This window comes from Marmoricola sp. URHB0036 (assembly GCF_000426045.1).
Lineage (GTDB): Bacteria > Actinomycetota > Actinomycetes > Propionibacteriales > Nocardioidaceae > Marmoricola.
In genome coordinates this window covers 1-56,035 of the sequence record NZ_AUEP01000008.1, presented here as the reverse complement: position 1 = coordinate 56,035, position 56,035 = coordinate 1, and the positions used below count along the sequence as shown (strand labels likewise).

Here is a 56,035-nt window from a genome sequence, read left to right as displayed (position 1 = left end):
GTCGCATCCGATGTACGACGTGGGGCCGGTCTCGCAGGTCACCCTCGACAATGTCGAAGTACTCGAGCCCAACCTCACGGAACCGCTCCTCCCTGGCGTTGTCTGCACGACGCCGATCGAGCGCTCGGTGACTGGCACCGTTGTACTCGCCCACCAGCCCGGCGACCGGATCGAACACGTCCGGAATGCCGAGCAACCGACCGTTCAGGTCAAAGAGAGGAACGTTGCACAACGGAGTCGGAAGCCCGGCATCGAGGACCAGAACGAGACGCATGAGCGTCTCCTGCGGCGAATGGCTGTCGTTCACTGCCAACGCGAGGGCATCCCGTACCTGTTGCACCCCAGTCCAGGCAGGACGCTGCTGCACGTAGCGCCTCATGAGGCCGACGGAGATCATTCGAGCGGCCGTGACCTTCTCCACCGCGACGACCGCCGCACGCACGCCGTGCGCCCATCGCATCTCGTCGAAGAGAGCCCGCTGGACGGTCGCGCACGAGATGGCCCCTGTGCGGGCGTATTCGGTGGGGGCGATCTGAGCCTGACTGATCGACACCCGGTCATCGGGCCGGAGCTTGCCAAGCCCGACGACGAGCGGCACCGGCAAGAGACGACCGGCGCCATCCGTTCCGTCGAAGTACCGCGCACCCCTCCAACGGAGCGCAGCCCATCCCGTGATCGCGCCTTGTCCTCGGATGCGCAGTGCCTGCTCCAGGATGCGTTGCTCGACCACATCCGAATCGGTGTCGCTCGGTACATAGAGGCCAGGTGAGGTCTGGCGATAGCGAGGGCCGGCGGCCTGGTGCCGCGTCGGACCACTTCGCCCGGTGGGGTCCACTGCCACAGGCGCCACCAGATCGGTGGGTCGGTGGCAGCAGGCGGCTCTGAGGTAGTCGGAGCGTGACGCCGGATAGTCCAGATCATCCAGCCGCATCTGAAGGCTCCCGGAGCGGCAATTCGTTCTGGACTATCCGGTTCTTGAGCCCCCTCACCCGAACTCCTCCTCGTCGCGGACCTGGTGGAGGAGGTGCTGGTGGAACTCGCGTTCGAGGTGGCGGGTCCAGATGGTGGGGTCGGCGGAGAGCACGCGCTCCTCGGGGAGTACGACGACCCACCAGCCGGCTCCTTCGAGGGCGAGGAGATCGGCGGCCGAGACCTGCGAGGCGAGTACGACGCCGAACTGGCGCTGGTCGACGGCCAGGGAGAGTCGGACCAGGCGAGAGCCGGCGACCACCAACCGACCCGGCACGGGGGTCGGCAGGTTGGCGGCGTTCCAGTGCAGGCGGAGCACCGACTCAGCCGAACAGGTGGAGCGACTGTCCACCTGGGCGGCCAGGGTGCGCAGCTGGGCGATGCCCCTCTGGCCGGCGAACCGGGGCAGCTCGGCGAGCAGCTCCACCTGGCTGAACGAGCCGGCCAGGGCGTCGAGGACACCCAGCGCCGCCCCTGGTGGGAGCAGCCGACCCAGGTCGAGCGCGGTGCGGAGCGGCGAGGTCACCCGGATGCCACCCACCGTGACGAGGTCGCGCCCGAGCAGGCGACGACGACCGCCCAGGGACCCGCGGGCGAGCACGTCCACCGGGACCGGATCGGGCTGGAGCGCGCCGTGCACCCACGCGGCCGTGCGATCGACGACGATGTCGCGCGGACCCAGGAGGAGCCCTACTGAGGAACCGCGGAGCGACGCGGAAGGAGAGGCCGTCGATGCGACGTACACCCCACGCAGCACCCGCCGCACCAGCCCGGCAGAGAGCATGCGCGACAGCGCGCGGGACGAGATACCGACGGCTCGGGCCATCGCCGGGGTGAAGGGCTCGTCAAGGGGCAACAGCGCGTGCAACGGATGCAGCGGGAGGGTGCGGTCCATCCCGACAGGGTCATCGCGAACCCACGAACCGTCGAACGGCAATCCACAGGGTCACCAGGGGACGACAGCGAGCTCCTGGTGGCACGAGCAGGCAGGGCTCGGCGAGGAGAGTCCCAACGCCTGACGCAACGGCGGCGCCATCAGCGGCACCAGCTCGTCGACCGACAGCGACGCGATCGGCTCGACCTTGAGCACGTAGCGGATCATCGCCAGCCCGATCAGCTGCGAACCCACCAGCTCCATCCGTACGGCGGACGTCTCCACGCCCATCGCCCGGGCCACCGGGTTCAGCACGACGCGGTTCACCAGCGCGTAGAACCGGCGGCCGGCCCTGGCGTTGCTGACGCTCCCCTGCACCAGCGCGAGTGCGCGGCGCCGCGTGCGCGGGTTCTCGCACACCAGCAGGAACCGCCTGAGCAGCCGCTCGGTGAAGTCAGGTGGGGAAGGAGCCGGGGAAGGCATGGCACTCAGCGTGCCAAAGAACTACTCCGGTTGCGTGTAGGCGCCGCGGTGGAACAGCAACGGAACATCGGTGACCGAGGCGTCCTCGCGGCCGTCGCCGTAGGCCAGCTCCTCGACGCGACCGACGACGATGTAGTGGTCGCCGGCCTCGTGCACCCGGTCGATGGTGCAGTCCACGTAGCCGAGGACGCCGTCGATCAGCGGGGCACCGGTCGAGGCCGGCCGCCAGCCGACTCCGTCGAACTTCTCGGTGCCCTTGGTCGCCATCCCGTTGGAGATGTGCCGCTGGTCGGCGGCCAGGAAGTTGACGCAGAAGAAGCCCGCCTGGCGCATCATCGGCCAGGCGCGCGAGGTCTTCGCCGGGCAGAACATCACCAGCGGCGGGTCGAGCGAGACGCTGGAGAAGGACTGGCAGGTCATCCCGACCGGCTCGTCGCCGGACATCGAGGTGACCACGGTGACACCGGTGGCGAAGAGGCCGAGCACGTCGCGGAACCGTCGGGCGCGCTCGGCAGCCTCGGGATCGTCGATCGGGATCGGGGTGTGCTCGCCGAGCCGGAGCTCGAAGTCGAAGCCGGTGCCGAGGAAGGAGTCGATCAGCTCACGGCTGGGCCAGGTCTCCCGCGCGTCGGGGCGCATCCCGTCGGGAACGTCCGAGGAAGGGTGGGAAGACATGGGTGCAGTCATACCAAAGACCGGTTCCGGTCGCGTTACTGGCCGCCGAAGACGTGGCCCCAGTAGGACACGGCGGTGCTTTCACGCGCGACCCAGCGGGTGTCGTCGACCTGGAGCCCCTCGGTGCCGAACTCGACGTCGAAGCCACCGGGCGAGCGCACGTAGAACGAGACCATCTGGTCGTTCATGTGCCGGCCCAGCGTGGCCGACAGCGGCGCCTTGTGCTTGCGCACCCGTTCGAGCGCGCGGCCGACGTCGTCGAGCTTGTCGACCTCGAACATGATGTGCACGCACTTGCTCTCGTTGGGCATCGGCAGGAAGGCCAGGCTGTGGTGGCGCGGGTTGACGCCGAGGAAGCGCAGCCACACCTTCGAGCCCGGTTCCTTGCCGACGAACTCCCCCGGCATGCTCATCGAGTCGCGGAGGCGGAAGCCGAGGACGTCGGTGTAGAACCGCAGCGCCTCGACGTCGTCGGTCACCGGGATGACGACGTGGCCCATGCCCTGGTCGCCGGTGACGAACCGGGCGGCGTACGGCGTGACGACGGGCCGTGACTCGTAGGTGATGCCGTGGAACAGCTCGAAGACGTTGTCGAACGGGTCACGGAACCGGACCAGCTCCTGCACGCGCCGCTCCGCGAGCTCCTCGTCGGTGCCTTCCTCGAACTCGACCCCGGCCTTCTGGAGGTGCTCGCGCGCCTCCTGCAGTGCCGGGTGGTCGGCCAGCTCCCAGCCCACGCAGGACAGCTCGTCCTTGTCGGCGGGGAACACCACGAGCCGGGCCGAGACCTCGTCGATGCGGTAGTAGAGGTTCTCGGGGTCAGGGCCTCGACCCTCGGCCAGGCCGAGCACCTTGCCGGCGAACTTCTGCCACTCCTCGAGGTCGGTGCTGGCCACGCGGGCGTAGCCCATGCTGCGGATGTCGATGGTCACGAGCGACTCCTCTCGGCGTGGCGGGCCAGGAACGAGGTGGCGACCTCGCGGAACTCGTCGGCCGCCTCGATCTGCGCCCAGTGCCCGCAGTTGGGGAAGACATGCAGGGAGGCCTTGGGGATCAGCTTGAGCGCGACCATCGCGCCGTCGAGCGGGTTCACGCGGTCTTCCCGGCCCCAGGTGAGCAGGGTGTGCTTGCGCAACTGGTGGGCCTCGCGCCAGAGCATGCCGTCCTCGGCCGTCTCGGGGTTCCAGAACGACATCCCCATCGAGGCCATCGCCTCCTGGGCACCAGGAGCAGTCGCATCGGCGAAGCGCTCCTCGACCAGCTCGTCGGTGACCAGCTTCTGGTTGACGACCATGGTGGAGATGAAGGCGCGCAGCGCCTCCCGGCTCGGGTTGGCGGCGAAGTCCATCAGCCGCTGGACGCCCTCGGTCGGGTCGGCGTGGAAGAGGTTGAGGGAGAGGCCACCCGGCCCCATCAGGACGAGCCGTCCGACACGGTCGGGATGGCTCAGCGCCAGCCGCATCGCCGTACCTCCACCGAGGCTGTTGCCGAGCAGGTGGACGCGGTCGATGCCGACCTCGTCGAGGAGGCGTACGACGTGGTCGGCGGCGTGGCGGTAGTAGTTGCCGACCACCTCGGGCTTGTCCGAGGCGCCGAAGCCGGGCTGGTCGACGAGCAGGGTGCGGAAGTGCTCGGCGAAACCAGGCAGCGCCGACCCGAAGTTGCTCCACGCCGAGGCACCGGGTCCGCCGCCGTGCAGCATCACCAGCGGGAGCCCGCCGCCAGTGGCCGTGGGCTCCCCTGCCTCGTAGTAGTTCAGGGTGATCTCGCCGGCCTTGGCGGACCGCCGGGTCGCCTCCTTGGAGAAGTCCACTCAGTACATCCCGGGGTCGATCTTGTGGCCGAACTCGTGGGCGCCGTACATCTGCAGGGCGCGCTCGGGGTCGTTGGCCGCGTGCACCCGACCGGCGTGCGCGTCACGCCACGCCCGCTGGAGGTAGGTGCCGTTGGTCAGCGCGCGACCACCACTGGCCTCGAACAGCGAGTCGATGGCGTCGATGGCGCGCTGGCTGCCGAGCACCTGGTCGCGGCGTACCTTCAGCCTGGTCTTCAGGGGGATCTTCTCCTCCTTGGCGACGTAGGACTGCTCCTCGCGGATGTTGTTGACCAGCAGGGCCCAGGCTGCGTCGATCTCGCTGGACGCGCGCGCGATGCGTACGGCGGCGAACGGGTCGAGCGAGGCCTTCTCACCGAGGTACGCCGCACGGGTGCGCTTCTGCTGCATCTCGACGTGCTCGTCGTAGGCACCCATCGCCATGCCGATGATCGGCGTGGTGATCGTGCCGGTGAAGATCGAGTGGAAGGGCAGCTTGTAGAGGTCGGAGGTGTTCTGCTCCTGGCCCGGCCCGAAGCAGCGGCCGGTGTCCCCCATCGAGAGGGTGAACGCCTCGGGGATGAACACGTCGTCGACCACGATGTCGTTGGAACCGGTGCCGCGCAGGCCGACCATGTCCCAGACGTCGATGATCTCGTAGTTCTCGCGCGGGACCATGAACGTGCGGAAGTCGACGACCTGGCCCTCGGCGTTGAACACCAGCCCGCCGAGCAGCACCCACGTGCAGTGGTCGCAGCCCGAGGAGAAGCTCCACTTGCCCGACAGCGTGAAGCCGCCCTCGGTCTGCACGGCCTTGCCGGTGGGGGCGTACGACGAGCTCAGCCTGGTCGCGGTGTCCGCACCCCAGACGGCCTGCTGCGCCTCGTCGGCGAACAGGGCGACCTGCCACGGGTGCACCCCCACGACGCTCGAGACCCAGCCGGTCGAGCCGCAGGCGCTCGCGATGTCGCGCACCGCGGTGTAGAAGTCGATCGGGTCCGACTCGAGGCCGTCGAACCGCTTCGGCTGCAGCAGCCGGAAGAAACCGGTCTCCTCGAGCTCCTTGATCGACGCCTCGGGTACCACGCGCAGACGCTCCGCCTCGTCGGCCCTCTCCCTCAGGGTCGGCAGCAGGTCACGGACACCGTCCAGAACCGCCTGGCTCATGGGTACTCCTCACGCAGTGGTTGTTCTCCCTGCGCTCAATACTAGAACACGTTCTAGTCATTCGTCCACGACGCGACCCTTCCCGCACACGGAACGTGATCCAGCTGGACCCCTAGGCTGCGGTGGCTCCGTCGTCGCCCGGGCGCTCCGTGAGGAACACCTCGGGGTCATCCGTTCCGCGAGCCACCTCGAGCCACTCGTGGAATCCCCGGGAGTCGCGGCGCTCCATCTCGTCGAGGTACTCCTGCCTCAGCATCACCAGCTTGGCGCGCGCCTCGACGTCGTGGATCTTGCCGAGCAGCTGGTGGCTGCTCCGCCAGGCGAAGCAGAGTCCTGCGACATCGAGCTGGCGCACCAACCCGCGGATGCGCTCGGGACTGAGCTCGTCGGCTTCGAGGGACCGGTGTCGGGGCAGCCGTTGCACGGCCCAGGGCGAGGTGCCGACCAGCGCGACGAGCACCAGGACCCCCAACCAGGGCGAGGTCACCGTGGTCAGCACGACCGCGACCCCGATCGCCGCCCAGCGCAGGGCCGGTCGGAGGATCTGCCGGAAGGCGACGCCGCGGTACGACCGGTGCGGCGTGCCGGGCGCCGTGGGCCCACCGCCGCAGATCAATGAGCTGAACATCAAGGCCACGACCAGCATGGCGACGACGGCCGCCCACGACCAGAAGAGGGCAATCACCAGGACTGGGCAGGCGAGGACGAGCCAGCCCGACGACCAGTACCGTCCGTATGCCTTCGACACCTGCGCTCCTGCATCCACACCGCTCAGATGTCGGATATACCCGCAAGTGGGGGTGGGCAATCTCCCTCAGGCGTCGGCATCCTGCTTGGCCCTGAGCTCCAGCGCGATGTCGATGAGCTGGTCCTCCTGGCCGCCGATCAGCTTGCGCTCCCCCGCGATCTGCAGGATCTGCGCACCCGAGACGCCGTAGCGCTCGGCCGCGTTGCCCGCGTGCTTGAGGAACGAGGAGTAGACGCCGGCGTACCCCATCATCATCGTCATCCGGTCGAGCTGGCACTCCTCCGGCATGGCAGGGCGTACGACGTCCTCGGACGCGTCGATGATCTTCATGAAGTCGACCCCGGTCCTCCAGCCGAGCTTGTCGCAGACACCGACGAACGCGTCGAGCGGGGTGTTGCCGGCACCGGCCCCGAAGCGGCGTACCGAACCGTCGATCTGGGTCGCACCGGCGCGCACTGCCATCACGGTGTTGGCGCAGCCGAGGTCGAGGTTCTCGTGACCGTGGAACCCCACGGTCGCCTCCGAGCCGATCTCCGCCACCAGGGCGGCGACGCGGTCGGCCACGCCCTCCATGATCAGCGCACCGGCGGAGTCGACGACGTACACGCACTGGCAGCCCGCGTCGACCATGATGCGAGCCTGCTTGGCCAGCACCTCCGGGGGCTGGGTGTGGCTCATCATCAGGAAGCCCACGGTCTCCAGACCCAGCTCCCGAGCGAGGGTGAAGTGCTGCTGCGAGACGTCGGCCTCGGTGCAGTGGGTGGCGATGCGGCAGATCGCGCCGCCGTTGTCCTGCGCCTGCCGGATGTCGTCCTTGGTGCCGACGCCGGGCAGCATCAGGAAGGCGATCCTGGCGTTCTTCGCCGTCTCGGCGGCGATCTTGATCAGCTCCTGCTCCGGCGTCCTGGAGAAGCCGTAGTTGAAGCTGGACCCGCCGAGCCCGTCGCCATGAGTCACCTCGAGCACGGGTACGCCGGCGTCGTCGAGGGCGGCGATGATCGAGCGGACCTCCTCGGCGCTGAACTGGTGGCGCTTGTGGTGCGACCCGTCGCGCAGGCAGGTGTCGGTCAGCCGGATGTCGAGGTCGTCTGACCAGGTCCGCTCGAGCTCGTTCAGCGTCGGGTTTCCGAAGACGGTCATGCGCTGGTCACCTTCCTGGCCATCCCTTCTCCGGCGCGGGTCGCCGCGGCGGTCATGATGTCGAGGTTGCCGGAGTACGGCGGCAGGAAGTCGCCCGCACCCTCCACCTCGATGAAGACGCTCACCTTGGTCTGGCCGCGGGTGTACGCCGTGGGTGGGTCGAACTGCGGGTCCTGCAGCAGGCGGTAGCCGGGCACGTACTCCTGCACGGCGGCCACCATCTGGTGCACCGACTCGGCGACCGCGTCCTGGCCCTCGTCGTAGACCTCCGGGCCGACCGCGCAGAAGATCGTGTCGCGCATGATCATCGGCGGCTCGGCCGGGTTGAGGATGATGATCGCCTTCCCGGTCTCGGCGCCACCGATCGTCTCCACGCCCTTGGCGGTGGTGCGGGTGAACTCGTCGATGTTCTGACGGGTGCCGGGGCCGGCCGACAGAGAGGCCACGGAGGCCACGATCTCGGCGTAGGACACCGGGGTGGCGCGCGAGACCGCCGCCACCATCGGGATGGTGGCCTGTCCGCCGCAGGTGATCATGTTGACGTTCTCGGCGCCCGCGTGCTCGTCGCCGTTGACCGCCGGGATCACGGCGGGTCCGACAGCAGCGGGGGTGAGGTCGACGGCGCGGATGCCCGCCTCGGCGTAGCGCGGTGCGTACTCGCGGTGGATGTAGGCGCTGGTCGCCTCGAAGATCAGGTCGGGCAGCTGGTCCTGCTTGAGCAGCCAGTCGACACCCTCGTGGCTCGCCTCCAGTCCCTGGTCGCGAGCCCGTCCGAGGCCGGGGCTGTCGGGGTCGACGCCGATCATCCAGCGCGGCTCGATCACGGCGGACCGGAGCAGCTTGTACATCAGGTCGGTGCCGATGTTGCCGGGGCCGACGATCGCGGCGGTCTTCTTGGTCATGTGGGCCTTCCTTGGTTGCGCTGTGTGGTCTCGACTGATCGCTCGCTTCGCTCGCTGCTCGACCAGCTAGGAGAAGGACAGGTGGACCGAGCCGAAGTCGGTGAACTCGGCCACGAAGTCGTCGCCCGGGCGTACGTCGATCGCGCGGTGCACCGAGCCGGGCAGGATCACGTGGCCGGCCTCGAGGGTGACGCCGAACGACGCAACCTTGTCGGCCAGCCAGGCGACGGCGGTGACCGGGTTGCCGAGCACGGCGTCGGAGCGGCCCTCGGCGACCTTCTCACCGTTGCGGATCAGCACCGCCTCGATCGCCTTGAGGTCGACGTCCTCGGGGCGGACCCGCTCCGGACCGAGGACGTAGCCGGCCGACGAGGCGTTGTCGGCGATCGTGTCGGCGATCTTGATGTTCCAGTCGAGGACACGGCTGTCGATGAGCTCGATCGCCGGGGCGACGTACTCCGTGGCGCGGATGACGTCGTCCTCGGTGCACCCCGCGCCCGGAAGGGTCTCGCCGAGGACGAAGGCCACCTCGACCTCGACGCGTGGGTAGCAGTAGCGCGACGCCGGTACCGGCTCGTCGGAGGAGACCTCCATGTCGGAGAGGAGATGGCCGTAGTCGGGCTCGTCGACGCCCATCATCTCCTGCATCGCGCGCGAGGAGAGGCCGACCTTGTGGCCGTTGACCCGGGCGCCGGCCTCGAGGCGCCGACGGATGTTCAGCAGCTGGATCTCGTAGGAGTCCACGACGTCGATCTCCGGCCACGTCTCGCGCAACGGGGGGATCGGCGTGCGCTCGACCTCGGCGTCCCGGAGGGCATCGGCGACCGTGCGGCGTACGTCGTCGGAGAGCATGGGCCCAACAATAGAACCTGTTACAGTTTTGCGCCATGAACCCCCGTGACGGAGTCACCGATGAAGCAGTCCTGTGACGTGGTCGTCGTCGGCGCCGGTGGCGCCGGGATGACCGCCGCCCTTGCTGCCGCTCGGCAGGGGCTCGACACCGTGCTGGTCGAGAAGAGCAACTACTTCGGTGGGTCGACCGCGCGGTCCGGCGGAGGAGTCTGGATCCCGGGCAACTACGCGCTCATCGCGGCGGGCGAGGCCGACGACCCCGAGGAGTCGAAGCGCTACCTCGAGGCGATCGTCGGCGACATCGTGCCCAAGGTGCGCCGCGACACCTTCATCGACCGCGGCCCCGAGGTCATGGACTTCGTGCGCGAGAACACCCCGGTGCGGTTCGCCTGGGTGCCGGAGTACTCCGACTACCTGCCCGAGTCCCCCGGCGGCCGCCCTCGCGGGCGCAGCGTCGAGCCGGTCCCGATGGACTGCGGCTTCCTCGGCGACGAGCTGGCCCACCTGCATCCGCCGTACAGCAAGGCGCCGGCGAACCTGATCGTCACGCAGGCCGACTTCCGCAAGATCAGCCTCGGCATGCGCACGATCCGTGGACCCATCACGATGGTGAAGATCATCGTGCGCCGGATCCTCAGCAGCCTGCGCGGCCGCAAGATGTACGCCATGGGCAACGCCCTCGCGATCGGGCTGCGCAAGGGGCTGCTGGACGCCGGCGTCCCGGTCGAGTACGGCACCGAGCTGCGCGACCTGGTGGTCGAGGACGGCCGCGTCGTCGGCGTGACCGTGCTGCGCCAGGGCGTCGAGCGGACGATCCGCGCCACGCGTGGGGTGATCCTCGGCAGCGGCGGGTTCGAGAAGAACCTCGAGCTGCGGGAGCGGTTCCAGCCGAAGCCGACCAGCATCGACTGGACCACCGGCGCCGAGTCCAACACCGGCGGTGGTCACCTCGCCGGGATGGAGATCGGCGCCGACGTCGCGTTGATGGACGACGCGTGGTGGGGACCGACGATCCCGCTCCCCCGCGGCCCCTGGTTCGCCCTGGCCGAGCGCAACCTCCCGGGATCGATCATCGTGAACTCGGCCGGCAACCGGTTCATGAACGAGGCGCTGCCGTACGTCGAGGCCGTGCACGAGATCTACCGGGGCGAGCAGACCGGTGTCCCGCACATCCCGGCGTGGATGATCGTCGACCAGCGCTACCGCAACCGCTACCTGTTCGCCGGGCTCTCGCCACGCCAGCCCTTCCCGGGCCGCTGGTACAAGCACGGCACCATCAAGAAGGCCGACACGCTCGAGGCCCTGGCCGACGAGATCGGGGTGCCGCCGGACGCTCTCACGGCCACCGTCGAGCGGTTCAACGGCTTCGCGACCTCCGGCATCGACCAGGACTTCCACCGGGGCGAGAGCGCCTACGACAAGTACTACTCCGACCCCACCGTGAAGCCGAACCCGTCGCTGCACCGCATCGACCAGGGTCCGTTCTACGCCGTCAAGATCGTCCCGGGTGACCTCGGCACCAAGGGTGGTCTCGTCACCGACGAACGCGCCAGGGTGCTCCGTCCCGACGGCAGCGTCATCGAGGGCCTGTACGCCGCCGGCAACGTCTCCGCCGCCGTGATGGGCAACACCTACGCCGGCCCCGGAGCCACAATCGGTCCGGCCATCGTCTTCGGCTACCTCGCTGCCGAGGACATCGCCACCAGCTCGAGCGTCGCGCCTCGGGTCTCGACGAGCTCGACCGAGGTCACGCCGGAGGCCTCCTGATGCCCATCGACCCCGACGTCGCGATCGGCGCCCAGCTGCCCGATCGCACCTTCTCGTGGGAGAGCTCCGACGTGCTGCTCTACCACCTCGGCATCGGGGCCGGATCCGGGCCGGGAGACAACCTCGACCCGGCCGCGTTGCGCTACACGCTCGACAACGACGACCTCCAGGTGCTGCCCAGCTTCGGCATCGTGGCGCCGACGTTCCACGAGACCGACCCGCCGCCGCTCGACCTCCCGGGTTGCGACATCAGCCTGTCGCAGGTGGTCCACGGCAGCCAGGAGATCGAGGTCGCGGCTCCGCTGCCCACCTTCGGCTCGGCGGTGCTTCGCACCCGGATCACCGACGTCTGGGACAAGGGCAAGGCGGCGGTCATCTGGCAGGAGGGCCAAGCGCTGTCGGCCGAGGGCGACGCCCTCTGGACGGTCCGCTCCTCCATCTTCGTCCGCGGCGAGGGCGGCTGGGGTGGTGAGCGGGGCACCTCTGCCAAGGTGGCGGTGCCCGACCGGGGGCCCGACTGCGATGCGTCGTACGACGTGACGCCGCAGCAGGCCCTGCTCTACCGCCTGTGCGGTGACCGCAACCCGTTGCACTCCGACCCCGAGTTCGCCAAGGCGGCCGGGTTCCCTGCTCCGATCCTGCACGGCCTGTGCTCCTACGGGATCGTGCTGCGCACCGTGACCGACGAGCTCTTCGGCGGCGACGTCGCCAAGGTCCGCGGCTTCAACGCTCGCTTCGCCGGCGTGGTGTTCCCCGGAGAGACCATCCGCGTGCGCGGCTGGCACGCCGACGAGGGCGTGGTCGTGGAGGCCACCGTCGCCGGCCAGGGTGAGCGCGACGGCGCCCCGGTGCTGTCGGACTGCGTGCTGACCCCGGCCTGACGCTCAGTCGCCGCGAGGAAGCCCCTCGTCGTGCAGCACCCGTCTGGCCACCCACACGTCGCCCTGGTCGCCCTCGGGGCAGTCACCGTTCACGTAGACCATGACCAACCGGCCCGCGGCGTCGTACGACGCCCGCCAGGTGGCCAGGGTGCCGCTGCCGCAGCCGGAGGAGTTGCGGGTGGTGATCTCGAGCAGCTCGTCCCGGATCCGGTACGTCGACCGGACGGCCGGGTCGCCGGAGAAGAGCCGTCCGTCAGCGTCCGCCTCGAACGAGCCGTCGCGGGTGAAGCGCATCAGGTAGCTGCCGGCGAGGTACATGTCCGGCCCGTAGGCACGCTCGACCAGCCAGACCCCGGCCAGGTCCCCGGGATGGACGGGACTGCCCACGCCACACACCGCCGCGTCGTGCTCCACCAGAGCCCGGCCGGAGTCGGGCAGGGCGCGGGTCACCTCCGACCGGCCGCCCGTTCCGCTGATCCGCAGCCGGACCGACGACACGGACGTCAGCGGCGCCACGTCGCAACTGGGCGTGGCGGAGAAGCGGATCATGCCCCAGGCATGCGGCTCGAGCCGACTCGTCCTGTCCGCCTTGAAGGGGGTGACGTAGCCGGCGAAGGAGAGCAGGTCGGCCTGGAGCGGGTCGTTCGTCGGGTTGTGCACCGGCAGCTCGAAGTCCCAGCCGGTGCTGGCCCGCAGCGGGTACTGCTGGATCGCTCCCACGCCCACCGAGGGCTCGCTCGCGCCCTCCTTGGCTGCCCCTGTCGAGACGAGGTCCGTGTGACCAACCACGAGCACTCCGACGACGAGCCCGACGACCAGCCCCACAGCCGCGACGACGGCGACGGGAAGCCACACGCGTCGGTCGCTCATCGCGTTGGGCACGCCTGCGAGCGTACGCCGGGCGGTCAGTCCCTCCTGGCCAGCGAGGCGACGAATTCGAGCTTGTCGAGCACGGCTGTCGGGATGACGAACGGGTAGAGGTCCTCGTGGCCCATGCTGCGGTTGATCATGTTCAGCGCCACGCTCAGCGGCATCCAGATGCCCACCACCACGTCGCGGAAGCTGGTGAACGAGGTGATCGTGCCGACCGTGGTCAGGCCGTACTCCGACGCGGTCTCGATGCTGTCGCAGATGTGCAGGTAGTGCGCCCAGGTCTCCGCGAAGTCCTCGAACGGGTGCATCGTCGCGTAGCTGGAGATGTACGACGACTCCCAGCCCGCCGGCGGTCCCTCGGCGTAGTGCCGGTCGATCTCGCCCTGGTAGTCGACCGACTCGTCGCCGAACAGCTCCCGGTAGCGGGTCCGCAGCTCACCGCGGACCAGCTGCCACTCGTAGTAGTGGCCGATCTCGTGGCGGAAGTGGCCGAGCATCGTGCGGTAGGGCTCCCCCAGCTTCTCCCGCACCTCCTCGCGGTGCGCCGCCCTGCTCTCGGCGAGGTCGATGGTGATCAGGCCGTTGGCGTGGCCGATCACGACGTTCTCCTCGACGCTGCTCAGCAGGTCGAAGGCGAGCCCGTTGTCGGGATCGGTGTCCTTGCCGACGATCGGGAAGCCGAGCCCGTCGAGCTCCACGACGAGGTGCCGCTTGGCCCGCTCCGCGGCCGGGTAGTTGGCCAGCCCGATGGCGTCGTCGTCGTGGGGGCGGTTGCGGGTGAGCCCGCAGCTGAAGCACTCACCGCCGTCGCTCTCGGTCAGCCAGGTGCAGCCGGACAGCGTCAGGTTGCGGCACAGGAACCACTCGAGTCCGTCGGCGTCGACGTACCGCCCCTTCTCGTCCACCGGCACGATCGCCCGCTCGGAGCGCGAGAACCCGAGGCGGCTGCCACAGGACACGCACCGCGAGTTCTCGAAGTGCAGGGGCTTGTCGCACACGCGACACCGGAAGGCCTTCACACGCGCAGCCTTGCACGCCGGGCAACTGACAGGATCACCGCATGACTCTCCTCGGCAGCTGGACCCAGGGCGAACACTCCTTCGGCGGGGTCAGCCATCCGACCTACCGCAAGGGCACCGGCCCCGGCGTCATCGTGATCCACGAGATCCCGGGCATCACACCCACGGTGATCGCCTTCGCCCAGGAGGTGGTGGACGCCGGCTTCACGGTGGTGATGCCGAGCCTGTTCGGCACGCCGGAAGCGCCGATGAACGCCCTGAACGCAGCCAAGTCGCTCGCCCGTGTCTGCGTCAGCCGCGAGTTCACCACGCTCGCCACCGGGGTCACCACACCGGTAGCCGGTTGGCTGCGCAGCCTGGCTCGCGAGCTGCACGACGAGCTCGGCGGGCCCGGCGTCGGCGCCCTCGGCATGTGCTTCACCGGCGGCTTCGCGCTGGCCATGATGGTGGACACCTCGGTGGTCGCGCCGGTCCTCGCCCAGCCGTCGGCGCCGTTCGCGGTCAGCCCCCGCCGGTCGCGCGACCTGAACCTCAGCCCCGGCGACCTGGCCGTGGTGAAGGAGCGGGCGGCCGCGGGGTGCCAGGTGCTCGGGCTGCGCTTCTCCAAGGACCCGACGGTGGGCCGACGGTTCGGCACGCTCGAGCGCGAGCTGGGCGAGGCGTTCATCAAGGTCGAGTTCGGTGGCCTGGGGCACTCCACCGTCACCGAGCAGCGCCAGCAGGAGGGCGTCGACCGGGTGCTCGCCTTCTTCGGCGAGAAGCTGCGCTGACGACGTTCACGAGCACTACGTAGACCTGCCAGGTGGAAGGTCTACTGAGTGCTCAGGAACTCGAGTGCCTGCCGGTAGCCGTCGATCCCCTGGCCGACGATCTCCTTCGCGGCGTACGCCGTGACCACGGAGTGGTGCCGGAACTCCTCCGGCCGGCTCTTGGGGTCGCTGATGTGCAGCTCGACGAGCGGCGCCGTCAGCTGGGCGCAGGCGTCGAAGAGGGCGTAGGAGTAGTGCGTCCACGCGGCGGCGTTCAGCACGACGGGGGTGGCGTCGTCGGCAGCCTGGTTGAGCCAGTCGAGCATCAGGCCCTCGTGGTTGGTCTGGCGTACCTCGACCTCGAGACCGAGACCGGCCCCCCACTCCTCGCACAGCCGGGAGAGGTCGGCCATCGTGGTGGTGCCGTAGATCTCCGGCTGGCGCCGTCCGAGCCGACCCAGGTTGGGACCGTTGAGCACGAGAACCTTCATCGCGACACTCCCCTCAGCACGTCGTACGCCGCCCGCAGGTGGTCCTCGGACGGGTCGGCCAAGACTGCCGGCCTCGCCAGCCCGTCGAGGACGACGAACCGCAGCATCGACCCGCGCGACTTCTTGTCGACCCGCATGGTGGCCAGCACGTCCTCGAAGGGCAGCTCGTCGCTCAGCTGGTCGTGCAGGGCGACCGGCAAGCCCACCGACGCCAGGACCTCGGCGTGCCGGGCGGCGGTGGCGTCGTCGAGACGGCCGGCCAGCCGGGCCAGCTCGGCGACGTAGACCATGCCGAGCGCGACCGCCTCGCCGTGGCGGACGCGGTAGCCGGTGCCCTTCTCGACCGCGTGGGCCATCGTGTGGCCGTAGTTGAGCACCTCGCGACCGGGATGACCGTCGGCGCCCCCGGTCTCCTTGAGGTCGCCGACGACGACGTCGACCTTCACCTGGATCGCCCGCTCGATGACCTCACGCAGCTCTGGCGAGGCGGGGTCGAGGACCGCTGTCGGGTCGGACTCGACGATGCGGAGGATCTCGGGGTCGGCGACGAAGCCACACTTGACCACCTCGCCGAGTCCCGCGACCAGCTCGGCCTCGGGCAGCGTGACCAGGAGGTCGAGGTCGCACAGCACCCCGGCAGGCTCGTGGAAGGAGCCGACCAGGTTCTTGCCGGCGCTGGTGTTGATGCCGGTCTTGCCGCCGACGGCCGCGTCGACCATGCCGAGCAGCGTCGTGGGCACGTGGACCACGCGCACGCCGCGCAGCCAGGTGGCGGCGATGAAGCCACCGACGTCGGTCGTGGCGCCGCCACCGACGGTGACGACCGCGTCGGAGCGGGTGAACCCGGCCTGTCCGAGCTGCTCCCAGGCCTCGGCCGCCACCTGGGCGGTCTTGGCGGCCTCGCCGTCGGGGAGCCTGATCGCAAGCAGCTCGACGTCGCCGAGGCCGGCCACCACCTGGTCGGCGAGATCGGTGAGCGACTCGGGATGGCACACGGCGACGCGACGCACGTCGGGGCCGAGAGCGACGGACACCTCGTCGAGAACGCCGTGCCCGACGACGACGTCGTACGGCGACGCGCCGCCGACGTGCATTCGCGTGCGGTCCTCACCCATGGGAGGCATCCTCGACCGCAGCGCGCACGCGCTCAACCACCTCGCCGACCGCGAGTCCGTCAGTGTCGACCACGTGGGTGGCGACCGACTCGTAGACCGGCGTGCGCTCGTCGATCAGCTGCTTGATCCGTCCCCGCACGTTGCCGAGCAGGAGCGGTCGGGAGACGCCCAGCCCCACTCGTTGCGCAGCATCACTCAGCCCGACGCGCAGGAACACCACGCGATGGCCGGCAAGCAGCTCGCGCGTGCTCTCGTCGAGCACGGCCCCGCCGCCAACGGCGAGCACGCCGTCGTGCTCCGCCAGGGCTGAGGCGACGGCGGCGCGTTCCAGCGCCCGGAACTCGGCCTCACCGGAGTCGACGAAGATGTCGGAGATCGAGCGCCCCTCGGCGGCTTCGACGTCCTGGTCGCTGTCGCGGAAGCCGACGCCCCACGTCTCGGCCAGGATGCGGCCGACCGTCGTCTTGCCCGCCCCCATCGTGCCGACGAGGACGACCCTGGGGCCCGCACTCATCGGAAACGAAGGGTGTCGAGGTAGGACTGCACGTTGCGCCTGGTCTCGGACAGCGCGTCGCCGCCGAACTTCTCCAGCACCGCGTCGGCCAGCACCAGCGCCACCATCGCCTCGGCGACGATCCCGGCTGCCGGCACGGCACAGACGTCGGAGCGCTGGTGGTGGGCCACCGTCGCCTCGCCGGTCGCGACGTCGACCGTGCGCAGGGCGCGCGGGACGGTGGCGATCGGCTTCATCGCGGCCCGGACGCGCAGCACCTCGCCGGTGGACATGCCTCCCTCGGTGCCCCCCGACCGTCCCGACGTACGGCGAATGGCCCCGTCCTCGTTGACGATCTCGTCATGGGCCAGCGAACCGGGAGTGGCGGCGAGCTCGAACCCGTCGCCGACCTCGACGCCCTTGATGGCCTGGATGCCCATCAGCGCACCGGCCAGTCGGGAGTCCAGCCGCCGGTCCCAGTGCACGTGCGAGCCGAGCCCCGGGGGCAGGCCGTGGACCACGACCTCGACCACCCCACCGAGGGTGTCGCCGTCCTTGTGGGCCTGGTCGATGCGCTCGACCATCAGCTTGGAGGCGTCGGGGTCCAGGCAGCGCACCGGGTCGTCGTCCAGGCGCGCCACGTCGTCGGGGCCGGGCACCGAGCCGGCTGGGGCACGGACGCCGCCGAGCTCGACGACGTGGGAGACCATCCGCGCGTCGGTCGCCTGCTCGAGGAACAGCGAGGCGACGCGGCCCAGCGCGACCCGGGCCGCCGTCTCCCGGGCCGAGGCGCGCTCCAGCACCGGCCGAGCCTCGGTGAAGTCGTACTTCTGCATGCCCACGAGGTCGGCGTGACCGGGCCGGGGACGCGTCAGCGCCGCGTTGCGGGCCAGCGCGTCCAGCTCGACGGGATCGACCGGGTCGGAGGACATCACCTGCTCCCACTTGGGCCACTCGGTGTTGCCGATGACGATCGCCACCGGACCGCCCTGGCTCTCGCCGTGGCGGACGCCGCCGGTGATCGACACCTCGTCCTGCTCGAACTTCATCCGAGCACCACGGCCGTAGCCGAGGCGACGCCGGGCGAGCGCGTCGGCGAGGTCCGCGGAAGTCACACGCACGTGGGCAGGCAGGCCTTCGAGGATCGCGGTGAGCGAGGGGCCGTGGGACTCCCCCGCCGTGAGCCAGCGCAGCATGGGGCCAGTGTTTCACGCGAGACTGCGCCGCCCGGACCGCCCGTCAGTAACCGAGACCCTGCGCGAGCCACGGTCCGATCACGACCGACAGCGCCGAGCCGATGAGCATGAACGGCCCGTAGGGCACCCGTCGGCGCAGGTCGCGGGTGATGATGCCGAGCACCAGCCCACCGAGGCCACCGACGAGCAGGATCAGGGCCAGCCCCATGAGCAGCTCGTACCAGCCGAGGTAGCCCAGCGCCGGACCCAGCACCCGGGCCAGCCGCACGTCGCCGAAACCCCAGGCGTTGAACAGCCACCAGAACACCCAGAACCAGGCGCCGATGATCAGCCAGCCCCAGCCGGCCCGGTAGAGCGAGTCGAGATCGCCGTCGACCAGGGCAGCGGCCGGGATGAGCACGGCCAGCAGCAGGTACGTCGGATGGATCACCCGCGTCGGCAGCAGCGTCGTACGCCAGTCGACGATCATCAGGGCCACCCCGACGGGCACGAGCGGCACGAGATAGAGCAGCGCTCCCGTCCAGCCGAGGGAGGCGCCGAAGGCAGCGCCGAACAGGCCGGCCCAGGCAGCCGTCCACCAGCCCAGGTGGGGTGCGGCCGCGATCTCGGTGTAGAGGACCTTGTCGCCGGAGACGTCGGGCAACGACCTCTCGAACAGTCGTCGCTGCGTCGGTGACGGGTCCACCAGAGGATCGCTCTCGTCGACCGGTGTCGTGACCGGATCGGGCGCCGGCTCGGGGATGTGGGCGATCAGCGTCGGGACGAACCAGCCGAGGGCCGCACAGGCGACCAGGCACAGCACGCCGGCCTGCACCTGTTCGGGATCGAGCCAGTCCATGCGCGAAGGTTAGGCGATCAGTTGCCGAGCTCAGCGCTGATCTGCACAGCCCTGCGCGTCAGCTCGTCCGCGCCGGCCCGCCGGAGCAGATCGACCGACACCGCCCTCCCGGTCATCCGCAGCACCTGGCCCACCGCCTGGTGGGCGAGCAGGTCGAGCCCGGCGACGAGGAGGCGGCCGTCGTCCAGCACCCGTCGCGCGAGCGGTGTCGGCCAGGGGTCGTAGACCACCTCGAAGACGGCCGGCACCTCGGAGCAGCGGGCGATCAGCGCGGGCGTCTGGGCCTGGCCCGGGATCGTCGTCACCAGGAGGTCGGCGTCGAGGGTGGTCGCATCGGCGATCGTGCCGACCGACAGCTGCGGCGCCCGCGGGTGCGAGCTCACCACCGCGATCGTCTCCTCGGCCCGGGCAGGGTCGCGGACGAGCACCGTTGCCGACGTGCACCCGGACTCGGCGAGGGCCAGCAGCACCGAGGTGGCCGTCGCTCCGCCGCCGAGGACGATGGCCGAACGGGCCGGGGCCGGCAGCCGTTCGTCCATCGCCGCGATCGCGCCCGGGATGTCGGTGTTGAAGCCGTGTCGGGACCCCTCGTCGAGGACGAGCGTGTTGGCGACACCGGAGAGCCGCACCCAGTCGTCGCTGCTGTCCAGGAGGGGTACGACGGTCCGCTTGAGCGGCATCGTCAGGGACAGGCCGCGCCAGGACTCGTCGAGGCCGTTGACGAACTCCTCGAGACCTGCGGAGTCGACCTCGACGTGGTCGTAGGTCCAGTCGAGGCCGAGCTCGGCGTACGCCGCCCGGTGGAGGGCCGGTGACAGCGAGTGGGTGATCGGCGAGCCCACCACCGCGCAACGCCGGGCAGAGCCCATCCTCAGCACACGTCGCTCTTGGCGCAGAAGGCCTTGAGCTTCGCCACCCAGACCTGGTGCTCGGCGTAGGTCTTCGAGAAGTGCGTGGTGTGGTGCTCGTAGTCGGGCACGAAGTAGAGCCAGTCACCCTTCGCCGGAGCCAGCGCCGCCTTGATCGTCTCCTCCCCCGGCGACCCGATCGGGCCCGGTGGCAGGCCGGTGTGGGCGTAGGTGTTGTACGCCGAGGTGTTGGCCCGTTCGGCGGCCGTGGTCCACACGTCTCCCGAGCGCTGGCTGACGTAGGCCACCGTCGAGTCGAGCTGGAGCGGCATGCCCTTGGCCAGCCGGTTGTAGAGGACGCGCGCGACCTTGGGGTAGTCCGGGGCGTGGTTCGCCTCGTACTCGAGGATGCTGGCGACCGTCAGCACCTGCTCGGGGGTCAGTCCCACGGCCTCGGCCTTGGTCGCCAGGTCCAGCGACTCGTCGACCTCGACGCCCTTGGCGACCATCTGCCGGAGGAGGCCGACCGCAGTCTGCTTGGGCGGCACCGTGTAGGTCGCCGGGAACAGGTAGCCCTCGGGGTTGCCGTTGGCTACTGCGGGCAGGCCGATGGCCTTGGGGTTCGCCAGGGCGGCGGTGACAGCCTTCTTGGAGATGTCGGTCTTGTCGACGATCGCCTTCACGATCTGGCGCACCCGGGCGCCCTCGGGGACGACGACCAGGCTCTGGATGAGGTTGGTCGGGTTGACGAGGACGTCGAGCGCCTCGGAGGCCTTCATCTGCTTCTTCAGCTGGTAGTAGCCGACCTGGATGCTCCGGGACTTGTCGTTGGAGCGCGCGGCGTCGTTGAAGGCATCGACGCTCTTGACCACGCCCTTGGCCTTGAGGTCGCGCCCGATGTCGGCGGAGGTGTCGCCCTCCTTGACCTGGTAGAGCACCGTCCCCGTGCCTGGTCCGGCGTAGTCAGGGGCCGGGCCGAGGCGAGAGCTGAGCTCGTCGTAAACGAAGTGGCCGCCGAACCAGGCGCCGGCGCCGAGCACGACCAGGACGAGCAGCACGGGCAGGCAGCCGCGGCCACGGCGGCGGCGCGGGGCCGGCTCGTCGTCGTGGTAGTCGAGGTGCTCGTCCTCGTCGACCTCTGCCTCGTACTCGTCGTGCACGCTGGTCCGCCTACTCGCTCGTGTCCCCGACCGTGACCGGCTCACCGGCGTAGGCGCCTGTCTGCCGTTCCCGTTCGAGGGCTCCCTGCAAGATCACGACGGCGGCGGCCTGGTCGACCACTGCCCGACGCTTCTTGCCCTTGCGTCCCTGGCTCCGCAGCTGGCTCTCCGCCGTGACGGTGCTCAGGCGCTCGTCACACAACCTGACCGGGACCGGCCCGACTCGGGCCGCCAGCTCACGCGCGAACTCCCGCACCTTACCCGCGGCCGGCCCCTCACCTCCGGACAATGACCGCGGGAGTCCGACGTAGATGCGCACCGCGCCGAGCTCCTCGGTCAGTGCGGCCAACCGGTCGAGGTCACCCGGGCCGCGGCTCACCGTCTCGACGGGGGTGGCCAGGATGCCCGAGGGGTCGCTGCTCGCGACCCCGATCCGGGCGTCGCCAGGGTCCACCCCGAGGCGTACGCCGGTGAGCTGGTCGGCCACCGGCTAGCCCTGCAGGGCGCGACGAATCGCGGCCAGGGCGTCGGCGGCCCTGGCCGGGTCGCTCCCGCCACCCTGGGCGATGTCGTCCTTGCCGCCGCCCTTGCCACCGAGCACCTCGGAGGCCGCGCGCACCAGCGTGTTGGCGGAGTCGCCGCGCGCCCGGGCGGCGTCGTTGACCGCGACCACGACAGAGGGCTTGCCGCTCGCGGACCCGATGATCGCCGCCACGCCGGGCCGGTCCGCCGGCATCCGGCCACGCACGTCGAGCGCCAGGGTGCGCGCGTCGCCGCCGTTCGCCGCCTCGGCGTGGTGGCCGACGAAGGAGACCTCGCCGAGGTCCTCGGCCTGGTCCACCAGCCGGCCGGCGGAGGCGAGCAGCTGCTGGAGCCGCACCTGCTCGATCTCCTTCTCCGCGGTGCGGAGACGGTCGACGATGTCGTTGACGCGCTCGGGGAGCTGCTCGGGGCGCACCTTGAGCGCCTCGCTGAGCTGCGCGACGAGCACGTGCTCACGGGCCAGGAAGCGATAGGCGTCACCACCCACCAGCGCCTCGACCCGTCGTACGCCGGAACCGATCGAGCTCTCGCCCAGCAGCTTGACCACTCCGAGCTGGCCGGAGCGGTGGGCGTGGGTGCCGCCACAGAGCTCACGGGCCCAGTCGCCGACGGAGACCACCCGCACCTGGTCGCCGTACTTCTCCCCGAAGAGCGCCATCGCCCCCGAGCGGACGGCTTCCTCCTGGGTCATGATCTCGGCGTGCACGCCGAGGTCGGCCATCACGAGGTCGTTCACCCGCGCCTCGACGTCGATCATCGCCGACTCGGGAACCGCCCCCGAGGCCGAGAAGTCGAAGCGGAACCGCCCCGGCGAGTTCTCCGAGCCCGCCTGGGTGGCGGTCTCGCCCAGCGCCTCGCGGAACGCCTTGTGCACCATGTGGGTCGCCGTGTGCGACCGGCTGATCGACGCCCGTCGCTCGATGTCGACGAGCGACTGGGCGTGGCCGCCGAGCGAGACCTCGCCGTTGACCACCTTCGCCTTGTGCACGATCAGGCCGCTGATCGGCGACTGGACGTCGTAGACCTCGATGCGGGCTCCGTTGTCGAGCTCGATGACGCCCTGGTCGGCGAGCTGGCCTCCGCCCTCGGCGTAGAACGGGGTGCGGTCCAGCACCAGCTCGACCTCGGCGCCCTCGCCGGCGGACTCCACGGCCGTGCCGTCGCTGACGATGCCGCGGACGGAGCCCTCGCTGACGACGTCGGTATAGCCGGTGAACTCGACCTTGTGGCCGATCGAGTCGGCGATGTCGCGGTAGGCACTGCCGGCGCCCTGCTGGCCCTTCTTGGCCCGCGCGTCGGCCCGCGCCCGCTCCCGCTGCTCCCCCATCAGCCGGCGGAAGCCCTCCTCGTCGACCGAGAGTCCCTTCTCGGCCGCCATCTCGAGGGTGAGGTCGATCGGGAAGCCGTAGGTGTCGTGCAGCGCGAACGCCTTGTCACCCGAGAGCACGGTGCCGCCGCCGGAGCGCACCTCGGTGGCCGCGGTGTCGAAGATCGTGGTGCCGGTGCGCAGCGTCTGCCGGAAGGCGTGCTCCTCGGCGAACGCCACCGTCGAGATGCGGTCCCAGTCGCGATGCAGCTCGGTGTAGGTCTCGGCCATCTTGTCGCGGCTGACCGGGAACAGCTCCGGGAGCGCGGGGTCCTCGTAGCCGAGCAACCGCATCGAGCGCACGGCACGACGCAGCAGGCGGCGCAGCACGTAGCCACGGCCCTCGTTGCCCGGCGTGACGCCGTCGCCGATGAGCATCATCGAGGAACGGATGTGGTCGGCCACCACGCGGAAGCGCACATCCGCCTCGTGGTCCGCGCCGTACCGCTTGCCGGTGAGCTCCTCTGCCTTGGCGATCACCGGGAACATCACGTCGATCTCGTACATGTTCTCGACGCCCTGCAGCAGGAACGCGACCCGCTCGAGGCCCATGCCCGTGTCGATGTTGCGCTTGGGCAGGGAGCCGACGATGTCGAAGTCGGACTTGGAGCGTACGGCGCTGAGCTCGTCCTGCATGAAGACGAGGTTCCAGATCTCGAGGTAGCGGTCCTCGAGCGCCGGGTCCATGGCGGTGCCCATGGACTCCCAGTCCGCCTCGGGCCCGTACTGCGGACCGCGGTCGTAGAGGATCTCCGAGCACGGGCCGCCGGGACCGGGCACGCCCATCGACCAGTAGTTCTCCTTGGGGCCGAGCCGGACGATCCGGTGCTGCGGGAGCCCGGTCACCTTCATCCAGAGCGCCAGCGCCTCGTCGTCGCCGTGCAGCACCGAGGGCCACAGCCGGCTCTCCTCCAGCCCCCAGCCTCCGTCGGCCTGCGACTTCGTGACCAGGTCCCAGGCGTACTCGATCGCGCCTTCCTTGAAGTAGTCGCCGAAGCTGAAGTTGCCGCACATCTCGAAGAAGGTGCCGTGCCGCGTGGTCTTGCCCACGTCCTCGATGTCGGGGGTGCGCACGCACTTCTGCACGCTGGTGGCGCGGCTGTACGGCGGCGTCTCCTGGCCCAGGAAGTAGGGCTTGAACGGCACCATGCCCGCGTTGACGAACAGCAGCGTCGGGTCGGGCACCAGCAGCGACGCGGAGGGCACTGCCTGGTGACCGGCCGCCTCGAAGTGCGCGATGAAGCGGCGGCGGATCTCGGCGGTGTCCATCAGTCCGACTCCTGAGTCTCGGTGGTTGAGGAGCGAGCCTCGACCTCGGTGGTCGAGGAGCGAGCGCCAGCGAGCGTCTCGAAACCACTGGATCCTGCCGAAGCTCGTTCCTCGAGTGCAGGTGGCCCATCTAGCGCCAGCCCGAGGCGGTCACGCAACTCGGTTTCCTTCTCGGTCATGCCGACGCGCACCTCGTCGGCGAAGAGGTGCGCGCCCACGGAGAGCCCGGCGAGCCGGTCGCGGAGTCCCTCGGGGGTGAACGTCTCAGCGGCGCGGCGTGCCTTGACGACCAGGTAGACGCCTGCACCCGCTCCGGCGACGAACCAGAACGAGCGGTTCATGCGGCGGATCGCTCCTCGGCCTGCATCCGGCGCCAGGCTTCCTTCATCTCACGACGGCGTTGCTTCCTGGCCCGGCGCACCTCGCGGCGTACCTCGAACCAGATCCGGTTGCGCGACTCGGCCGAGAGCGCGCGGCGCACGCCGTGACCGAAGGAGACGACCTTCACGAGCGGCTCGCCGACCGTGGCGGTGAGCACCAGCCGGTCGGGCACGTTGGCCTCCGGGCGCGGCTCACCGGCATCGGTGATGACGTACGCCGAGTCCACCGCCTGCGCTCGGTCGCGATCGACCGCCCGGTCGAGCTGCTCGGACAGCTCGTCGAGACGCCGGCTCAGCGCGGCGGTCTCGGCAAGGGCAGCAGCGAGCTGGCGACGTGACTCGGCCCGACTGCGCAGCACGAGGGCGAGCAGTCCGAGGAGGACGAGCAGCACGACCGCGATGCAGCCGATGAGGACGGGCGTTCCCATGGGGCCCGACCCTACCTGCCCCGAATCAACCGGCGGATCCGCTCCCAGCGCTCCTTCAGGCCGCTCTCCGCGCCGAGACTGGTGGGCTGGTAGTACTCGGCGGCCAGCACCACATCGGGCGCGTACTGCTGCTCGGCGATGCCGTAGGGGGCGTCGTGGGAGTATTGGTAGCCCTCGCCGTGGCCGATCTTCTTCGACCCGCCGTAGTGGGCGTCGCGCAGGTGCGCCGGCACCAGACCGATCTTGCCGCTGCGGACGTCAGCGCTCGCGGCGTCGATCGCCTTGATCACGGAGTTGGACTTCGGCGCCAGCGACAGGGCGATCACTGCCTGGGCGAGGTTGAGGCGCGCCTCGGGCATGCCGATGAGCTGCACCGCCTGGGCCGCAGCCACGGCCGTGGTCAACGCTGTCGGGTCGGCCAGGCCGATGTCCTCGCTGGCCAGGATCACCAGCCGGCGGGCGATGAACCGCGGGTCCTCCCCCGCCTCGACCATCCGCGCCAGGTAGTGGACCGCCGCGTCGGCGTCCGAGCCCCGGATCGACTTGATGAAGGCACTGGTCACGTCGTAGTGCTGGTCGCCCTGCCGGTCGTAGCGCACCGCCGCGCGGTCCACGGCCTTCTCGGTCGTCTCGACATCGACCTTGGTCAGGCCCTGGGACAGCGCGGCACCTGCCGCAGCCTCCAGGTAGGTCAGCGACCGTCGTGCGTCTCCCCCGGCCAGGCGCACCAGGTGGTCGAGTGCATCCGGCTCGAGGGTGACCTGTCCGTCGAGCCCGCGTGGGTCGGTGACGGCACGCTCCACGACGCCGCGTACGTCGTCATCGGTCAGCGGCTCGAGGGTGAGCAGCAGCGAGCGCGACAGCAACGGCGAGATCACCGAGAAGAACGGGTTCTCCGTGGTGGCGGCCACGAGCGTGACCCACCGGTTCTCCACACCCGGGAGCAGGGCGTCCTGCTGGGCCTTGGTGAACCGGTGCACCTCGTCGACGAACAGGACCGTCTCCTGCCCACGCGAAGCCAGCCGGTTGCGCGCCGAGCTGATGGCCTCCCGGACCTCCTTGACCCCGGCCGCGACGGCCGAGACCTCGACGAAGACGCGGTTGGTCCGTCCGGACACGATCGAGGCGATCGTGGTCTTGCCGGTGCCCGGCGGTCCCCACAGCAGCAGCGACATCGGCTGGTCGCCCTCGACCAGCCGCCTCAGCGGCGACCCCGGCGTCAGCAGGTGCTGCTGCCCGACGAGCTCGTCGAGGTCGCGCGGCCGCATCCGCACCGCCAGCGGTGCCGAGTCATGGGTGTTGCCCGCGAGCGAGCCCCCGGAGGGACCCTCTCGGGTCGGCTCGGGACCCTCGTAGGCGAAGAGGCCGTCCATCGACGCGAGCCTACCTACCGAAGGTGGTCGAGCAGCGAGCGAAGCGCTTGGGTCGAGCAGCGAGCGCCAGCGAGCGATCAGTCGAGACCAGCGATCAGTCGAGACCAAAGATCAGTCGAGACCGCCCACGCCGTACGGCCTAGGAGACCCCGGCCTGCGCGATCAGGGCGTCCCGCGCCTCGCGGCGGCGGCGCTGCTCGGCCGGGTCGGGCACCGGTACGGCGGAGACGAGGCGCTGGGTGTACTCGTGCTGCGGACGGTGGACGATGCTGTCGGTGTCGCCCAGCTCCACGATCTTGCCCATGTACATCACCGCGATCCGGGACGCGAGGATCTCCACCACCCCGAGGTCGTGGCTGATGAACAGGCAGGCGAACCCCTGCTCGCGCTGCAGCTCCTGGAACAGGTCGAGGACCTTGGCCTGCACCGACACGTCGAGCGCGGACGTCGGCTCGTCGGCGACGAGCAGGTCAGGCTGGAGGGCCAGGGCGCGGGCGATGCCGACGCGCTGACGCTGACCACCGGACAGCTCGTGCGGGTAGCGGTTGCGGAAGCCGCGCTGCAGGTGGACGCTGTCGAGCAGCTTCTCGATCTCGGTGCTGAGCTCCTTGCCGCGCATCTTGCGGTGCAGGTACAGCGGCTCACCGATCGACTCACCGATCGGCAGGCGCGGGTTCAGCGAGGACCCCGGGTCCTGGAAGACGATGCCCACGCGGTCGCGCAGTGGACGCAGGTCCTTGGGCTTGGCCGTCTGCATCTGTACGCCGGCGACCTCGAGGGTGCCACCGGCCACGGGCAGCAGTCCCATGGCGGCACGGCCGATCGTGGTCTTGCCGGAGCCGGACTCGCCCACGAGCCCGACCACCTCGCCGCGACCGATCCTCAGGGACACGTCGTCCACGGCGCGGAACACCGGCTGGTTGCCGCGCTTGGGGTACTCGAGGACGAGGTTCTCGGCCACCAGGATCGGCGCCCGGGTCTCGGCCTCCAGGGCGGCCCGGTCTCGCGCCGTACGCTCCTCGCCCTCGGCCACGCTGGCCGTGCCGAAGTGCGGGACCGACTCGAGCAGCTGCTGGGTGTAGGGGTGCTGGGCGTGGTTGAAGATCTGGTCGGCCGTGCCGGACTCGACGATGCGGCCGTGCTGCATCACCACGATCCGGTCGGCCATGTCCGCCACCACGCCCATGTCGTGGGTGATCAGGACGACACCGGCGTTGACCCGCTCCCGCAGGTCGCGCATCAGCTTGAGGATCTCGCCCTGCACCGTCACGTCGAGCGCCGTGGTCGGCTCGTCCGCCACGAGCAGCTGGGGCTCGCAGGCCAGCGCCTGCGCGATCATCGCTCGCTGCCGCTGGCCGCCGGAGAGCTGGTGGGGGAACGCGTCGAACCGGCGCTCCGGCTCGGGGATCTCCACCATCGTCAGCAGCTCGATGGCGCGCGCCCGGGCGTCCTTGGGTGACATGTCGAAGTGCGACCGGATCGTCTCGACGATCTGGAAGCCGATCGTGTAGACGGGGTTCATCGCCGTCATCGGCTCCTGGAAGATGACCGCGATCTCACGGCCGCGCACCCGTCGCAGGGCTGCGCCCTTCAGGCCCACGAGCTCCTTGCCCTTCAGCTTGGCGCTGCCGGTGGAGCGGCCGTTGACGGGGAGCAGCCCGAGCAGCGACATCGAGGACTGGGTCTTGCCGGAGCCGGACTCACCCACGATCGCGAGCACCTCGCCCGCGTCCACGTGGTAGCTCACGTCGATGGCTGCCGGGAACCACTCACCGTCGACGAAGAACGAGACGTTGAGGTTCTCGACCTCGAGGATGGGGCCGTCGTCCTCGGGGACGACCGGCTGCCGGGGATCCTGGGAACCGTCAGGAGTCAGTGTGCTCACGAGTGGCCTTTCGGTCCGGTCGAGGCACGCACGGCACCTCGCAGGGCATCTGTCAGGGCATCTGTCAGGGTGTCGCCATGGGGACGACCGTGCTGCTCAGGTCGCGCAGCGCCCGGGCGCTGGCCGTCGCGACGGTGGCGGTGGCCCTGGTCGGCCTGGTGTCCGCCGTCGTCGACGGTCTCGACGTGGTGCTGGACTACGGCGCCCCGCTGCTGGCCATGGGCCTGCTCGGCTGGGCGGCGTTCTGGATGCCGTACGTCGAGGTCTCCGACGGCGAGGTCGTCGTGCGCAACACGTTGCGCACCGTGCACGTCCCGTGGCCCGCCATCGAGTCCGTGGAGGGTCGCTACGGGTTGAGACTGGTCACGGCGTACGGCTCGGTGACGGCGTGGGCCGCCAGCGCCCCCGGTGGCCGGCAGCGCGCTCGCGTGGAGCAGAGCGAGGCGGCAGCGCTCGTGGAGGCCCGTCTCGCGGAGCTGCGTGCCGCGGGCTACCTCGACGAGCGACGCCTCGAGGGGCCCCGCCTGCGGACGGCCTGGCACGGCCCGATCATCGCCGCCCTGGTGCTGCTCGCCGTGGCCACGGTGGTGCTTCCGCTGCTGACCTGAGCCGGTGTGCGCGACCAGTATCACGAGGTCGCCTGCTCCGGCTCGGTGGTCGCGCCCGCGCGGGCGGCGCGGTTCATCTTGCGCTCCGAGGGGACCCGCTTCTGCCGCGGGTCGAAGGCGTCGCGCAGACCGTCGCCGATGAAGTTGACCGACAGCGCGATCAGGATGATGAACAGTCCGGGCCACCAGAACAGCCACGGGCGGGTGGAGAACGCGGACTGGTACTCCGAGATCATCGTGCCGAGCGACACGTCCGGCGACTTGATGCCGAAGCCGAGGTAGGACAACGCCGTCTCGAGCAGCACCGCCTGTGAGGCGAGCAGCGTGGTGTTGACGATGATCACGCCCATGGCGTTGGGGATCATGTGCTTGCGGATGATGCGGGTGCTGCTCGCACCGGCCACCTTCGCCGCGTCCACGAACTCACGTTCGCGCAGGGTCAGGAACTCGCCACGCACCAGTCGCGCGAGCGTCGTCCAGCTGATGGCGCCCAGTGCCACCGCCAGCCAGAAGGCTCCGGCCTGACCGGCGAACTTGCCGAGCACCGCGCCGATGACGATGACCGGGAAGGTGATGAACAGGTCGGTGAAGCGCATCAGGAACTGGTCGATGCCGCCACGGAAGTAGCCCGCGACCGCGCCGATCACCATGCCGATGACGGCGGCCAGCAGGCTGATCACGACCATCACGTCGAGGGAGGTCTGGGTGCCCTTCATGACGCGCGCGAAGATGTCGCGGCCGATCTCGTCCTGGCCGAACGGGTGGTCCCCGATGGCGAACCCGTTCCCCCCGAGCCACACGGGCATGCTCAGCGTGGGCGTACCACTGTTCTGCACGTCGTTCGGCGTGAAGTAGTCCCACTTCCACCACCCGGGAATCCCGAAGGCCCCGATGGAGGTGTAGGCGAGGATCGCGACGAGGGCGAGGACGACCAGTCCGATGATCGCGCCGCGGTGCCGGAAGAAGCGCCGCCGGACGATCTGGCCCTGAGAAAGGCCTTCGACCTCCCTGAGCTCGATCGCGTTCTCGATGGTCTCGGCGGTGTCGATCCCGCCGGTGGGCTCGAGTGGTGTGCTCATGCGGCCTCTCCCCCCGGGACAGCGGGCATTGGGGCTGGGGTGTGGGTCATGCTGCGACCCGGATCCGTGGGTCGAGCACGGCGTAGATCAGGTCGGAGACGAAGTTGGCGATCACCGCGAGGACGCCGACGATGACGATGTAGGCCATCACCGGATCCTGCTGGTTGTTCGCCAACGAGTCCACGAAGAGCCGGCCCATGCCGAACCAGCCGAAGACGGTCTCGGTGATGATCGCGCCACCCAGCAGCGTGATGATGTCGATCGGGACGATCGACGCGAGCGGCAGCAGTGCGTTGCGGAAGGCGTGCCGCATGATCACGGTGCGCTCGGTGAGGCCCTTGGAACGAGCCGTGCGGATGTAGTCCTGGTTCATCACCTCGAGGGTCGAGGCGCGGGTGTAGCGCGTGTAGGACGCGAACGAGATCAGGATCAGGGTCGCGGTCGGCAGCACCAGGTGGGTCATGGTGTCGAGGGTGTGGATCCAGAAGTCGCCCTCGAGGTTGGGTGTCTGCCGTCCGAGCGTCGCGATCGGGCGGCCCTTGATCAGCTGGTTGTTCAGGTAGTTGTCCCAGCTCTGCATCAACCGGTCCATGAAGAGCGTCGCCGACACCGGGATGGCGGTCAGCGCGGCGGTGCGGGCCGAGCGAGTCCGGTCCGGACCGCCCCAGGCGAGGCCGATGCCGGCGCTGACCACGAGGGCGACGACGAACATCGCCAGCACGAGTGGCCAGCCGAGGATCCCGGCGTCGTTGGCCCAGGCCCAGAAGTACAGGAGGGGCAGCCACAGGATCGCTCCCAGCGCCGCCACCGACAGGGCGGAGTAGAGCGCCTTGCGGTTGCGCAGCCCGGTGCTGAGGATCGTGATCACGAACGCCCAGCCGACGGAGATCAGGATGATCAGCACGATCCCGAGGTCGGGCTCCTTGAAGAAGCCGCTGATGTTGAGGTAGGCGATCAGGATCGCGACGACACCCGCGGCGATCGCGAAGTTGCGCAACCGGGTCCCCATCTTGCCGGCGATGGCCGAGGACACGGTGATCCCCACGACGAGCGCGGCTATCACGATCGTCGGCACGGCTATCTGTGGATCTGGAGAACCGAGGAAGTCGTTGAAGTCGATGGCCAGGAACTCCTTGGCCAAGACGGCCACCCAGAAGACGGGAAGGGAGTACAGCAGGAAGCTGAGGAAGGTGATCGAGTAGTCGAAGCCGGTGTACTGGCGCAGGGCGCTGATCAGGCCGACCATCACGCCGAGCACGATCGCGATCAGCGTGGCGGCTCCCACGAGCTGGATCGTGGTCGTGACGGCGCCGCTCAGCAGGGACGTCGTCGACTGGTGGGTCTTCCAGTTCTCGCCGAGGTCGCAGCTGCCGTAGAGGCAGCCACTGGCTCCCTTGAGCCAGGACAGGTAGCGCTCGATCACCGGTTGGTCGAGGTTGAGCTGGGCGATCCGGCGTTGGATCTGCTCGGCCTTGTTCGGTGCGGTGCTGAGCCGCAGGTCAGCGAGTGGGTCGATGGAGAGGTCCACCAGGAAGTACATGATGATGGTGGAGATCAGGACCACGACCAACGACATGAGCAGTCGTTTGACGAAGAACACGAGCATGGAGCAACAGACCTGTCTGGTCGGGGGTGCCGGGCAAACGTGGTGGGTGCCGCCGCCTCGGCGAACGGCACCCACCACGAGGGTGCATCACGGGAGTGGTTACCCGCTAGTCGGCACTAGCTGGCCGACGGCACCTTCCACTTCCAGAACCCGTAGAACATGGTCGGCGCCAGGATGGCGGGGTCCACGTTCGAGATGCGGGTCGAGTTGGCGATGTTGGCGGACGGGAACTGGAAGATCGGGAGACCGATCGCGTCCTTGAACATCTCCTGCTCGATCTGCGTCTGGATCTTGACCTGCTCGCCCTGGTCGGAGGTCAGCACCAGCTTGTCGAACAGGCCGTCGACGGTCTTGTTGCTGTAGCCGACCAGGTTGTTGATCGTGCCGGTCGCGTAGGTCTCGCGGTCGGCGCTCACTGCGGGCGAGGTGGACTGCCAGCCGAAGAACACGGCGTCGTAGCTGCCGTCACCCAGCTTCTCGCTCCAGTCGGGCGAACCCTGGTCGATCAGGTTGAACCCGGCCGCCTTGAGTGCCGGCTTGTAGAGCTGGAACTCGTTGACGCGACGGACGTTGTCCTTGGCGTACATCATGCGGACGTTGACCGGGGTCTTCACGCCGGCCTGCTTGAGCAGGGCCAGCGACTTGGCCGGGTCGACCTTGGCGTAGTCGGCAGAGCCGTTGGCCGCGACGATCTCGTCGTACCCCGGGGTGCCCTCGGTCTTCACGAACGAGTTGCGGACCGCGGCGTCGGCGTTGACCGGCTTGATCAGCTTGTCGACGACCTCCTGGCGGGGCACACCGTGCAGGAAGGCCTGGCGGACGAGCAGCGCCTTGGCTGCGTCACCGCCGTACGCCGCCGGGTCGAACGGGCCCTTGTTGTTCTGGACGAGGTCCATGTGCTCGAAGGTGCCCTCGACGCCCTTCTTGATCGAGACGTCCTTGACCTGTTCGGCCGCCTTGACGACGTCGGTCGTGACCTGCGGGGAGAACATGTCGATCTCACCGTTCTTCAGGGCCTGGACCTGCGCCATCGGGTCCTCGTTCCAGCGGACCGTGATGGTGTCGAACGTGCCCTTGTGGTCACCCTTGTACTTCGGGTTCTTCGCCAGGGTGAGGTACTGGTTCTCCTTGAAGTCCTTCAGGGTGTAGGCGCCGTTGGTGACGGCCACGTCCTTGTCCGAAGGCATCTTGGTGAAGTCGAAGCCGGTGTTCCAGAACGACGAGATCTTGACCAGGGCGGCCTTGTCGTCGGTCTGGATGGCCTTGGTGACCGCGGCAGCGGCTTCCTTGGGGTCGGAGATGCCCAGCGCCTTCATGCCGACCACGTGGGCGGGCATGAAGTCGGTCATGTCGTACTGCCAGTCGGCGAACGGCTTGGTGTAGATCAGCGTCATCGAGTGGTTGTCGTCGGCGATCTCGGGGACCTGCTTGACCAGGCTGAAGCCGATCGAGGAGGAGTCGAAGTAGACCTTGCCCTTGGTGTTCTTGGGCAGGCCCGTCGCGTCGTCGGTCTTGACCTGGTCGGCGTTGATGGTGTTCAGGTTGCCGCCGAGGGCCGCCCAGTGGAGCAGCATGTCGTCGGCGGTCACGGGTACGCCGTCGGACCACTCGTCGTCGCTGTTGAGCGTGTACTTGACGGTCAGCGGGCTGTCGCTGGTCTTCTCGTACTTGCCGAACGAGGTGTCGGGCTGCAGCGTGCCGCCCGCGTCGACGTACGAGAACGCTGCGTTCACCACGGTCTTGATGTTGTTGTTCGCGGTGGCGTTTCCGTTGGACGTGTTGCCGTTGAACGAGTACAGCGGCTGGTTCCATCCCAGAGTGATCGACGTCTTCTGGTTGCTGCTGCTGTTGTCGTTGGAGTCTGGGGCTGCGCACGCGGTGCCGGCCAGGCTCAGGGTGGCGACCACCGCCCCCAGAGCGAAGATGCGCTTGCTTCTCACGTATTTCCTCCTCGGTGCGGCCCGCTCCTGTTCGCGGGACCGGCGAAAAGCCGGTCTGATACCCGGCTGAACTAGGTGACCCTAGGCATAACGGGTGGGCCGGGATAAGCCCCGAGACCGGGAAGAAGCGTGATTGTTACCAGAGCGCGACTATTCCACCGCAAATCCGCCGTCGGAACCGCCCTCGGACGCGTCGGGCTTCCGCTCGGGGCGGGCGTCGACGCCCGCCTCCTTGCGCTGCTCCAGCGTGATGGGGGCCGGCGCCGAGGTCAGCGGGTCGAAGCCGCCGCCGCTCTTCGGGAAGGCGATCACCTCGCGGATCGAGTCGGTGCGGCTCAGCAGGGCGCAGATGCGGTCCCAGCCGAAGGCGATACCGCCGTGCGGCGGCGCGCCGAAGGCGAAGGCGTCGAGCAGGAAGCCGAACTTCTCCTGGGCGGCCGCCTCGTCGAGCCCCATCAGCGCGAAGACGCGCTCCTGGACGTCACGCCGGTGGATACGGATCGACCCGCCACCGATCTCGTTGCCGTTGCAGACGATGTCGTAGGCCCAGGCCAGGGCCGTGCCGGGGTCCTTGTCGAAGTTCTCGAGGTCCTTGGGACTGGTGAAGGCGTGGTGCACGGCCGTCCACTGACCGCTGCCGACCGCCACGTCACCGGCGGCCGTGGCCTCGGCGGCGGGTTCGAACAGCGGCGCGTCGACCACCCACAGGAAGCTCCAGGCATCCTCGTCGATGAGGCCCCCGCGCCGGCCGATCTCGAGGCGGGCGGCCCCGAGCAGTGCCCGGCTGCTCTTGGGGGGGCCGGCGGCGAAGAAGATGCAGTCGCCGGGCTCGGCGCCGACGTGGGCGGCGATGCCGGCCTTCTCCTCCTCGCTGATGTTCTTGGCGACCGGACCGGTGAGCTCGCCGTCCTCCTTGACGAGGAGGTAGGCCAGTCCGCGTGCCCCGCGCTGCTTGGCCCACTCCTGCCAGGCGTCGAGCTGCTTGCGCGGCTGGCTGGCTCCCCCGGGCATCACCACGGCTCCGACGTACGGCGCCTGGAAGACCCGGAAGGGCGTGTCCTTGAAGAAGTCGGTGCACTCGACCAGCTCCAGACCCATCCGCAGGTCGGGCTTGTCGGTGCCGAACCGGGCCATCGCCTCGGCGTACGTCAGGCGCGGCAGCGGGGTCGGTACGTCGTACCCGATCAGGGCCCAGAGCGCGCTGAGGATCTCCTCGGACAGGGCGATGATGTCGTCCTGCTCGACGAAGCTCATCTCGACGTCGAGCTGGGTGAACTCGGGCTGCCGGTCGGCCCGGAAGTCCTCGTCCCGGTAGCAGCGCGCGATCTGGTAGTAGCGCTCCATGCCGGCGACCATCAGCAGCTGCTTGAACAGCTGTGGGCTCTGCGGGAGGGCGTACCAGCTGCCGGGCTGCAGCCGGGCCGGCACCAGGAAGTCGCGGGCACCCTCGGGCGTCGACCGGGTCAGCGTCGGCGTCTCGATCTCGACGAAGTGGTGCTGGTCGAGCACGTCACGAGCGGCCCGGTTGACACGGCTGCGCAGCCGGAGGGCGGCGTTGGGTCCACTGCGCCGCAGGTCGAGGTAGCGGTGCCTGAGGCGGGCCTCCTCCCCCACTTCGACGTGGTCGTCGATCGGGAACGGGAGCGCTGCGGCCTCGCTGAGCACCTCCACGCGGGAGGCGATCACCTCGACCTCGCCCGTGGGCAGGCTGGGGTTCTGGTTGCCCTCGGGTCGACCCGAGACGGCGCCGGTCACCTTCAGGCAGTACTCGTTGCGCAGGTTGTGCGCGACCGCCTCGTCACGGATGACGACCTGGACGACGCCACTGGCCTCGCGGAGGTCGATGAAGGCCACGCCCCCGTGGTCGCGGCGGCGCGCCACCCAGCCGGCGAGGGTGACCTCGCTGCCGACGTCGGTGGACCGCAGGCTGCCTGCGTCATGGGTGCGGATCACTGCTGCTGCTCCTCGGGAAGATCGGTGATGATGCGGGGCCGCAGATCCTCGACGGGAGGCGTCCACGTGCTGACGTCGACCGGATCCTGCTCGCCGCTGCGGATGTCCTTGATCTCGGCGGACCCGTCTGCGCCCGGAAAGAGAACGTACGGGATTCCGCGGCGCTCGGCGTAACGGATTTGCTTGCCGAACTTGGCGGCCGTGGGGGCCACCTCGGACGGTACGCCGTTGCGCCGCAGCTGTTCGGCGAGTCCGTCGCTGGTGGCCCGGCTCTCCTCGTCGACGACCGCCACCAGGACGGCGCTCGGCACCGACCGGTCGGCGCTGACGACTCCCTGGGCGAGCAGGGGGACGAGCACCCGGCTGACGCCGAGCGAGATGCCGACTCCGGGGTAGGTGGTGCGCCCGTCGCTGGCGAGGGCGTCGTACCGTCCCCCGGAGCAGATCGAGCCCAGGGACTCATGGCCCGACAGTCGGGTCTCGAAGACGGTGCCGGTGTAGTAGTCGAGACCGCGCGCGATCTTCAGGTCGGCGACGATGTCGACGCGGTCGGTGACCAGGGCGGCGCAGCCCTCGAGGACGGCGGCCAGCTCGGTCAGTCCTTCGTCCAGCAGCTCGTGGCGTACGCCGAGCCCGCGGACCTCCTCGACGAAGCCGGTGTCGGGGCTGGTGATCCGGGCGAGGGCCAGGCAGCTGTCGGCCTGGTCGGTGCTGAGACCGGCGTCCTCGACGAGCTGGGCGTGGACCCGCTCCTCCGGCAGCTTGTCGAGCTTGTCGACGGCGCGCATCACGGCGGCCGTGTCGCCCACCCCGAGCCCGGTGTAGAAGCCCTGGATCAGCTTGCGGTTGTTGACCTGCAGGGTGAAGCCCGGAAGGAAGTCGAGGCGACGCAAGGCGTCGAGCATCACCCGCGCGACCTCGACGTCGTGGTGGAAGTCCAGGCTGTCGCGCCCGATGACGTCGATGTCGGCCTGGGTGAACTCGCGGTAACGGCCTTCCTGTGGCCGCTCGCCGCGCCACACCTTCTGGATCTGGTAGCGCCGGAACGGGAAGTCGAGCTTGCCGGCGTTCTCCAGCACGTAGCGCGCGAACGGCACGGTCAGGTCGAAGTGCAGGCCGATTCCGGCGTCGCCCTCCTCGGCCTGGAGCCGGCGCAGCACGTAGACCTCCTTGGAGGTCTCGCCTTTGGTGAGCAGCTGGTCGAGCGTCTCGACCGCGCGGGTCTCGACGTTGGCGAACCCGTGCAGCTCGAAGGTCTCGGCCAGGCGGGCCAGCACCTGCTGCTCGACGTGGCGCTGGGCGGGCAGCAGCTCGGGGAACCCGCTCAGCGGGGTGGGACGGGCCATCTCAAAGACCTCGAGTGACCGGGCTGGTGCCCTGGTGATCGTCGATCAGGTCGAGCAGGTAGGGGTTCGACGCGCGTTCGCGGCCGATGCTGGTCTGCTCGCCGTGACCGGGGAGCACCACGATGTCGTCGCGCAGGGTCAGCACCTTCTCGCGCAGGCTGCGCAGCATCGTCGGGTGGTCACCGCCGGGGAGGTCGGTGCGCCCGATCGAGCCTGCGAAGAGCAGGTCACCGGAGAACATCACCTCGGCGATCTCCGGGTCGTCGTACGGCGTGCGGAAGGTGACCGATCCCTCGGTGTGCCCGGGGGTGTGGTCGACGACGAACTCGAGGCCGGCCAGCTCGAGCGTCTGGGCGTCGGTGAGCTCCTCGACGCGGTCGGGCTCGGCGAACTCGTACTTCCCGCCGAGCAGCATCGCCGTCGTCTCCGCCGACATGCCGGCCATCGGGTTCGCGAGCAGGTGCCGGTCGTCGGGGTGGATCCACGCCGTGGCGTCGTAGGTGCCGGCGACCGGAGCGACGCACCACATGTGGTCGACGTGGCCGTGGGTGACCAGCACGGCCACCGGCTTCAGCTTCTGCTCACGCACGACACGGGCCACTCCCTCGGCGGCGTCCTTGCCCGGGTCGATCACCACACACTCGGTGCCCGGACCGGTGGCGGCGACGTAGCAGTTGGTGCCCCACGGACCGGCCGGGAAGCCTGCGATCAGCACCGTCTCGTCTCCTGCGTCGGGGGTCCAGCCGTGATGGGGCCGTGATGGGAACGGGACCCAGCCTACTGTCCCCGAAGGACGCACCGGGCATGGCTACGATGAGGGCGCCTAACCTCAACACCGGACGACTCCGGGACGACGAAGAAGCAGGTGCTGCAACGTGACCGCGCAGGGCAACTCCCCCGACGGGAACGGCCAGGGCCAGACCGCCAGCGACAGCGGACAGGTCGGGGGGCTGACGAGCGAGTGGGGCCGGGTCGACCCGGACGGCACCGTCTACGTGCGCACGGCCGACGGCGAACGCGCGGTCGGTCAGTACCCCGAGGGCACTCCCGAGGAGGCGCTGGCGTTCTTCACCCGGCGCTTCGACGCCCTGGCCTTCGAGGTGCAGCTGCTCGAGCAGCGGGTGCGGGCCGAGGCGCTCACCCCCGACGAGGCGACGGAGTCGATCAAGAAGGTCGCCGCCCAGCTCGTCGAGCCCAATGCGGTCGGCGACGTCGTCGGGCTCAGTGCCCGCCTCGACGCGCTCGGACCGCTGATCGGACTGCAGCGTGGACAGCGGCGGGCCGACCGGGCCCGCAAGCTGGAGGAGGCGCACACCCGCAAGCAGGAGATCGTCGCCGAGGCCGAGAAGATCTCGCAGGGCAAGGACTGGCGCAACGGGGTCAACCGGCTGCGTGACCTCCTCGAGGAGTGGAAGGCACTCCCCCGTCTCGAACGCAAGCGCGACGACGAGCTGTGGCACCGGTTCTCGAGCGCGCGCACGTCGTACACGCGCCGTCGCAAGACCCACTTCGCCGAGCTCGGTGAGAAGCGCGAGGGCGCGCGGGTGGTCAAGCAGCGGCTGCTCAAGGAGGCCGAGGAGCTGAGCACCTCCACCGACTGGGGTCCGACGTCGAGCCGGTTCCGCGCCCTGATGTCGGACTGGAAAGCCGCCGGTGCGGCGCCGCGCGAGGTCGAAGAAGACCTCTGGCAGCGTTTCCGCGCCGCCCAGGACACCTTCTTCGGAGCCCGCGACGCCGCCAACGCCGAGCAGGACCGCGAGTTCGAGGCCAACGCCGAGAAGAAGAAGGAGCTGCTCGTCGAGGCCGAGAAGCTGCTGCCGGTCTCCGACCTCGAGGCCGCCAAGCGCGCCTTCCGCGACATCGCCGACCGGTGGGACGCCGCCGGCAAGGTCCCCCGCGACCAGATGAAGACCCTGGAGGGCCGCATCCGGAAGGTCGAGCAGGCCATCCGCTCGGTCGAGGACGACAAGTGGCGTCGCAGCGACCCCGAGAAGTCCGCCCGCGCAGACGACATGCTCGGCCAGCTCGAGCGCGCCATCTCCGACATCGAGACCAACCTCGACAAGGCTCGCGCCTCGGGCGACGACCGCAAGATCAGGGAGCTCGAGGAGAACCTCGCCTCGCGCCAGCAGTTCCTCGAGATGGCGAGAAAGGCAGCCTCAGACTTCTCGTGAGGGCCGCGGTTTGGCCGGGCGCCCGGCCGAACTGTCACTGGAAGGGTGAAATTTCACCCCTCCACTCGAAGGTTGGCCAGTCGCCCGGCCAAACCGCCAAGCTGCCTAGTGGGTGACCCGGTAGGCGTCGAAGACTCCGTCCACCTGACGGACGGTCTTGAGGATGGCGCCGAGGTGCTTGGGGTCGCCCATCTCGAAGGCGAAGCGGCTCTTGGCCACGCGGTCGCGGTTGGTGGTCAGGCTGGCGGAGAGGATGTTCACGTGCTGGTCCGAGAGGGCCATGGTGATGTCGGAGAGCAGCCGGGCCCGGTCGAGGGCCTCGACCATGATCTGCACCAGGAAGGTCGACTGCGAGGTCGGAGCCCACTCGACGTCGGCGAGTCGTTCGGGTTGGCTGAGCAGCTGGGTGGCGTTGGTGCAGTCGCGGCGGTGCACCGAGATGCCGTCGCCGCGGGTGACGAAGCCGAGGATCTCGTCGCCGGGGACGGGGGTGCAACATCGCGCCAGCTTCACGAGTACGTCGGTCGCACCCTTCACCACCACACCCGAGTCGTGACCGGCGGAGCTCCGGCGGCGCGGACGGGTGATGGTGACGGCCTCGGCGAGGTCCTCCGCTGCTCCCGCGTCGCCACCGGACACCTCGATGACCTTGCGTACGACGGTCTGGGCTCCCAGGTTGCCCTCGCCGACCGCGGCGTACAGGGCTGACACATCGGCGACCCGCAGCTCGTTGGCGACCTGGGTGAGCGACTCGTGGGTCATCACCCGCTTGAGCGGCAGGCCCTCCTTGCGAAGGAGGCGGCCGATCTGCTCCTTGCCCTGCTCGATGGCCTCCTCACGCCGCTCCTTGGTGAACCAGTGGCGGATCTTGCTGCGGGCTCGTGGTGACTTGACGAACTGCAGCCAGTCGCGGGACGGCCCGGCGTTCGGGGACTTGGAGGTGAACACCTCGACCACGTCGCCGTGCTCGAGGCCGGACTCCAACGGCACCAACCGGCCGTTGACCCGGGCGCCGATGGTGTGGTGGCCGACCTCGGTGTGGATGGCGTAGGCGAAGTCGACCGGCGTCGAGCCGTTGGGCAGGCCGATCACGTCGCCACGCGGCGTGAACACGAACACCTCGGCGCTGTTGATCTCGAAGCGCAGCGAGTCCAGGAACTCCCCCGGGTCGTCGACCTCGTGCTGCCAGTCGAGCAGCTGCCGCAGCCACTGCATGTCGGACTCGCTCGCGTCGGGTGCCTTGCCCTCGGTGCCGGCGCGCACGTCCTCCTTGTACTTCCAGTGGGCGGCGACGCCGTACTCCGCGCGACGGTGCATGCCGATGGTCCGGATCTGCATCTCGACCGGCTTGCCGGACGGGCCGATCACGGTGGTGTGCAGCGACTGGTACATGTTGAACTTCGGCATCGCGACGTAGTCCTTGAACCGGCCGGGAAGCGGGTTCCACCGGTTGTGCAGTACGCCGAGCACGCCGTAGCACTCGGGGTCGCTGTCGACGAGGATGCGAATGCCGACGAGGTCGTAGATGTCGGAGAACTCGCGGCCGCCGTGGATCATCTTCTGGTAGATCGAGTAGTAGTGCTTCGGTCGCCCGGTCACCCGCGCGTTGATCTTGGAGCTGCGCAGGTCCTTCTCCACCTGGGTGATGACCTCGGCCAGGAACTGGTCGCGCGACGGCGCCCGCTCGGCGACGAGCCGGACGATCTCGTCGTAGATCTTCGGGTGCATCGTCGCGAAGGCGAGGTCCTCGAGCTCCCACTTCAGGGTGTTCATGCCCAGCCGGTGGGCCAGCGGCGCGTAGATCTCGAGGGTCTCGCGCGACTTGCGTTCCTGCGTCTCCTGCTTGACGTAGCGCAGGGTGCGCATGTTGTGCAGCCGGTCGGCGAGCTTGATGACCAGGACGCGGATGTCCTTGCTCATCGCGACGATCATCTTGCGGATGGTCTCGGCCTGCGCGGAGTCGCCGTACTTGACCTTGTCGAGCTTCGTCACGCCGTCGACCAGCAGCGCGACCTCGTCACCGAAGTCGGAGCGCAGCTGGTCGAGGGTGTACGCCGTGTCCTCGACGGTGTCGTGCAGCAAGGCCGCCACGAGGGTCGGCTCGGTCATGCCGATGTCGGCCAGGATCGTGGTCACCGCGAGCGGGTGCGTGATGTAGGGGTCGCCGCTCTTGCGGGTCTGGCCGTGGTGGTACTTCTCGGCGGTGTCGTAGGCGCGCTCGAGCAGGGCCAGGTCGGCCTTCGGGTGGTTGGCCCGGACGGTGCGGAACAGTGGCTCCAGCACCGGGTTGCCGACGGAGCTCCGGGTGCCGATCCGGGCAAGGCGCGCGCGCACGCCGCGGCCGGTGAGCGAGGATCGCTCCTGCGGCGCAGCGCTCTCGGTCCCCTCAGTGGCGGGGTCCGTCACCACCCGGTCTTCGGCCATCCGTCCCTTCCCTCGAGCTCAGGTGGCAAGTCTAGTTGCGACGGGAAGGGGGTCGGGGCGTCGACGGTCAGACCGTGTGCAGCACGGTCAGCGGCAGGTCGCCGATCGCCTCGCGGCCGGAGAGGAAGCTCAGCTCCAGGAGCATGGCCAGGGCGTGCACGGTGCCGCCCCCCTGCTCGACGAGGTCGGCGGTCGCACGCGCGGTCCCGCCGGTCGCCAGCACGTCGTCGATGACCAGGACGCGGTCGCCCTCGTCGAGGGCGTCGAGATGCATCTCGAGGGTCTCGCTGCCGTACTCGAGGTCATAGCTCACCGCGCGGGTCTTCCACGGCAGCTTGCCGGGCTTGCGGACCGGCACGAAGCCGACGCCCAGCGACAGCGCCACCGGCGCGGCCAGGATGAAGCCGCGTGCCTCCATGCCGACGACCTTGTCGACCACGACCTCGCCGTCGGCGTCCCGACCGGCCCGGGCCAGGGCGTCGACGACCAGGGTGAAGGCCACGTGGTCGTCGAGGATCGGGGTGATGTCCTTGAAGGTCACCCCCGGCTTCGGGAAGTCGGCGATGTCCCGCACCCGCGAGGCGATGAGGTCACTGAGGCCCTCGGCCTCGCTCACGGTCATCGACGGCTCACTTGTTGCGCTTGGAGCGCGGCTGGCGCGTCGGCTGGGCGCGCCCGGCCGAGCCGGTGCCGCCCAGCGGCTTCTTCGACGTCGGCACCACCCGCCCGGAGCCGGAGGCCTCGGGCCGTCGGGGAGCCCGGGCCGGACGCTCCGTGGTCTCGTCGGTCTCGGGGTGGACGTCGTCGTCCTCGTCGTGCACCGGCATCCCCTCGGAGAACGACGGCACGTTGGCGTAGCGGTCGACCTCCCGGCGGGAGCGCGCCTTGGCGCGGGCGTCCTGCTGGGTGATCTCCTTCTCGTTGCTCTTCAGCTGTACGGCGAGCGGGGTCGCGATGAAGATCGACGAGTAGGCGCCGGCGGCCATGCCGACGAAGAGGGCAAGGGAGAGGTCCTTCAGCGCGCCCGACCCGAGCGTCACGACGCTGACGTAGAGGATCGCTCCGACGGGGAGCAACGCGACGATCGAGGTGTTGATCGACCGCACCAGCGTCTGGTTGACCGCGAGGTTGGCCAGCTCGGCGTACGTACGTCGGCCCTTGCTCAGGTTCTTGGTGTTCTCGCGCACCTTGTCGAACACGACCACGGTGTCGTAGAGCGAGAAGCCGAGGATCGTCAGCAGACCGGTGACCGTCGCCGGCGTGACCTCGAACCCCGAGAGGGCGTAGACGCCGATCGTGATCACGATGTCGTGCGCCAAGGCCACGATGGCCGCCACCGACATCTTCCACTCGCGGAAGTAGGCCCAGATGAACAGCACCACCAGGACGAGGAAGACGACGAGGCCGGTGAGCGCACGCTTCGCGACCTGTTCACCCCAGCTCGCGCCCACCTCGGTGGCCGAGATGTCGTTCTTGGCGTCGACGTTGACCGCCTGAGCGATCGCCTGCGTCACCTGGTCGGCCTGGTCGCTGCTGAGCCCCTCGGTCTGCACGCGGATCGTCTCGCCCGAGGTGTTCACGATCGGGGAGGCGGCCGCGTCGATGCCGGTGTCGGCCACGGCGGTGGCGATCTTGTCGACGTTGGCCTGGTTGGCGTCGCCCGCAGCGACGCTGACGTTGTACTCGACGCCGCCCTCGAACTCGATGCCGAAGTTGAGGCCCTTGAAGTAGAGCCCCGCGACGGCGAGCAGCACGATGATCCCGGAGATGGTGTACCAGAGCCACTTGCGGCCGACGAAGTCGATCGAGACGTCACCGTCGTAGAGGTCGTTGCCGAGCCTGCTGAGCCGGCCCATCAGGCCCTCCCTCCAGCGACGTGGACGTGCGGTCCCTCGTCGATGCCGAGCGACGAGCGGGACAGCCCCGAGAAGCGGCTGCCGCTGTTGAAGAACGTGTAGCGCGCCAGGATCGTCATGGTCGGCTTGGTGAACCAGAAGAACACCGCGACGTCGATGATGGTGCTGACGCCGAGCGCGAACGCGAACCCGCGGACGACCCCGATGGCGAAGATGTAGAGGACCACCGCCGCGAGGAGCGAGACGGCGTCCGCGGCGAGGCAGGTGTTCCTGGCTCTCGCCCAACCCGTCTCGACTGCCACCCGCATGGACCTACCCTCGCGCATCTCGTCACGTATTCGTTCGAAGTAGACGATGAACGAGTCGGCGGTGATGCCGACGGCGACGATCAGACCGGCGATGCCGGGAAGGGTGAGTGTGAAGCCGGCGGACTTGGCGAGCACGAGCACGACGCCGTAGGTCACGATGCCGGCGATGATCAGCGAGGCGACCACCACGAGTCCCAGGCCGCGGTAGTAGATCATGCAGTAGATCATCACGATCACGAGCCCGATGATGCCGGCGTAGATCCCCGCGGAGAGCTGGTCTCCGGCGAGCGACGGACCGATGGTCTCGACGCTGGTGCTGAACCGCAGCGGGAGGGCGCCGTACTTCAGGGAGTTGGACAACGAGCGCGCCTCGGACTCGCTGAAGTCGCCGGTGATCTGGGCGTTGCCGTCCAGGATCGGCTCGTTGACGCCGGCGTAGGAGACGACCTGGCCGTCCAGCACGATCGCGAAGGTGCCGTTGTTGTCGTGGAGCTGGGTGCTGACCTTGCCGAACACCTCGGGGGCCTTGCCCTTGAAGGACAGGTTGACGGCGTACGTCGTGCCGTTCTGCGGGATGCCGTAGGAGGCCGACTTGAGGTCGGTGCCCTCGATGACGGCGTTGGACAGCAGGAACTTCTGGCCCTTGTCGTCACAGGTGATCAGCGGCTGGTTGGGGTTGTCAGCGACGGGGGCGGCCGCCTTGCCCTTGTCCGGGCACTCGAAGGCGGCGAACTTCTTCAGCCACTCCTCCCCCGGGTTCTGCGCCCAGGCGACCGGGTTGGTCACCGGGGCTCCCTTGGCGGTGGTCGTCGGCGCCTGCGAGGCGGGCGGTGTCGAGGGAGTGACCGGCGACGGGCTGGTCGTCGCCCGAGGTGCGGCGAACGGCGCCGGACGAGGGTTCTGCGAGGCCGGGTTGGCGCTCTTCTTGCTGGTGGGCTTCTTCGACGGGGTGGCCGACGGAGATGCCTTCTCAGACGGGCTCGGGGACGCGCTGGGCGAGGCTGCCGGTCGGCCCGGCTGTGGCGAGCCGGCCACGATGCGGAAGCGCAGCTGGGCCGTGCGCTTGACCGAGTCGACGAGGTTGGAGGCGTTCTTGCCGGGGATCTCGACGATGATGTTGCGGTCACCCGAGGTGGAGACCTCGGACTCCGAGACACCACTGCCGTTGGCGCGCGCCTCGACGATGGCGGCGGCCTGCTTGAGCTTCGTGGGAGTGACGCCCTTCTCGACCGCCGACAGCGTGATCCGGGTGCCGCCCTCGAGGTCCAGCCCCAGGCGAGGCTTCCAGGTCTGTCCGAGCGCGGCCAGCCCGTAGAGGACGAGGATCGCCAGCCCGAAGATGAGCAGCGTCCGGCCCGGCCGGGGGGTCTTCTTCGCCACGGTGTTGGTTCTCCTCAGTCCTCGGCCTGGGTGGGACCGGTCGATTCGCTCGGGTCGGTGGGTGCGGAGTCCGCGGAGTCAGGCAGGTCCTCGACACGGCGTACGACGACCTGGCGGGCCACTGTGAGGACGGTGCCCGGAGACACCTCGATCTCGGCCCGCGTGTCGCTCAACGAGCGAATGGTCCCGAAGATCCCCGCGGACAGGACGACTTCGTCCCCCACCTCGAGGTCCCGCTGCAGCTGCTCCACCTTCTTCTGCTGGCTGCGCGCCGGGCGCATCACGATGGCCCAGAAGGCGATCATCGCCGCGACAATCACGAGCAGCTGCGCGTAGGCAGGCACGTCTCACGTCTCCAATACGAGGGAACAAGGTCCTTGGGTGCGCCGACTCCGGCCAGATCGCGCGGCGAAGTCCGGTCAGGCACCGAAGGTGAAGTGTAACTGGCATCACGGGAGGAGTCGGACTCCGGCTCACCCGGGCTCGGGATCAGTCGGACTCTGTCTCGAAGAGCGTCGGGTCGGCGTTCCAGGCGCTCTCCGGCGCGGTCATGCCGAGATGTGCCCAGGCGGCTGCGGTGGCCACCCGTCCGCGCGGCGTACGCGCCAGCAGGCCACGGCGGACCAGGAACGGCTCGGCGACCTCCTCGACGGTCTCGCGCTCCTCGCCGACGGCCACGGCGAGGGTGCTGACGCCGACCGGACCGCCACCGAAGCGCCGACAGAGGACGTCGAGCACGGCTCGGTCGAGCCGGTCGAGTCCGGACTCGTCGACCTCGAAGAGCTCGAGCGCTGCCCGAGCCAGGTCGCGGGTGACCACGCCGTCGGCGCGTACCTGGGCGAAGTCGCGGACCCGGCGCAACAGCCGGTTGGCGATGCGCGGCGTGCCCCGCGACCGCCGGGAGATCTCCGAGGCGCCGTCGGGCTGGAGCTCGACGTCGAGCAGCCCTGCGGAGCGGCGGACGATCCTCTCGAGGTCCGCGGGCTCGTAGAACTCGAGGTGTGCGGTGAAGCCGAACCGGTCGCGCAGTGGACTCGGCAGCAAGCCGGCGCGGGTGGTGGCCCCGACCAAGGTGAACGGCGGGATCTCCAGCGGGATCGCTGTCGCCCCCGGCCCCTTGCCGATGACGACGTCGACGCGGAAGTCCTCCATGGCCATGTAGAGCATCTCCTCGGCCGGCCGCGACATCCGGTGGATCTCGTCCACGAACAGGACGTCACCGTCGTTGAGGCCGGAGAGGATCGCTGCCAGGTCGCCGGCGTGGGTGATCGCCGGCCCGCTGGTCAGTCGCAGGGGCGCGCTCATCTCGGCGGCCACGATCATGGCGAGGGTGGTCTTGCCGAGCCCGGGCGGGCCGTTGAGCAGCACGTGGTCGGGCACCCGCTGCCGCGCACGCGCTGCCTCGAGCAGCAGGGAGAGCTGTTCGCGGACGCGCTCCTGCCCGACGACCTCGGCGAGCGTGCGCGGCCGGAGCGCCGCCTCGACGACGCGTTCGTCACCGTCGGCGTCGGCCGTGGTGAGCGGGCGGCTGGTCATGTAGGCCAGCTCGGCCTCGTCGAGCTCGGACTCGTTCATCGACTCAGGCCTTGCTCAGCGTGCGGAGGGCCGACCGCAGCAGCCTGGCCACGTCGGGGGTGTCCATCTGCTCGGCTTCCGGCGCGACGTCGGCGACGGCCCGGTCTGCCTCCTTGGTCGACCAGCCGAGGCCGATCAGGCCGGCCTGCACCTGGCCCTGCCACTCGAGGGAGCGGCTGCTCGGTGCGGTGGCGTGGCCCGACACCTGCCCGGGCGAGCCGATGCGGTCGCGCAGCTCGAGGATGATGCGCTGCGCGCCCTTCTGGCCGATGCCCGGCACGGTGGTGAGCGTCTTGACGTCGTCGCCGGCCACCGCCCGTCGCAGCGTCTCGGGTCGGTGCACCGCCAACATCGCCTGGGCCAGCTTGGGGCCGACCCCACTGGCGGTCTGCACGAGCTCGAACATCTGCTTCTCGTCCTCGTCGGCGAACCCGAACAACGTCATCGAGTCCTCGCGCACGACCATGCTGGTCGGCAGGGTCGCCTCTGTGCCGGTGCGCAACCCGGCCAGGGTGTCCGGCGTGCACTGGAGCTCGAGGCCGACTCCGCCCACCTCCAGCACGGCCGAGGTCAGGCCGAGAGTGGCCACCCGCCCTCGCACGAACGCGATCATCGTCGCAGTCCCCTTCCTTGCACTGCTGCTCCCTGCGCCGCCATCGCGGCCTCGATCCGGGTGGCCGCTCCCCCGCGCCAGATGTGGCAGATGGCCAGGGCCAGCGAGTCGGCGGCGTCGGCCGGCTTCGGCGTCTCGGCGAGCCGGAGCAGCCGGGTCACCATCGCGCCGACCTGCGCCTTGTCGGCCCGACCGCTGCCGGTGACGGCTGCCTTCACCTCGCTCGGTGTGTGCAGGGCCACCGGCAGGCCGCGCCGTGCGGCCACCAGCAGGGCGATGCCGCTCGCCTGAGCGGTGCCCATCACCGTCTTGACGTTGTGCTGGCTGAACACCCGCTCGACCGCCACCGCATCGGGCTGGGTCGCGTCGAGCCACTGCTCCAACCCGGCCTCGATCAGGCACAGGCGCTGCTCGATCGGCAGCTCCGCACCCGTCCGTACGACGCCCACGTCGACCAGCGTCAGGGGTCGACCCACCGAGCCCTCCACGACTCCCACGCCGCAGCGGGTGAGCCCGGGGTCGATGCCGAGCACGCGCATGCTGGCTCCTCGCGGTCGTCCGAACAGGTGTTCGCACCACGCTAGGCGGCGTACGCCCGATCCGGGTGGAGGCACGCCGGACGTCGAGGCCGCCCCCGACCGCCTGGGTCGGGGAAGCCGAGCACGTCGGGCGAGAGGACGAACCGGACAGGGCGGGAGGGCGATCCTGGAGGCGGTCGCCCGAATCATCGGTGGCCCGGCACCAGTTTCCCCGGGCACCCGGGGAAACCGCCGCCGCCACGCGACGCCGGTCAGGCGTCGAGGGACTCCATGATCTCGTCCGAGACGTCGAAGTTGCCGAACACGTTCTGCACGTCGTCGAGGTCCTCGAGCGCCTCGACCAGCCGGAACACCTTGCCGGCGCCGTCCCGGTCGAGCTCGACCTGCATGCTCGGCAGGAAGGAGGCGTCGGCGGAGTCGTAGTCGATGCCGGCCGCCTGCAGGGCGGTGCGGACGGCGACGAGGTCGGTGGCCTCCGAGACGACCTCGATCGACTCGCCGAGGTCGTTGACCTCCTCGGCACCGGCCTCCAGGGTCGCCTCCAGCACGTCGTCCTCGTCGACGTGCTTGCCCTCCTGCTCGGTCGGCACGATCACCACGCCCTTGCGGTTGAACATGTAGGACACCGAGCCGGGGTCGGCCAGCGAGCCGCCGTTGCGGGTCATCGCGGTGCGCACCTCCATGGCGGCACGGTTGCGGTTGTCGGTGAGGCACTCGATCAGGAACGCCACGCCGTTGGGCCCGTAGCCCTCGTACATGATCGTCGTGTACTCGGCGCCGCCCGCCTCGGCTCCCGAACCGCGCTTGACCGCACGGTCGATGTTGTCGTTGGGGACCGAGGACTTCTTGGCCTTCTGGATCGCGTCGTAGAGCGTCGGGTTGCCGGCCACGTCGCCGCCGCCCATCCGGGCCGCGACCTCGATGTTCTTGATCAGCTTGGCGAACATCTTGCCGCGACGGGCGTCGATGACGGCCTTCTTGTGCTTGGTCGTCGCCCACTTGGAGTGGCCTGACATCAGCGCGTTCCTTCCCTTGCGTGCCTCAGCGTCCGGTCGCCGAGACGACGAGGTCGCAGAAGATCCGGTGGATGCGCACGTCCTGCCCCACCTCTGGATGGAAGGACGTGGCCATCAGCGGACCCTGCCGGACCGCGACGATCCTACCCACGGCCTCTCCGCTGCCGACGCGGGCGAGGACCTCGACGCCCGGACCCACTGCCTCCACCCACGGCGCGCGGATGAAGACCGCGTGCACCGGCTCGTCCAGCCCGGCGAACTCGAGGTCGCCCTCGAAGGAGTCGACCTGTCGGCCGAAGGCGTTGCGGCGCACCGTGATGTCCAGGCCGCCGATGGTCTCCTGGCCGACGACGCCGTCCTCGACCCGGTCGGCCAGCATGATCATCCCGGCGCAGGTGCCGAGCACCGGCATCCCGGCGTCGACCCGTTTGCGGAGCGGCTCGAGCAGCTCGAAGATCCCCGCCAGCTTGGCCATCGTCGTGGACTCCCCGCCGGGAACGATCAGGGCGTCGCAGGCCTCGAGCTCCGCCGGGCGGCGTACGGCGCGGTGGGCGAAGCCGAGTGACTCGAGGGCGGCCAGGTGCTCGCGTACGTCGCCCTGCAGGGCGAGGACTCCGATGGTGGGCGTGGACACGCCTCGAGTCTAGGAGTGCCGAGGATCGGTCGGCCATCAGGAACGAACCCTTCCTGATGGGTTCCTAGGGTGAGGTCACACCGACCCGACAAGGAGAAACACCATGGTGGACTACCGCATCGAGCTCGTCATCCTCCCGGTCAGCGACGTCGACCGGTCGCGCGCCTTCTACGGCGACACGCTGGGCTGGCCCGTCGACCACGACCAGACCGTCGACGAGAACATCCGCTTCGTCCAGGTCACCCCGCCCGGCTCGGCCTGCTCGATCGCCTTCGGCCGGGGGCTCAGCGAGATGGAGCCGGGCAGCCTGCGTGCCCTCCAGGCCGTCGTCGGCTCGGCCGAGGACGCGCTCGCCGACCTCACCGCTCGCGGGGTGGCTGCCGACGGAGTCGACGAGCAGGCGTGGGGCCGGTTCGTGAGGTTCGCGGACCCCGACGGCAACACCTGGACCCTGCAGCAGCTGCCGGACTGGAGCCAGCGCGCCGAGTGACTGATCGACCCTGCGAAAGGCTCCGAAACGACCTGGGAAAGCCAACGTCCCGATGAGGTGCCTCCCCCGCGGCGGCACCCCACCGGGACTGGTGGGTTGATCGCAAAAGCCTGCGATGTGAGAGAAGGATGACTCAGGAAAACGGACAGTTGCGGTTGTTTCCGACAAATGGTTCAAATGGTCTATACCAGACAGCCGTTACCAGCCGCGTTCGGCCAACCGGTGCGGCGCCGGGACGTCCTCGACGTTGATGCCGACCATGGCTTCACCGAGGCCTCGGGAGACCTTCGCGACGACGTCGGGATCGTCGTAGAAGGTGGTCGCCTTGACGATCGCCTCGGCCCGCTGGGCCGGGTTGCCGGACTTGAAGATGCCGGACCCCACGAACACTCCCTCGGCCCCGAGCTGCATCATCATCGCGGCGTCGGCCGGCGTGGCGATGCCTCCGGCGGTGAAGAGTACGACGGGCAGCTTGCCGCTCGCCGCGACCTCGACGACCAGGTCGTACGGCGCCTGCAGCTCCTTGGCCGCGACGTAGAGCTCATCGGCAGAGAGCGAGCCGAGCCGACGGATCTCGGCCCGGATCGTGCGCATGTGGGTCACCGCGTTGGAGACGTCACCGGTGCCGGCCTCGCCCTTGGAGCGGATCATCGCCGCCCCCTCGGTGATCCGGCGCAGCGCCTCGCCGAGGTTGGTGGCCCCGCAGACGAAGGGGATCGTGAACGCCCACTTGTCGATGTGGTTCGCGTAGTCGGCCGGGGTGAGCACCTCGGACTCGTCGATGTAGTCCACGCCCAGGCTCTGCAGGACCTGCGCCTCGGCGAAGTGGCCGATGCGGGCCTTGGCCATCACCGGGATCGAGACCTGCTCGATGATGCCGTCGATCATGTCCGGGTCGCTCATCCTCGAGACGCCGCCCTGGGCACGGATGTCGGCCGGCACGCGCTCGAGCGCCATCACGGCCACCGCGCCGGCGTCCTCGGCGATCTTCGCCTGCTCCGGGGTGACCACATCCATGATCACGCCGCCCTTGAGCATCTCGGCCATGCCGCGCTTGACGCGCGAGGTGCCGGTCTCGGGCGAGCTCTGCGGGAGCGATGAGGGGATCTCTGCCATACCCCGAATGCTACGTCCGGCAGCGGGCTCCGCCGTACCCGGGCCTCAGGCCTCGGGGACGCCGGCGATCGCCTGCTGGCGGACCATCCAGATGCGCTGGAGCACGGTGATCGTGATGGCGACTGCCAGGCCCCACAGCGTGATCTCCAGGAGGATCGGCAGGTTCCACCAGTCCGACACCCCGGCGGCCACCAGGATCGCCACGGTGCGGTCGGCCCGCTCGGCGATGCCGCGGTTGGCCTGCATCCCCAGGGACTCGGCCCTGGCGCGCGCGTACGACGTCACCGCACCCATCACCAGGCAGTACAGACTCAGGCACAGGTAGAGGTAGTCATCGCCGGGTCCGGCGAAGTAGAGCACCAGCCCGCCGAAGATCGCAGCATCGCCGATCCGGTCGAGCGTCGAGTCGAAGAAGGCACCGAACTTCGAGACCCGGCCGGTCTTGCGGGCCATCGCGCCGTCGATGAGGTCGCTGAAGATGAACAGGGTGATGAACAGCACGCCGCCCAGCAGGTAGCCCTGCGGGAAGAAGATCAGCGCCCCCGCCGCCACGCCCACCGTGCCGACGAGCGTGATGACGTCGGGACTGATCCCGAGCCTGATGAAGAGGTTGACGAAGGGCGCCAGCATGACGCCCTGCCAAAAGGTCTTGAACCGGTCCAACATGTCGCGAGCACGCTACCGGGTCCGGGCCCACGTCCCGGGACCGACACCGGCGAGGGCGTACCGTCGCAGTACGGAGCCAGTCAGGCTTCCCACCTGGGAGTCCCCATGAGCGACAAGTCGCCACGCAAGACCATGTCCAAGAAGTCCGGCAAGTCGATCAAGGAGAAGCGCGCCGAGAAGCGCGCTGACGCCCAGAGCGAGCACGACCGCCTGCACGACCCCAAGAAGAAGTGACCTCGGCGCCGCTGAGCCTGGGCGTCGTCGGGTCGTCCACCAAGGAGAACGAGCACAGGCTCCCCCTCCACCCCGAGCACCTCGCGCGGATCCCGAGCGCGCTTCGGCAGCGGATGACGCTCGAGCACGGGTACGGCTCCCGCTTCAGGTACGACGACAGCGAGCTCGCCGACCTCGTGGCCGGGTTCGCGAGCCGCGAGGAGATCCTCACGGGCTCCGACGTCGTGGTGCTGCCCAAGCCCCAGCACGAGGACGTCGCGATGATGGGGCCGGGTCAGGTCCTGTGGGGTTGGCCGCACTGCGTGCAGGACCCGGTGATGACCCAGCTGGCCATCGACCGGCGGCTGACCCTGATCGCCTTCGAGGCGATGAACCACTGGACCGTGGACGGCGCCGTGGGGCTGCACGTGTTCCACAAGAACAACGAGCTCGCCGGCTACTGCTCGGTCCTGCAGGCACTCGAGCTCACCGGCCTCACCGGCGACTACGGCCGCCGCCTCAGCGCAGTGGTGATCGGGTTCGGAGCCACCGCGCGAGGTGCCGTGACCGCCCTCAACGCCCACGGGGTGCACGACGTCGCTGTCCTCACCAACCGGGGCGTGGCCGCCGTGGGCTCCCCGATCCACCGGGTGCTGATCAGGCAGTTCGACCACGACCCCGAGCCACCCCACCTCAGCCACGTGATCACCGATCGTGGTCGGGTGCCGCTCGCCGGATACCTGGCCGAGAACGACATCGTGGTCAACTGCACGCTCCAGGACACCGCTGCTCCGTTGACCTACCTCGCCTCGGCCGACCTGGCCGGGTTCCGGCGCGGCAGTCTGATCGTGGACGTGTCGTGCGACGAGGGCATGGGCTTCGAGTGGGCGCGGCCGACGACCTTCGACGAGCCGATGTTCACCGTCGGCAACGCCATCGACTACTACGCGGTGGACCACAGCCCGTCGTACCTCTGGAACTCGGCGACCTGGGAGAACAGCGAGGCACTCCTACCCTTCCTCCCGATCGTGATGAACGGCCCGGGCGCCTGGGACGGCGACGAGACGATCAGCCGGGCGATCGAGATCCGCGAAGGACAGATCGAGAACCCGGCGATCCTCAGCTTCCAGAAGCGGGCGGCGGAGCACCCCTACCTGGTCAGCTGACCTGCTCGGGCCACGCCTCGGCGATCAGCTCGCGCGTGTCGGCGAGGAGCTGCGGGAGCGTCTTGGTGGCGCCGACGATGGTGATGAAGTTGGCGTCGCCCGACCATCGGGGCACGACGTGCTGGTGCAGGTGGTCGGCCAGCGAGCCGCCGGCGATGCCACCGAGGTTCAGCCCGACGTTGAAGGCGTGGGGTCCGCTGACCTCCTTGAGCACCCGGATCGCCTGCTGGGTCATCGCCATCAGCTCGGCTGCTTCCTCCGGGGTGAGCTCCTCGAGCTCCGCGACGTGGCGCAGCGGCAGCACCATCAGGTGTCCCGGGTTGTACGGGTGCAGGTTGAGTACGGCGAAGCAGTGCTCCCGGCGAGCCACGACGAGGCTCTGCTCGACGGGCAGGTCCTCCATCGCGCAGAACGGGCAGCCGGCGTCGACCGGGTCTCGTGGTGCGACGTACGCCATCCGGTGCGGGGTCCACAGACGGTCGAACCCCTCGAAGCCCATGCGGTCCACGCCGCCGGGATCGCTCACACCTGGACCCTCTGTGCCACGGCCTCTGCCACCCGCTTGATCGCCTCGTCGACCGGCACGCCGTTGTCCTGGTGGCCGTCGCGGTAGCGGAAGCTCACCGCACCCGCCTCCACGTCGGTGTCGCCGGCGATGATCATGAACGGCACCTTCTGCAGCTGCGCGTTGCGGATCTTCTTCTGCATCCGGTCGTCGGAGTCGTCGACCTCGACCCGCAGGCCTTCGGCCTTCAGGCGCGCGGCGATGTCGGCGAGGTAGTCGTTGTGCCGCTCGGCGATCGGGATGCCGACGACCTGGACCGGCGCGAGCCATGGAGGGAAGGCGCCGCCGTAGTGCTCGGTCAGCACGGCGACGAAGCGCTCGATGGAACCGAACAGGGCGCGGTGGATCATCACCGGCTCCTGACGGCTGCCATCGGCGGCGGTGTACTCGATGCCGAACCGGGCCGGGGTGTTGAAGTCGAGCTGGATCGTGGACATCTGCCAGGTCCGGCCGATGGCGTCGCGTGCCTGCACCGAGATCTTGGGACCGTAGAAGGCAGCACCGCCCGGGTCGGGGACCAGGTCCAGGCCCGAGGCCGTGGCGACCTCCTCGAGGGTGCGGGTCGCCTCCTCCCAGGTGGCGTCGTCGCCGACGTACTTCTCCTCGTTCTTCGTGGACAGCTCGAGGTAGAAGTCGTCGAGACCGTAGTCGCGGAGCAGGTCCAGGACGAAGGTCAGCAGGCTGGCCAGCTCGTCGCGCATCTGGTCGCGCGTGCAGTAGATGTGTGCGTCATCCTGCGTGAAGCCACGGGCCCGGGTCATGCCGTGCACGACGCCGGACTTCTCGTAGCGGTAGACGGTGCCGAACTCGAAGAGTCGCAGCGGCAGCTCACGGTAGGAGCGTCCGCGCGCACGGAAGATCAGCGTGTGCATCGGGCAGTTCATCGGCTTGAGGTAGTAGTCGATGTCGCCGTCGAGCTGCATCGGGGGGTACATCCCGTCGGCGTACCAGTCGAGGTGGCCGGAGGTCTCGAACAGCTGGCCCTTGGTGATGTGGGGGGTGTTGACGAACTCGTAGCCGGACTCGACGTGGCGACGGCGGGAGTAGTCCTCCATCTCCTTGCGGAGCACCCCGCCCTTGGGGTGGAAGACGGCCAGCCCCGACCCGATCTCGTCGGGGAAGCTGAACAGGTCGAGGTCGCGGCCGAGCTTGCGGTGGTCCCGGCGCTCGGCCTCCTCGAGGCGGTGGAGGTGCTCGTCGAGCGCCTCCTTGCTCTCCCAGGCGGTGCCGTAGATGCGCTGGAGCTGCTTGTTCTTCTCGTTGCCCCGCCAGTACGCCGCGGCCGTGCGCATCAGCTTGAAGGCCGGGATGCGCTTGGTGGTCGGCAGGTGCGGTCCGCGACAGAGGTCCTTCCAGGCGACCTCGCCCTTCCGGTTGATGTTGTCGTAGATCGTCAGCTCACCGGCACCGACCTCGGCGCTGGCTCCCTCGGCCGCGTCGGCGGCCGAGCCCTTGAGCCCGATCAGCTCGAGCTTGTAGGGCTCGTCGGCCAGCTCTGCACGCGCGTCGTCGTCGGAGACCGGCCGGCGCGAGAAGCGCTGGTTCTCCTTGATGATCTTGCGCATCCGGCTCTCGATCTTCTCGAGGTCCTCCGGGACGAACGGGGTCTCGACGTCGAAGTCGTAGTAGAAGCCGTTCTCGATCGGCGGCCCGATCCCGAGCTTCGCGTCGGGGAAGAGGTCCTGGACGGCCTGGGCCATCACGTGTGCCGTCGAGTGCCGCAGGATGTCCCGGCCGTCCGCGCTGTCGATCGCGACCGGCTCCACCTCGTCACCCTCGGCGATCTCATGGGCCAGGTCGCGCAGCGTCCCGTTCACCCGGGCGGCGATCACCTCGGGGTTGTCCTGGTACAGCTCCCAGGCCTTGGTGCCCGTGGTCACCGTCTGGTCCTCACGCCGGTCGGCGTGCACGAGGACGACGTTGATCTGGGACACGGGTGGCTCCTGGCGCTCAGGGGGTGGGAGTCGAACCCGGCGATCGTATCGACGGCGTGCCGAAACCCCGCAAACGGTCGAGGCGTGGCCTCAGTCCGGCAGCGACTCGCTGTCGACCTCGTCGTTGGCCTTAGGCGCCGGAGGGGCCTCGTGCTCGGCGCGCCGTTGGGAGACGATGCGCAACCCCGACGACGGCGGACCCGACTCGGGACGACCGTCCACCACGCCGTCCACGTCGACCCACGCGTGGCCGTCCCAGTAGCGCCTGCCCCCGGGGGCCTTGGGGTCGCGGTACCAGCCGGGCGGGGAGGGCTCCATGGCTGTGCACGCTAGTTGTCGCACGCGCCGGCCCGAGCGACAACGCGAGACACGCACACGGCTGGTCTAGGCGTCCCCGCGAAGGCCGCGTTTGAAAACCGCGAAACGGGTGAGCCTGCCCGCTGCGCCGCCGGGCCGGCGCCTCGAAACTGGTGGGCGATACTGGGTTCGAACCAGTGACCTCTTCGGTGCAGACGGCAGAGCCGCGCTACCACGGCG

55 protein-coding genes (1 of these 55 cut by a window edge) are annotated in these 56,035 nt (G+C 69.4%); 8 read left to right on the top strand and 47 right to left on the bottom strand.

Annotated elements, in window-relative coordinates:
- The 11 genes from H976_RS0109810 to H976_RS0109760 form a co-directional block, all read right to left on the bottom strand.
- Positions 1–931, bottom strand: partial view of a hypothetical protein gene (locus H976_RS0109810; protein WP_155918133.1) — the 5' portion only. The gene continues 140 nt to the left of window position 1, outside the view; the window shows 931 of its 1,071 coding nt (coding positions 1–931); its start codon is at positions 929–931; its stop codon lies off the left edge, out of view.
- A gap of 54 nt (positions 932–985) precedes the next feature.
- Positions 986–1,864: a type IV toxin-antitoxin system AbiEi family antitoxin domain-containing protein gene (locus tag H976_RS29925; RefSeq protein WP_027861389.1), complete on the bottom strand. Its 879-nt coding sequence runs from the start codon at positions 1,862–1,864 to the stop codon at positions 986–988.
- A gap of 51 nt (positions 1,865–1,915) precedes the next feature.
- Positions 1,916–2,326 carry a hypothetical protein gene (locus H976_RS25575; protein ID WP_051276618.1) on the bottom strand — a complete coding sequence of 137 codons (411 nt, stop codon included), beginning with the start codon at positions 2,324–2,326 and terminating at the stop codon, positions 1,916–1,918.
- Positions 2,327–2,347: 21 nt separating this feature from the next.
- Positions 2,348–3,001, bottom strand: coding sequence for a flavin reductase family protein (locus tag H976_RS0109795; RefSeq protein ID WP_027861388.1), 654 nt, complete (start codon positions 2,999–3,001; stop codon positions 2,348–2,350).
- 35 nt (positions 3,002–3,036) lie between these two features.
- Positions 3,037–3,933: an iron-dependent extradiol dioxygenase HsaC gene (gene hsaC / locus H976_RS0109790; RefSeq protein ID WP_304412358.1), complete on the bottom strand. Its 897-nt coding sequence runs from the start codon at positions 3,931–3,933 to the stop codon at positions 3,037–3,039.
- Positions 3,930–4,814, bottom strand: a complete 885-nt coding sequence (gene hsaD, locus H976_RS25570; protein WP_036225718.1) for a 4,5:9,10-diseco-3-hydroxy-5,9,17-trioxoandrosta-1(10),2-diene-4-oate hydrolase — start codon at positions 4,812–4,814, stop codon at positions 3,930–3,932. The genes hsaC and hsaD overlap by 4 nt, the downstream gene beginning before the upstream one ends.
- Positions 4,815–5,981, bottom strand: coding sequence for a 3-hydroxy-9,10-secoandrosta-1,3,5(10)-triene-9,17-dione monooxygenase oxygenase subunit (gene hsaA, locus H976_RS0109780; protein WP_027861386.1), 1,167 nt, complete (start codon positions 5,979–5,981; stop codon positions 4,815–4,817).
- A 112-nt stretch (positions 5,982–6,093) separates the two neighbouring features.
- The gene (locus tag H976_RS28715; protein WP_027861385.1) at positions 6,094–6,729 is read right to left on the bottom strand and encodes a hypothetical protein; all 636 of its coding nucleotides are present in this window, start codon (positions 6,727–6,729) and stop codon (positions 6,094–6,096) included.
- 66 nt (positions 6,730–6,795) lie between these two features.
- Positions 6,796–7,869, bottom strand: a complete 1,074-nt coding sequence (gene dmpG, locus H976_RS0109770; protein ID WP_036225715.1) for a 4-hydroxy-2-oxovalerate aldolase — start codon at positions 7,867–7,869, stop codon at positions 6,796–6,798.
- Positions 7,866–8,771 carry an acetaldehyde dehydrogenase (acetylating) gene (locus tag H976_RS0109765; protein ID WP_027861383.1) on the bottom strand — a complete coding sequence of 302 codons (906 nt, stop codon included), beginning with the start codon at positions 8,769–8,771 and terminating at the stop codon, positions 7,866–7,868. The genes dmpG and H976_RS0109765 overlap by 4 nt, the downstream gene beginning before the upstream one ends.
- A gap of 66 nt (positions 8,772–8,837) precedes the next feature.
- Positions 8,838–9,623, bottom strand: a complete 786-nt coding sequence (locus H976_RS0109760; protein WP_027861382.1) for a 2-keto-4-pentenoate hydratase — start codon at positions 9,621–9,623, stop codon at positions 8,838–8,840.
- 60 nt (positions 9,624–9,683) lie between these two features.
- Between H976_RS0109760 and kstD the strand changes: the two genes are divergently transcribed.
- Together kstD and H976_RS0109750 are read left to right on the top strand one after the other, a co-directional pair.
- Entirely contained in the window at positions 9,684–11,390 is a 1,707-nt protein-coding gene (kstD, locus tag H976_RS0109755; RefSeq protein ID WP_036225710.1) for a 3-oxosteroid 1-dehydrogenase, read from the top strand.
- Positions 11,390–12,271: a MaoC/PaaZ C-terminal domain-containing protein gene (locus tag H976_RS0109750; protein WP_027861380.1), complete on the top strand. Its 882-nt coding sequence runs from the start codon at positions 11,390–11,392 to the stop codon at positions 12,269–12,271. The genes kstD and H976_RS0109750 overlap by 1 nt, the downstream gene beginning before the upstream one ends.
- 3 nt (positions 12,272–12,274) lie before the next feature.
- On the opposite strand, the gene H976_RS0109745 is transcribed toward H976_RS0109750, so the two are convergent.
- Positions 12,275–13,153: a hypothetical protein gene (locus H976_RS0109745; protein ID WP_027861379.1), complete on the bottom strand. Its 879-nt coding sequence runs from the start codon at positions 13,151–13,153 to the stop codon at positions 12,275–12,277.
- A 23-nt stretch (positions 13,154–13,176) separates the two neighbouring features.
- Positions 13,177–14,163 carry a putative zinc-binding metallopeptidase gene (locus H976_RS0109740; protein WP_027861378.1) on the bottom strand — a complete coding sequence of 329 codons (987 nt, stop codon included), beginning with the start codon at positions 14,161–14,163 and terminating at the stop codon, positions 13,177–13,179.
- 41 nt (positions 14,164–14,204) lie between these two features.
- Between H976_RS0109740 and H976_RS0109735 the strand changes: the two genes are divergently transcribed.
- Positions 14,205–14,933: a dienelactone hydrolase family protein gene (locus H976_RS0109735; RefSeq protein ID WP_027861377.1), complete on the top strand. Its 729-nt coding sequence runs from the start codon at positions 14,205–14,207 to the stop codon at positions 14,931–14,933.
- Between the two features lie 41 nt (positions 14,934–14,974).
- Here the strand turns inward: H976_RS0109735 and H976_RS0109730 are convergent, their stop codons facing one another.
- The 13 genes from H976_RS0109730 to H976_RS0109665 all read right to left on the bottom strand — a co-directional run bounded on the left by H976_RS0109730 (position 14,975) and on the right by H976_RS0109665 (position 28,297).
- The gene (locus tag H976_RS0109730) at positions 14,975–15,403 is read right to left on the bottom strand and encodes a type II 3-dehydroquinate dehydratase (RefSeq protein ID WP_027861376.1); all 429 of its coding nucleotides are present in this window, start codon (positions 15,401–15,403) and stop codon (positions 14,975–14,977) included.
- The gene (gene aroB / locus H976_RS0109725; RefSeq protein WP_027861375.1) at positions 15,400–16,518 is read right to left on the bottom strand and encodes a 3-dehydroquinate synthase; all 1,119 of its coding nucleotides are present in this window, start codon (positions 16,516–16,518) and stop codon (positions 15,400–15,402) included. The genes H976_RS0109730 and aroB overlap by 4 nt, the downstream gene beginning before the upstream one ends.
- A complete protein-coding gene (locus H976_RS0109720; protein WP_027861374.1) occupies positions 16,511–17,032 on the bottom strand; it encodes a shikimate kinase in 522 nt (173 codons plus the stop codon). Before H976_RS0109720 ends, aroB begins: the two co-directional genes overlap by 8 nt.
- A complete protein-coding gene (gene aroC, locus H976_RS0109715; protein WP_027861373.1) occupies positions 17,029–18,207 on the bottom strand; it encodes a chorismate synthase in 1,179 nt (392 codons plus the stop codon). Before aroC ends, H976_RS0109720 begins: the two co-directional genes overlap by 4 nt.
- A gap of 43 nt (positions 18,208–18,250) precedes the next feature.
- A complete protein-coding gene (locus tag H976_RS28710; protein ID WP_051276616.1) occupies positions 18,251–19,045 on the bottom strand; it encodes an A24 family peptidase in 795 nt (264 codons plus the stop codon).
- A 17-nt stretch (positions 19,046–19,062) separates the two neighbouring features.
- Positions 19,063–19,914 (bottom strand): shikimate dehydrogenase, encoded by an 852-nt coding sequence (locus H976_RS25555; protein ID WP_036225708.1) that lies wholly within the window; start codon positions 19,912–19,914, stop codon positions 19,063–19,065.
- A gap of 2 nt (positions 19,915–19,916) precedes the next feature.
- Entirely contained in the window at positions 19,917–21,053 is a 1,137-nt protein-coding gene (mltG, locus tag H976_RS0109700; RefSeq protein WP_027861372.1) for an endolytic transglycosylase MltG, read from the bottom strand.
- Between the two features lie 10 nt (positions 21,054–21,063).
- Positions 21,064–21,540, bottom strand: a complete 477-nt coding sequence (gene ruvX / locus H976_RS0109695; RefSeq protein ID WP_027861371.1) for a Holliday junction resolvase RuvX — start codon at positions 21,538–21,540, stop codon at positions 21,064–21,066.
- Between the two features lie 3 nt (positions 21,541–21,543).
- Positions 21,544–24,231, bottom strand: coding sequence for an alanine--tRNA ligase (gene alaS, locus H976_RS0109690; RefSeq protein WP_027861370.1), 2,688 nt, complete (start codon positions 24,229–24,231; stop codon positions 21,544–21,546).
- Positions 24,231–24,572, bottom strand: a complete 342-nt coding sequence (locus H976_RS28705) for a DUF6167 family protein (protein ID WP_051276614.1) — start codon at positions 24,570–24,572, stop codon at positions 24,231–24,233. The genes alaS and H976_RS28705 overlap by 1 nt, the downstream gene beginning before the upstream one ends.
- Positions 24,569–25,039, bottom strand: a complete 471-nt coding sequence (locus H976_RS28700; protein ID WP_051276612.1) for a hypothetical protein — start codon at positions 25,037–25,039, stop codon at positions 24,569–24,571. The genes H976_RS28705 and H976_RS28700 overlap by 4 nt, the downstream gene beginning before the upstream one ends.
- Before the next feature lie 11 nt (positions 25,040–25,050).
- Complete coding sequence (locus tag H976_RS0109670; protein ID WP_027861368.1) at positions 25,051–26,412, bottom strand: replication-associated recombination protein A; 1,362 nt, start codon at positions 26,410–26,412, stop codon at positions 25,051–25,053.
- A 139-nt stretch (positions 26,413–26,551) separates the two neighbouring features.
- A complete protein-coding gene (locus H976_RS0109665; RefSeq protein ID WP_196804028.1) occupies positions 26,552–28,297 on the bottom strand; it encodes an ABC transporter ATP-binding protein in 1,746 nt (581 codons plus the stop codon).
- Positions 28,298–28,374: 77 nt separating this feature from the next.
- Here H976_RS0109665 and H976_RS0109660 point away from each other — a divergent pair, with 77 nt between their 5' ends.
- Entirely contained in the window at positions 28,375–28,905 is a 531-nt protein-coding gene (locus tag H976_RS0109660; protein ID WP_155918131.1) for a PH domain-containing protein, read from the top strand.
- Between the two features lie 20 nt (positions 28,906–28,925).
- On the opposite strand, the gene H976_RS25540 is transcribed toward H976_RS0109660, so the two are convergent.
- The 6 genes from H976_RS25540 to H976_RS0109630 form a co-directional block, all read right to left on the bottom strand.
- Positions 28,926–29,984 carry an ABC transporter permease gene (locus tag H976_RS25540; protein WP_036225702.1) on the bottom strand — a complete coding sequence of 353 codons (1,059 nt, stop codon included), beginning with the start codon at positions 29,982–29,984 and terminating at the stop codon, positions 28,926–28,928.
- Between the two features lie 46 nt (positions 29,985–30,030).
- On the bottom strand, positions 30,031–31,590 hold the full coding sequence (locus tag H976_RS0109650; protein ID WP_027861365.1) for an ABC transporter permease: 1,560 nt from the start codon (positions 31,588–31,590) through the stop codon (positions 30,031–30,033).
- A gap of 116 nt (positions 31,591–31,706) precedes the next feature.
- The gene (locus tag H976_RS0109645) at positions 31,707–33,530 is read right to left on the bottom strand and encodes an ABC transporter family substrate-binding protein (RefSeq protein ID WP_027861364.1); all 1,824 of its coding nucleotides are present in this window, start codon (positions 33,528–33,530) and stop codon (positions 31,707–31,709) included.
- A 150-nt stretch (positions 33,531–33,680) separates the two neighbouring features.
- A complete protein-coding gene (aspS, locus tag H976_RS0109640) occupies positions 33,681–35,483 on the bottom strand; it encodes an aspartate--tRNA ligase (RefSeq protein ID WP_027861363.1) in 1,803 nt (600 codons plus the stop codon).
- Positions 35,480–36,829, bottom strand: a complete 1,350-nt coding sequence (gene hisS / locus H976_RS0109635) for a histidine--tRNA ligase (protein WP_027861362.1) — start codon at positions 36,827–36,829, stop codon at positions 35,480–35,482. The genes aspS and hisS overlap by 4 nt, the downstream gene beginning before the upstream one ends.
- 1 nt (position 36,830) lies before the next feature.
- A complete protein-coding gene (locus H976_RS0109630) occupies positions 36,831–37,544 on the bottom strand; it encodes an MBL fold metallo-hydrolase (RefSeq protein WP_027861361.1) in 714 nt (237 codons plus the stop codon).
- Positions 37,545–37,704: 160 nt separating this feature from the next.
- Between H976_RS0109630 and H976_RS0109625 the strand changes: the two genes are divergently transcribed.
- The gene (locus H976_RS0109625) at positions 37,705–39,003 is read left to right on the top strand and encodes a DUF349 domain-containing protein (protein ID WP_369759017.1); all 1,299 of its coding nucleotides are present in this window, start codon (positions 37,705–37,707) and stop codon (positions 39,001–39,003) included.
- 105 nt (positions 39,004–39,108) lie between these two features.
- Here H976_RS0109625 and H976_RS0109620 read toward each other — a convergent pair whose 3' ends face one another.
- From H976_RS0109620 to pdxT, 10 genes are all read right to left on the bottom strand, one after another.
- Positions 39,109–41,427, bottom strand: a complete 2,319-nt coding sequence (locus H976_RS0109620; RefSeq protein WP_027861359.1) for a bifunctional (p)ppGpp synthetase/guanosine-3',5'-bis(diphosphate) 3'-pyrophosphohydrolase — start codon at positions 41,425–41,427, stop codon at positions 39,109–39,111.
- 67 nt (positions 41,428–41,494) lie between these two features.
- Positions 41,495–42,049, bottom strand: coding sequence for an adenine phosphoribosyltransferase (locus H976_RS0109615; protein ID WP_036225699.1), 555 nt, complete (start codon positions 42,047–42,049; stop codon positions 41,495–41,497).
- A 7-nt stretch (positions 42,050–42,056) separates the two neighbouring features.
- On the bottom strand, positions 42,057–43,283 hold the full coding sequence (gene secF / locus H976_RS0109610) for a protein translocase subunit SecF (RefSeq protein WP_027861357.1): 1,227 nt from the start codon (positions 43,281–43,283) through the stop codon (positions 42,057–42,059).
- Positions 43,283–44,971: a protein translocase subunit SecD gene (gene secD / locus H976_RS0109605; protein ID WP_027861356.1), complete on the bottom strand. Its 1,689-nt coding sequence runs from the start codon at positions 44,969–44,971 to the stop codon at positions 43,283–43,285. Before secD ends, secF begins: the two co-directional genes overlap by 1 nt.
- A gap of 14 nt (positions 44,972–44,985) precedes the next feature.
- Entirely contained in the window at positions 44,986–45,315 is a 330-nt protein-coding gene (yajC, locus tag H976_RS25535) for a preprotein translocase subunit YajC (RefSeq protein WP_051276608.1), read from the bottom strand.
- A 145-nt stretch (positions 45,316–45,460) separates the two neighbouring features.
- Positions 45,461–46,546 (bottom strand): Holliday junction branch migration DNA helicase RuvB, encoded by a 1,086-nt coding sequence (ruvB, locus tag H976_RS0109595; protein WP_027861355.1) that lies wholly within the window; start codon positions 46,544–46,546, stop codon positions 45,461–45,463.
- 4 nt (positions 46,547–46,550) lie between these two features.
- Positions 46,551–47,159: a Holliday junction branch migration protein RuvA gene (gene ruvA / locus H976_RS0109590; protein ID WP_027861354.1), complete on the bottom strand. Its 609-nt coding sequence runs from the start codon at positions 47,157–47,159 to the stop codon at positions 46,551–46,553.
- Positions 47,156–47,698 carry a crossover junction endodeoxyribonuclease RuvC gene (gene ruvC / locus H976_RS0109585; RefSeq protein ID WP_027861353.1) on the bottom strand — a complete coding sequence of 181 codons (543 nt, stop codon included), beginning with the start codon at positions 47,696–47,698 and terminating at the stop codon, positions 47,156–47,158. Before ruvC ends, ruvA begins: the two co-directional genes overlap by 4 nt.
- A 251-nt stretch (positions 47,699–47,949) precedes the next feature.
- Positions 47,950–48,714, bottom strand: a complete 765-nt coding sequence (locus tag H976_RS0109580) for a YebC/PmpR family DNA-binding transcriptional regulator (RefSeq protein ID WP_027861352.1) — start codon at positions 48,712–48,714, stop codon at positions 47,950–47,952.
- 25 nt (positions 48,715–48,739) lie between these two features.
- The gene (pdxT, locus tag H976_RS0109575; RefSeq protein WP_027861351.1) at positions 48,740–49,348 is read right to left on the bottom strand and encodes a pyridoxal 5'-phosphate synthase glutaminase subunit PdxT; all 609 of its coding nucleotides are present in this window, start codon (positions 49,346–49,348) and stop codon (positions 48,740–48,742) included.
- A 103-nt stretch (positions 49,349–49,451) separates the two neighbouring features.
- On the opposite strand from pdxT, the gene H976_RS0109570 reads away from it, so the two are divergent.
- A complete protein-coding gene (locus tag H976_RS0109570; RefSeq protein ID WP_036225696.1) occupies positions 49,452–49,838 on the top strand; it encodes a glyoxalase superfamily protein in 387 nt (128 codons plus the stop codon).
- Positions 49,839–50,036: 198 nt separating this feature from the next.
- On the opposite strand, the gene pdxS is transcribed toward H976_RS0109570, so the two are convergent.
- Together pdxS and pgsA are read right to left on the bottom strand one after the other, a co-directional pair.
- On the bottom strand, positions 50,037–50,954 hold the full coding sequence (gene pdxS / locus H976_RS0109565) for a pyridoxal 5'-phosphate synthase lyase subunit PdxS (protein WP_036225694.1): 918 nt from the start codon (positions 50,952–50,954) through the stop codon (positions 50,037–50,039).
- Positions 50,955–50,999: 45 nt separating this feature from the next.
- A complete protein-coding gene (gene pgsA / locus H976_RS0109560) occupies positions 51,000–51,620 on the bottom strand; it encodes a phosphatidylinositol phosphate synthase (RefSeq protein WP_027861348.1) in 621 nt (206 codons plus the stop codon).
- Between the two features lie 105 nt (positions 51,621–51,725).
- Between pgsA and H976_RS30880 the strand changes: the two genes are divergently transcribed.
- Both H976_RS30880 and H976_RS0109550 read left to right on the top strand, forming a co-directional pair.
- Positions 51,726–51,854, top strand: a complete 129-nt coding sequence (locus tag H976_RS30880) for a hypothetical protein (RefSeq protein WP_255337296.1) — start codon at positions 51,726–51,728, stop codon at positions 51,852–51,854.
- Positions 51,851–52,999, top strand: a complete 1,149-nt coding sequence (locus tag H976_RS0109550; RefSeq protein ID WP_027861347.1) for a N(5)-(carboxyethyl)ornithine synthase — start codon at positions 51,851–51,853, stop codon at positions 52,997–52,999. The genes H976_RS30880 and H976_RS0109550 overlap by 4 nt, the downstream gene beginning before the upstream one ends.
- On the opposite strand, the gene H976_RS0109545 is transcribed toward H976_RS0109550, so the two are convergent.
- From H976_RS0109545 to H976_RS0109535, 3 genes are all read right to left on the bottom strand, one after another.
- Positions 52,992–53,525: an HIT domain-containing protein gene (locus H976_RS0109545; RefSeq protein ID WP_027861346.1), complete on the bottom strand. Its 534-nt coding sequence runs from the start codon at positions 53,523–53,525 to the stop codon at positions 52,992–52,994. The two genes, H976_RS0109550 and H976_RS0109545, sit on opposite strands and share 8 nt — an antisense overlap.
- Positions 53,522–55,498: a threonine--tRNA ligase gene (gene thrS, locus H976_RS0109540; RefSeq protein ID WP_027861345.1), complete on the bottom strand. Its 1,977-nt coding sequence runs from the start codon at positions 55,496–55,498 to the stop codon at positions 53,522–53,524. Before thrS ends, H976_RS0109545 begins: the two co-directional genes overlap by 4 nt.
- 90 nt (positions 55,499–55,588) lie before the next feature.
- On the bottom strand, positions 55,589–55,816 hold the full coding sequence (locus tag H976_RS0109535) for a DUF2510 domain-containing protein (protein WP_027861344.1): 228 nt from the start codon (positions 55,814–55,816) through the stop codon (positions 55,589–55,591).
- Positions 55,817–56,035: the final 219 nt, after the last annotated feature.

What these genes read in the sequence shown, in the direction of transcription:
- ruvA (WP_027861354.1), bottom strand. Translation starts at nt 47,159, where the DNA reads ATGATCGCGTTCGTGCGAGGGCGGGTGGCCACTCTCGGCCTGACCTCG.
- H976_RS0109615 (WP_036225699.1), bottom strand. Translation starts at nt 42,049, where the DNA reads ATGACCGTGAGCGAGGCCGAGGGCCTCAGTGACCTCATCGCCTCGCGG.
- H976_RS25555 (WP_036225708.1), bottom strand. Translation starts at nt 19,914, where the DNA reads ATGGGCTCTGCCCGGCGTTGCGCGGTGGTGGGCTCGCCGATCACCCAC.
- H976_RS28700 (WP_051276612.1), bottom strand. Translation starts at nt 25,039, where the DNA reads ATGGGAACGCCCGTCCTCATCGGCTGCATCGCGGTCGTGCTGCTCGTC.
- secF (WP_027861357.1), bottom strand. Translation starts at nt 43,283, where the DNA reads ATGGGCCGGCTCAGCAGGCTCGGCAACGACCTCTACGACGGTGACGTC.
- H976_RS0109620 (WP_027861359.1), bottom strand. Translation starts at nt 41,427, where the DNA reads ATGGCCGAAGACCGGGTGGTGACGGACCCCGCCACTGAGGGGACCGAG.
- H976_RS29925 (WP_027861389.1), bottom strand. Translation starts at nt 1,864, where the DNA reads ATGGACCGCACCCTCCCGCTGCATCCGTTGCACGCGCTGTTGCCCCTT.
- kstD (WP_036225710.1), top strand. Translation starts at nt 9,684, where the DNA reads ATGAAGCAGTCCTGTGACGTGGTCGTCGTCGGCGCCGGTGGCGCCGGG.
- H976_RS0109570 (WP_036225696.1), top strand. Translation starts at nt 49,452, where the DNA reads ATGGTGGACTACCGCATCGAGCTCGTCATCCTCCCGGTCAGCGACGTC.
- ruvC (WP_027861353.1), bottom strand. Translation starts at nt 47,698, where the DNA reads ATGCGCGTGCTCGGCATCGACCCCGGGCTCACCCGCTGCGGCGTGGGA.
- ruvB (WP_027861355.1), bottom strand. Translation starts at nt 46,546, where the DNA reads ATGAACGAGTCCGAGCTCGACGAGGCCGAGCTGGCCTACATGACCAGC.
- H976_RS0109670 (WP_027861368.1), bottom strand. Translation starts at nt 26,412, where the DNA reads ATGGACGGCCTCTTCGCCTACGAGGGTCCCGAGCCGACCCGAGAGGGT.
- H976_RS0109730 (WP_027861376.1), bottom strand. Translation starts at nt 15,403, where the DNA reads ATGAAGGTTCTCGTGCTCAACGGTCCCAACCTGGGTCGGCTCGGACGG.
- dmpG (WP_036225715.1), bottom strand. Translation starts at nt 7,869, where the DNA reads ATGACCGTCTTCGGAAACCCGACGCTGAACGAGCTCGAGCGGACCTGG.
- hisS (WP_027861362.1), bottom strand. Translation starts at nt 36,829, where the DNA reads ATGGCCCGTCCCACCCCGCTGAGCGGGTTCCCCGAGCTGCTGCCCGCC.
- H976_RS0109535 (WP_027861344.1), bottom strand. Translation starts at nt 55,816, where the DNA reads ATGGAGCCCTCCCCGCCCGGCTGGTACCGCGACCCCAAGGCCCCCGGG.
- H976_RS0109765 (WP_027861383.1), bottom strand. Translation starts at nt 8,771, where the DNA reads ATGACCAAGAAGACCGCCGCGATCGTCGGCCCCGGCAACATCGGCACC.
- H976_RS0109660 (WP_155918131.1), top strand. Translation starts at nt 28,375, where the DNA reads ATGGGGACGACCGTGCTGCTCAGGTCGCGCAGCGCCCGGGCGCTGGCC.
- H976_RS0109795 (WP_027861388.1), bottom strand. Translation starts at nt 3,001, where the DNA reads ATGTCTTCCCACCCTTCCTCGGACGTTCCCGACGGGATGCGCCCCGAC.
- H976_RS0109735 (WP_027861377.1), top strand. Translation starts at nt 14,205, where the DNA reads ATGACTCTCCTCGGCAGCTGGACCCAGGGCGAACACTCCTTCGGCGGG.
- H976_RS0109580 (WP_027861352.1), bottom strand. Translation starts at nt 48,714, where the DNA reads ATGTCAGGCCACTCCAAGTGGGCGACGACCAAGCACAAGAAGGCCGTC.
- H976_RS25540 (WP_036225702.1), bottom strand. Translation starts at nt 29,984, where the DNA reads ATGAGCACACCACTCGAGCCCACCGGCGGGATCGACACCGCCGAGACC.
- H976_RS28705 (WP_051276614.1), bottom strand. Translation starts at nt 24,572, where the DNA reads ATGAACCGCTCGTTCTGGTTCGTCGCCGGAGCGGGTGCAGGCGTCTAC.
- pdxS (WP_036225694.1), bottom strand. Translation starts at nt 50,954, where the DNA reads ATGGCAGAGATCCCCTCATCGCTCCCGCAGAGCTCGCCCGAGACCGGC.
- hsaA (WP_027861386.1), bottom strand. Translation starts at nt 5,981, where the DNA reads ATGAGCCAGGCGGTTCTGGACGGTGTCCGTGACCTGCTGCCGACCCTG.
- aroB (WP_027861375.1), bottom strand. Translation starts at nt 16,518, where the DNA reads ATGGGTGAGGACCGCACGCGAATGCACGTCGGCGGCGCGTCGCCGTAC.
- H976_RS25575 (WP_051276618.1), bottom strand. Translation starts at nt 2,326, where the DNA reads ATGCCTTCCCCGGCTCCTTCCCCACCTGACTTCACCGAGCGGCTGCTC.
- H976_RS0109720 (WP_027861374.1), bottom strand. Translation starts at nt 17,032, where the DNA reads ATGAGTGCGGGCCCCAGGGTCGTCCTCGTCGGCACGATGGGGGCGGGC.
- pgsA (WP_027861348.1), bottom strand. Translation starts at nt 51,620, where the DNA reads ATGTTGGACCGGTTCAAGACCTTTTGGCAGGGCGTCATGCTGGCGCCC.
- H976_RS0109750 (WP_027861380.1), top strand. Translation starts at nt 11,390, where the DNA reads ATGCCCATCGACCCCGACGTCGCGATCGGCGCCCAGCTGCCCGATCGC.
- alaS (WP_027861370.1), bottom strand. Translation starts at nt 24,231, where the DNA reads ATGGACACCGCCGAGATCCGCCGCCGCTTCATCGCGCACTTCGAGGCG.
- H976_RS0109760 (WP_027861382.1), bottom strand. Translation starts at nt 9,623, where the DNA reads ATGCTCTCCGACGACGTACGCCGCACGGTCGCCGATGCCCTCCGGGAC.
- aroC (WP_027861373.1), bottom strand. Translation starts at nt 18,207, where the DNA reads ATGCTGCGCTGGCTCACGGCGGGGGAGTCCCACGGCCCCTCGCTCACC.
- H976_RS0109650 (WP_027861365.1), bottom strand. Translation starts at nt 31,590, where the DNA reads ATGCTCGTGTTCTTCGTCAAACGACTGCTCATGTCGTTGGTCGTGGTC.
- H976_RS28710 (WP_051276616.1), bottom strand. Translation starts at nt 19,045, where the DNA reads ATGGACTGGCTCGATCCCGAACAGGTGCAGGCCGGCGTGCTGTGCCTG.
- H976_RS30880 (WP_255337296.1), top strand. Translation starts at nt 51,726, where the DNA reads ATGAGCGACAAGTCGCCACGCAAGACCATGTCCAAGAAGTCCGGCAAG.